This window comes from Cohnella sp. GCM10012308, assembly GCF_042649185.1.
Taxonomy (GTDB): domain Bacteria; phylum Bacillota; class Bacilli; order Paenibacillales; family Paenibacillaceae; genus Cohnella.
Map to the genome: position 1 here is coordinate 1 of NZ_JBHRYU010000049.1, position 46,709 is coordinate 46,709.

29 protein-coding genes are annotated in these 46,709 nt (G+C 56.1%); 8 read left to right on the top strand and 21 right to left on the bottom strand.

The genetic code is table 11. The features are described from left to right. The coding region (locus tag ACFOTD_RS32000) for a hypothetical protein (protein WP_378124039.1) at nt 1-292 on the top strand (292 nt) is incomplete at its 5' end. Here the strand turns inward: ACFOTD_RS32000 and ACFOTD_RS32005 are convergent. The 4 genes from ACFOTD_RS32005 to ACFOTD_RS32020 all read right to left on the bottom strand — a co-directional run bounded on the left by ACFOTD_RS32005 (nt 287) and on the right by ACFOTD_RS32020 (nt 3,601). Beyond that, the gene (locus tag ACFOTD_RS32005) at nt 287-721 is read right to left on the bottom strand and encodes a HEAT repeat domain-containing protein (protein WP_378124040.1); all 435 of its coding nucleotides are present in this window, start codon (nt 719-721) and stop codon (nt 287-289) included. The two genes, ACFOTD_RS32000 and ACFOTD_RS32005, sit on opposite strands and share 6 nt — an antisense overlap. Before the next feature lie 219 nt (nt 722-940). Further along, entirely contained in the window at nt 941-2,071 is a 1,131-nt protein-coding gene (locus ACFOTD_RS32010; protein WP_378124041.1) for a beta-galactosidase, read from the bottom strand. A 17-nt stretch (nt 2,072-2,088) separates the two neighbouring features. Continuing rightward, entirely contained in the window at nt 2,089-2,829 is a 741-nt protein-coding gene (locus ACFOTD_RS32015; RefSeq protein WP_378124042.1) for a sugar isomerase domain-containing protein, read from the bottom strand. Nucleotide 2,830: 1 nt separating this feature from the next. Then, complete coding sequence (locus ACFOTD_RS32020; RefSeq protein WP_378124069.1) at nt 2,831-3,601, bottom strand: sugar isomerase domain-containing protein; 771 nt, start codon at nt 3,599-3,601, stop codon at nt 2,831-2,833. Between the two features lie 185 nt (nt 3,602-3,786). On the opposite strand from ACFOTD_RS32020, the gene ACFOTD_RS32025 reads away from it, so the two are divergent. Next, nucleotides 3,787-4,551 carry a DeoR/GlpR family DNA-binding transcription regulator gene (locus ACFOTD_RS32025; RefSeq protein WP_378124043.1) on the top strand — a complete coding sequence of 255 codons (765 nt, stop codon included), beginning with the start codon at nt 3,787-3,789 and terminating at the stop codon, nt 4,549-4,551. A 14-nt stretch (nt 4,552-4,565) separates the two neighbouring features. Further along, complete coding sequence (locus ACFOTD_RS32030) at nt 4,566-5,540, top strand: BadF/BadG/BcrA/BcrD ATPase family protein (protein ID WP_378124044.1); 975 nt, start codon at nt 4,566-4,568, stop codon at nt 5,538-5,540. Nucleotides 5,541-5,894: 354 nt separating this feature from the next. On the opposite strand, the gene ACFOTD_RS32035 is transcribed toward ACFOTD_RS32030, so the two are convergent. The 12 genes from ACFOTD_RS32035 to ACFOTD_RS32090 all read right to left on the bottom strand — a co-directional run bounded on the left by ACFOTD_RS32035 (nt 5,895) and on the right by ACFOTD_RS32090 (nt 27,764). After that, a complete protein-coding gene (locus tag ACFOTD_RS32035; protein WP_378124045.1) occupies nt 5,895-7,907 on the bottom strand; it encodes an AraC family transcriptional regulator in 2,013 nt (670 codons plus the stop codon). Nucleotides 7,908-8,000: 93 nt separating this feature from the next. After that, on the bottom strand, nt 8,001-9,611 hold the full coding sequence (locus ACFOTD_RS32040) for a response regulator transcription factor (RefSeq protein WP_378124047.1): 1,611 nt from the start codon (nt 9,609-9,611) through the stop codon (nt 8,001-8,003). Between the two features lie 2 nt (nt 9,612-9,613). Further along, on the bottom strand, nt 9,614-11,368 hold the full coding sequence (locus tag ACFOTD_RS32045) for a sensor histidine kinase (RefSeq protein ID WP_378124049.1): 1,755 nt from the start codon (nt 11,366-11,368) through the stop codon (nt 9,614-9,616). Between the two features lie 60 nt (nt 11,369-11,428). Then, nucleotides 11,429-12,307 carry a carbohydrate ABC transporter permease gene (locus ACFOTD_RS32050; RefSeq protein WP_378124050.1) on the bottom strand — a complete coding sequence of 293 codons (879 nt, stop codon included), beginning with the start codon at nt 12,305-12,307 and terminating at the stop codon, nt 11,429-11,431. An 11-nt stretch (nt 12,308-12,318) separates the two neighbouring features. Next, the gene (locus tag ACFOTD_RS32055) at nt 12,319-13,215 is read right to left on the bottom strand and encodes an ABC transporter permease (protein ID WP_378124051.1); all 897 of its coding nucleotides are present in this window, start codon (nt 13,213-13,215) and stop codon (nt 12,319-12,321) included. Nucleotides 13,216-13,327: 112 nt separating this feature from the next. Next, nucleotides 13,328-15,127, bottom strand: coding sequence for a type 2 periplasmic-binding domain-containing protein (locus ACFOTD_RS32060; RefSeq protein WP_378124052.1), 1,800 nt, complete (start codon nt 15,125-15,127; stop codon nt 13,328-13,330). A gap of 218 nt (nt 15,128-15,345) precedes the next feature. Next, nucleotides 15,346-21,519, bottom strand: coding sequence for an S-layer homology domain-containing protein (locus ACFOTD_RS32065; RefSeq protein ID WP_378124053.1), 6,174 nt, complete (start codon nt 21,517-21,519; stop codon nt 15,346-15,348). Nucleotides 21,520-21,648: 129 nt separating this feature from the next. Next, entirely contained in the window at nt 21,649-22,779 is a 1,131-nt protein-coding gene (locus ACFOTD_RS32070; protein WP_378124054.1) for a response regulator, read from the bottom strand. Further along, on the bottom strand, nt 22,776-25,937 hold the full coding sequence (locus ACFOTD_RS32075) for a hybrid sensor histidine kinase/response regulator (protein WP_378124055.1): 3,162 nt from the start codon (nt 25,935-25,937) through the stop codon (nt 22,776-22,778). Before ACFOTD_RS32075 ends, ACFOTD_RS32070 begins: the two co-directional genes overlap by 4 nt. A gap of 175 nt (nt 25,938-26,112) precedes the next feature. Continuing rightward, nucleotides 26,113-26,757 carry a peroxiredoxin-like family protein gene (locus tag ACFOTD_RS32080; RefSeq protein ID WP_378124056.1) on the bottom strand — a complete coding sequence of 215 codons (645 nt, stop codon included), beginning with the start codon at nt 26,755-26,757 and terminating at the stop codon, nt 26,113-26,115. A 30-nt stretch (nt 26,758-26,787) separates the two neighbouring features. Further along, a complete protein-coding gene (locus ACFOTD_RS32085) occupies nt 26,788-27,480 on the bottom strand; it encodes a cytochrome c biogenesis CcdA family protein (RefSeq protein ID WP_378124057.1) in 693 nt (230 codons plus the stop codon). Between the two features lie 17 nt (nt 27,481-27,497). Next, complete coding sequence (locus ACFOTD_RS32090) at nt 27,498-27,764, bottom strand: thioredoxin family protein (protein WP_378124058.1); 267 nt, start codon at nt 27,762-27,764, stop codon at nt 27,498-27,500. Nucleotides 27,765-27,948: 184 nt separating this feature from the next. Between ACFOTD_RS32090 and ACFOTD_RS32095 the strand changes: the two genes are divergently transcribed. From ACFOTD_RS32095 to ACFOTD_RS32115, 5 genes are all read left to right on the top strand, one after another. Continuing rightward, a complete protein-coding gene (locus ACFOTD_RS32095) occupies nt 27,949-28,662 on the top strand; it encodes a response regulator transcription factor (RefSeq protein WP_378124059.1) in 714 nt (237 codons plus the stop codon). Continuing rightward, nucleotides 28,659-29,693, top strand: coding sequence for a sensor histidine kinase (locus ACFOTD_RS32100; protein ID WP_378124060.1), 1,035 nt, complete (start codon nt 28,659-28,661; stop codon nt 29,691-29,693). Before ACFOTD_RS32095 ends, ACFOTD_RS32100 begins: the two co-directional genes overlap by 4 nt. 35 nt (nt 29,694-29,728) lie before the next feature. Further along, the gene (locus tag ACFOTD_RS32105; RefSeq protein WP_378124061.1) at nt 29,729-29,962 is read left to right on the top strand and encodes a hypothetical protein; all 234 of its coding nucleotides are present in this window, start codon (nt 29,729-29,731) and stop codon (nt 29,960-29,962) included. Between the two features lies 1 nt (nt 29,963). After that, complete coding sequence (locus tag ACFOTD_RS32110) at nt 29,964-30,512, top strand: class I SAM-dependent methyltransferase (protein WP_378124062.1); 549 nt, start codon at nt 29,964-29,966, stop codon at nt 30,510-30,512. A gap of 122 nt (nt 30,513-30,634) precedes the next feature. Then, entirely contained in the window at nt 30,635-31,681 is a 1,047-nt protein-coding gene (locus ACFOTD_RS32115; protein WP_378124063.1) for a copper amine oxidase N-terminal domain-containing protein, read from the top strand. Nucleotides 31,682-31,968: 287 nt separating this feature from the next. On the opposite strand, the gene ACFOTD_RS32120 is transcribed toward ACFOTD_RS32115, so the two are convergent. The 5 genes from ACFOTD_RS32120 to ACFOTD_RS32140 all read right to left on the bottom strand — a co-directional run bounded on the left by ACFOTD_RS32120 (nt 31,969) and on the right by ACFOTD_RS32140 (nt 46,477). Then, nucleotides 31,969-32,559, bottom strand: coding sequence for an ATPase (locus ACFOTD_RS32120; RefSeq protein WP_378124064.1), 591 nt, complete (start codon nt 32,557-32,559; stop codon nt 31,969-31,971). Next, on the bottom strand, nt 32,552-32,728 hold the full coding sequence (locus ACFOTD_RS32125; protein WP_378124065.1) for a hypothetical protein: 177 nt from the start codon (nt 32,726-32,728) through the stop codon (nt 32,552-32,554). The genes ACFOTD_RS32120 and ACFOTD_RS32125 overlap by 8 nt, the downstream gene beginning before the upstream one ends. Nucleotides 32,729-33,202: 474 nt before the next feature. Next, nucleotides 33,203-33,604 (bottom strand): hypothetical protein, encoded by a 402-nt coding sequence (locus ACFOTD_RS32130; protein WP_378124066.1) that lies wholly within the window; start codon nt 33,602-33,604, stop codon nt 33,203-33,205. Nucleotides 33,605-33,704: 100 nt separating this feature from the next. Continuing rightward, nucleotides 33,705-42,725: an S-layer homology domain-containing protein gene (locus tag ACFOTD_RS32135; protein ID WP_378124067.1), complete on the bottom strand. Its 9,021-nt coding sequence runs from the start codon at nt 42,723-42,725 to the stop codon at nt 33,705-33,707. A 353-nt stretch (nt 42,726-43,078) separates the two neighbouring features. Continuing rightward, a complete protein-coding gene (locus ACFOTD_RS32140) occupies nt 43,079-46,477 on the bottom strand; it encodes an S-layer homology domain-containing protein (RefSeq protein ID WP_378124068.1) in 3,399 nt (1,132 codons plus the stop codon). Nucleotides 46,478-46,709 lie beyond the last annotated feature (232 nt).

Below are 46,709 nucleotides of genomic sequence, written 5' to 3' on the forward strand. Positions count from 1 at the left end.
ACCTGGCGAAGACTTCTTCCTGCAAAGGTTCGGGCTTTTGGTGCGCACTGTCGACCATTTATTTACATATTCGTCGGATCAGGCTACAGTTGGCTGCGTAAAACTGCTTTCTCAACAGCCTGATATTCGCAGGCATTTCATCATACGCCGCTGCTCGGTAGAAAAAAGATGTACCATTGCAGGCTTTTCGATCGGCCTAACCTTCAAGAGGCTCCTGTCAGCCGACGCGCGCGCAAAAAAGCCAACTCCGACCGCGGAGTTGGCTTTGGCATTTGCTATCCTGCTATTATAACGAAGTCCACACTTTTTCTAGCCACGTATCAAAATCAGCGCCTCTTTCGCCTTCGTAGGCATCGTAGACGTCGAGTCTCATCTTTTTCAGCTTCTCTTTAAACTCTTCGAAGGAATGATCCGCCGGCAAGCTTTTCTTAATTCGCACCAGGATTTTAGTAACGCCTTTGATCAAGTCGCCGGTCTTCCTTGGCGGCAGCTGAACGTCTTCGCCCCATTGCTTAAGCTTACGGTATGCGGCCTCTTGAACTTGATAGACCGTGTCGTTGTTTAACCTGTGCTTGAGCACGTCGATCGTTTTAGGCGTGTTCCACTGGCCTAGCTCTTCTACTGCGTTCAAACGTTCTCTCCAGCTGGACGTCCGATTCGCGGCTCCCTTTAGCTCTTCATAATTCGGAGGCAGCTCATTTTTCACTTCATCTATGCTCAATCGAATCCATCCCGTCCATTGTGATTGTTAGCGCAAGTCGATACGCACCCTGTTCTATATAGTATAGACTTCGTTTCTAACAAGCAACACGAATGCGCCTCGTTCACCCTTCCGCCCTCCTTCATCCAACCTCCATCCAACCTTCCGCCAAATAAAAAGAACGCCCCATTAAGGACGCTCTTAAACATGCTATACATGCTCTAAGTACATTTTCTACGCTCAGTTCGTCTCCCGCAACCGAATCAACCTACCTGCTCCCGGCTCCAGGCGGACCGTCACCGAAGGCGCTTGGTCATAGACGATGACGGATTCGGCCTGATCGTCGTGACTGAGATTGACCACGAACAACGAATCGGGCTGCCCGTCGGCGGAGAAGCAGCCCGCGACGACCGGGTCGCCTTCCAGGGCGGCCACCGGTCCGAAGGAAGGCAAGACGCGGTCGACGCCGTCCGGAATCTCCCCGCGCACGAGAATGCCCTCCGGCTGCAAAGACTGCAAGACCGGACCGACGACAGCAAGCTCGTCGTTGATTCGCTTGACGCGGTCGTACTGTTCGGTTCTGGAGCCGTCCTTGCGGATGAGCGCTTCGCCGAAGGTCTCGTTGTTCGCATCGTCGGGCGACCAATAGGTAAAGTATTGGATCCCTACCGCTCCGAAGGCAAGACTCAGATTGACCTGCCAACGAAGCTCCGCTTCATTCGGTTCCCTGTATTTCCCGTTGAACGACAGCGTCTGAATAAAAAGCCAAAACGGCACGTCGTGCCGGCGGCAAGCTTCGCTTATCGACCACAGGTTCGCAAAGTAGTCCGGCTTGTTCTTGTCCATTAATAGCGGATAATGGTCGTACGACAACACTTTCGGCTTAAACGTACGGATGAATTGCTCCACGTAGTCCGCGTATGTATCCGTCCCCCACATCGGAGGCTTCGCGTAGGTGGGCAGCAAATTGACGTACGCCAGACCGTCGGGCACATGCGCATAGTAGCGCTCGGCAAGCGCGGCCAACCGTTCGAATTCGTCGGCGCCCGGCTCGTCGAAGAACAAATGCCCCATATAGGCGGGATGCGCGGTATAAGGAGCGACGAGCGGGCCCATTTCCGCCAACTCGGATATAGCCAGGTTTTTCACGCGAGGGTCGCTGACCAGGTACTTGAGGCCGTTCGCCTCGGCGCAATCGAGCGCCCTGAGCACCGTCTCCTCGCCATCCTCGATTTCCCTGAATCCGATTACAAAAGTAAACCCGCAGTCGCGCATTTCCTTGTATCGCTCGACGGAAACCTCGGCTGCCGGAGGCGGCACCCACATTCCGACCGGAAAAGATTGCGCGCCAACAAAATTAGTTTTGCTCATGCCCCGTTCCCCCCTGCCTACATATAGTGAATCTGCGTACGATACTGCGCAAGCAGCGCTTGGTTATAGGCGTCTCCGCCGTCCCGGTTGCCGGACATGAACACCGGCGGCGTCATGCCGCGTTTGACCAGAAGCCTGAGCGTCTCCGAGATGACCGCATGCATCATCGTAATGCCGGTTACCGTGGAGATCGCTCCCGTCTTGACCGGCAGTCCCGCGATATCCAATACCGCGTCTCCTTCCGGGCACATCAGATCCAGAACGAGATCCGCGACCTCGAACAGGCGCAGCCCGCTGTCGTGCCGGCTCGTTACGGCTTGGGAATAGGCCATAGAGGTCAGCGCGACGACGGATATGCCCCGCTCCCGCGCCCACAAGGCCATCTCTACGGGAACGTCGTTGCGTCCGGACACCGAAGCGATAAACAGGACGTCCCCCGCTTCAATCGGCGAGCCGGACAATACCGCTGCGGCGATGCCCGATATTCGTTCGTACTGGCTCGTCAGCGTGACCGGGCGAACGTCGAGCGTCATGCCCGGCAGCAGGATCGGATTCATGAGCAGGAACCCGCCGGCCCGGTAAAACACTTCCTGGGCGAATAGGCTGGAGTGGCTGCAGCCCGTAATATAAATCGACCTTCCGCTCTCCACCTTATCCGCGAGCAGCGCCGCGACGGCGGTCATCGCATCGCGCTGCTCGCTTTGAATCCGCCGCACCGCCTCGGTCACGCTATGGCAGTATTCCGCGATCGGGTCCATCTCAATGTCCCGTCTCTTGGTAGCGCAGCATCTGCGTTTCGTTAAATTTGTCGCTGCCGGGGTTATTGATCGACTTAAGCACGGTAGGCTTAATCTCCCGCTCCAGCAGAAGCTGGACCGTCCTGGCTTCGATCGCCCACATGATGACGGCCGAAGAGATGCCCGAAGCCGGACAGATCGCCGCGTCCATATCAGGCACCTCGATCATGGCATCCAGCGCCGGCGCGCAGTTGTCGATTGCCAGATCGGCCAGCTCGAACAGCCTTTTGCCGGTGGAATGGTCGCTCTTCAACAGCCGCGAATAAGTCAGGCTCGTCAGCGCGATGACCGTGACGCCGAGTTGTCGGGCTTCGAACGCAAGGTCGACCGGAAATACGGTTTTGCCCGATACGCTCCCGATGACCAGGACATCCCCGGGCTGAACGTTGCTCGATTTTAACGCGTACTTCATCAGACCTTCAAGGCTGCGGTCCTTTTCCCCGTCCTGGGGGCGCTTGCGGACATCGTTGTCGATCTCGAACCTCATGGAGAGCCGCTTGAAGCTGTATAGCCCTCCCGCTCTATCGATCAATTCGCTGTCCAGCATGTGGCCGGTATCGAACACATGAAGTCCTCTTCCCTGCTCGACCGCACCGGCGATGATAGCCGACGCCTGATCGATCGCCTCGCTTTGCGTTTGCTCCACCCGTTGAATTAATTCGTTAATCTTCTGAAAGTAAACTTGCTTGAGATCGAATGGTTGTGCAAGGATAACCCTACGCCTCCCCGGAATATAACAGGTTAGAAATACGCTTAAACCTTTCGGTTTCTTTCATTCATTTACGTTTTTATTATATTTCTCTGTTTTTGGACTGTCAATTTTTATATTTAATTCGTTTTCATTGTGAATCGTAAGGTTTTGATATAAAATCATCGTACATCCGCCCGTATATCGCATCGCGCAAGGAGAGATCGACGATGTTCGCTTCGCAAAGAAGAGACGAGATCTATAAATTAGCCCAGGATCGCCAGTTCATCTCGGTTGCCGAACTGAGCAGCATATACCAGGTATCCGAAGTCACCATCCGGTCCGATCTCAAGCTGCTGGAGCAGCAAGGCAAGATTACGAAAAACTACGGAGGCGCGTCCGTCATCAGGGAAGACGTGCAGCCGCTGTCCGCTACGTCTCTATTGTTAAGCGATATTAAAGCGGCGATCGCGCACGAGGCAGCCGCTTTGATCGAGGAAGGCGACAGCCTCTTCCTCGATTCCAGTTCGACGACCATCCTGCTGGCCGACGCGATCGCCATGATGAACGACGTGACGGTCATTACGAATTCGATCCCGATCTTCGACAAGCTCAAGGAATACCGGAACGGAAATGTCATCGGCATCGCCGGCACCCTGAGTCCTTACACGCAGTCTTTCGTCGGCTCCTTCGCCGAAGAGATGATATCCAAGCTCCGGGTGAACAAAGCCTTTATCGCGCCGAAGGGCCTTCTGCCGGAAGGGCTGCGGGACACGAGCGTGCAGGAGGCGGCCATCCGCAACAAAATGATCGCGTCCGCCGACAAGGTGATCGCGCTCGCGGATCATAGCAAATTCAATAACGAGAATGTCGTCTTCAGCATCAGCAGCTTCGACAAGGTTCGGCACGTCGTTACGGATCAGGCTCTGAGAGAGCCGTTCAACAGCCTTTTTCAGCAAAAAGGAATTGAAGTTCGCGTCGCTAACCTGACGTAGGCGGAGGATGTCCGATGAGATATATCGCATCGTTGGACGGTGGCGGCACCAAGCTAAGCTGCCTGATCGCCGACGAACAAGGCAAGCTCGTGGGACGGGCGATCGCGGGCTCGACCAACTCGCAGTTCGATACCGCGGACGAGATCATATCGACCATTCGCTTGGGGGTTACTGAAGCGCTGGCGTCAGCGGGCATCGCGGCTTCGGACCTCTCGGCGATTTATACCGCGATGCCCGTCCTTCAGATCGAGATCATCGAACGAGCGCTGGACACGCTTGCCGGCGGGAATACGGCGATTCACATCTCGGACGAATTTACGCTGTCCTTGTTCGGCGCCATTCAAGAGCGGCACGGGAGCCTCGCGCTGGCAGGCACCGGATCGTTTGCCGGCGTGCGCAATCGGGAAGGTTTTTCGGCTGTCGGCGGTTGGGGCGCCATGATCGGAGACGAAGGCTCGGGGACGCACATCGGTCAGCAGGCGTTGGCGGCATGCTCGCTCATGGCGGACGGGCGCGGACCGTCCACGATGCTGTTGGAGCAGATTCTGCGCCTGTGGAATTTCCCCCGCCTGCTGGACGTCATGATTATGCTCTATGCGACGAAGCTGAACGCGCAGCGCAAGCTCGTCGCCTCTCTCTGTCCGCTCGTCGGGCAGTGCGCCGCTTCGGGCGACGAGGTGGCCGCCCGGATCCTGGAGGATGCCGCCGGACAACTGGCCGACCAGATGGTTCACTTGATCGGCAAGACCAACGCGCAAGACTTGCCGCTGACGGTATCGGGCGGGGTATGGAAATCGAGCCCGCTGCTGTTCCGGTCGTTCGGCCGGCGCGTCAAGGAACGCTACCCGGACATCGCCCTGATCCCGCCCAGGTTCGACCCCGTCATCGGGGGCATCTTGCTCGGACTCGAGGCGGCCGGCATGGATGCGAAGCGGCTGGCGCACGATTCGTACGACGACTTTGCGTTTCCAAGCCTTTCTCTGGACTAAAACGCCGCCCGCGTCGTTCTTTCGCCGCAATGCCTGCAAATATACATCTTTTTTGCCGATATCGCCCCTTTAGGACAGGAAAGATGCAAAAGTGCAGGTATTTTCCTCCATCAGCCAGATTACAAGCTTACGCTTTGAATTTACCTGCACATTTGCAGGCATTTCATCAAGTACCGTTGGCCGGCAGAAAATACATGTACAAATGCAGGCTTTTCGACCAGCAAAATAGCCGAAAAGCGCCAACTCGCCAGCCAACTGGCGCTTACCTGTCCACGATGCGCCGGCGCCCGGGTCAGGAAGGAATGCGCGGACAAAAAAAGAACGCCCAAGCCAGGGCGTCCTCCCACCTTTTCGTTAGCCCTTCGTCAAACTGTCGACGACATAGGTAAGCTCGGCCTCCAGCGAGATTGGATCACTGTAAATGAAGCCTCGGGTGTCGTTACGGTACACGCGACCATTCTTCACGGCGGGCAGGTTGTCCCAGATCGAGCCCTGGAACACTGGCTCCGGATTCTCGCTTCCGGTCCAGCCGCTGATGAAGATATAATCGCCTGCGTATTCGGGAAGCAGCTCCAGCGTTAGCTTAGCCCAGCCCGTGCCGCTGTCGATCGCTTCCTTCTGAATAATCGGCGGCGCCTTCAGGCCGAATTCGCCGTAAATAATGTCGCCGCCTCTGCCGAAGCTGCCGTATGCGTAGAACTCCTTCGCGCTGCTCGAGTCGAAGATCGACACCGTCTTATCGCCGACCGCGGCCGTCACGAGCGGCTTGTACTCGGCGATCTTCTCATCCCACGAATCGATCCACGCCTCCGCCTGCGACTCGCGGCCCGTCATTTTGCCGAATTCCCGCAGCTGATCCCTCACCGGCACGCCATACGCAAGGGCAACCGTAGGCGCAATTTTCGTTAGCTTCTCCAACTGATCGGCACCATCCCAGATTAAGATCAAATCCGGCTGCAGCTCCAAAATTTTCTCAACCGGAACGTCGCTGCCGATATTTTCTACGCCGTCCAGCTTGCCTTCATTGTAGTTGTGAAACGCCTCTTCCCCGACCGCGATCGGCTTGATGCCGAGCGTCAGCAAATATCCGGCATAGGCGCCGGCAACTACGACGATGCGCTTCGGATTTTTCGGAATCTGCACGTCCCCGTTAACGGCGTGGTAGGTGATCGTGTCCGACGACGCGCTCGCCGTCGCTTCCGCTTGCTGACTTGACGGCGCTGCCGCGCTTCCTCCCTCCGCGACATTACTGCTTGCCGTGCTGCTCGCCGTGCTCCCGCTCGCCTGATTGCCGCTACCGCCCGTTCCCCCTGGGGAAGCATTCGAGCAAGCCGCCAGTAGCATGATGAGACAGAGCAGCACGGACACCCCTCTAGCCGATCGATTACGAACCACCGAAACATGTCTCCTTCTGTTATGCTGATTATGATTTTCATTCTCACGATCAGTATAGAACCGAAGGCCGGAAGCGACAATGGACGATCCGCGCCTCGCGACAGGACGATCGAAGCCTGCCGGCGCGCCATGTGTGCCCATGCGGCATTGATTCGGAGTCATGCCGGTTGTCTTCTTGAATATTCGGTTGAAGTAGGATACGTCCCTGTAGCCGACGCTTGCCGCGACTTCCTGAATCGACAGCTCGCTGCCCTCCAGCAGTTGGACCGCCTTGCGTATTCTCGCATGGATCAAGTAATCGATCACGCTGTCGCCCGTTTCCCGCCGGAACTGCTTGGACAGATAAGGGACGCTATAATGAAACAGGTCCGCCAACGATTCGCGCGTAATCGGCTCGGCATAATGCGCCTCGATATAGCGGACGACCTGCTCGGCCAGCTTCGGACGGACCGCTTCGCTCTCCCCCTCCTCCATCTGACGCAGCAGCTCGTTCACGAATTGATAGAACAGCGACTTCACGTTCAGCCGATCTAGCGTGCCCCGCATCCGCACGGCCTCCAGCATCGCTACCGCCCGGTTCAGCAAAAGGGCGGGATTCGTCGGCGCGAAGCCGTAGCTCAGCCCGAACGGATCATGCCGCTCGAACAAGCGAAGCAGCTCGCGCCGCCCCGCCTCGGGAACCGTCCCTTTATAAAAAACAAAATAAAATTCAAGCCTGTCGTCCGTCGGCTCGATATCCACGCAGGCGCCCTTGCCGCCATGCATCACGTAAAACCGCTGCGCCTCATGCGGGGCGCCATCCAGCGTCATCCGCGCGCCGCCCCGCACGGCGTACACAAAGGCGCTCGCCGGCAGCCGATAATCCCGAAGCCGCTGGCCGCGTACCATCACGCGATGCCGTACGTCAATGACGCGGATTACTGCCGCATCCCACAGGAGGAGCTGCTCTTGTATATGAGACTTCGTTGTCATCGTATGCACATCCATTGAGAATCGTTATCAGAATTATAATTCAACTGGATGTGCAAGACAATCGTTGAGCGTCCGAAATGATAGGGTTCCAGCTTACGATCCCCCCGCGCGGTCGCGGAACTCTTGCGGGGTCATGTTCGCGAAGGCTTTGAACAGCTTAATAAAATGCGGCACCGCCTGATAGCCGATCGATTGGGCGATCTCGTATATTTTTTTGTCGCTGCTGCGCAGCAAATACGAGGCCAGGTCCATCCGGTATCTTAGAATATAATCGCTCAGATTGTTGCCCGTCTCCGCCCGGTACACTCTCGACAGGTAGGCCGGATGAAGGCCGATGTGCGCGGCGATCGTCTGCAGCGACAGATTGTCGTTCATGTTGTCCTCGATGAACCGGTGCACCTTGTCGACCAGGCTCGCCTGCTTCTCGGAGGAATCGTCCGATTGCGCCCTCAGATTATGAAGGGTGCAGAACGCCCACTTCTCCAGCTGCTTCAGCGAAGGCGCCGCCGGCATGAGGCCGAAGGAGGACGCGCCGAATTCGCTGAGCAGCTTGCCTCTTTTGTGAGCCATATATTGATAAGCGCCCGCGATTGCGAAGTACGCTTCGTTGGCATGCTCGGGCGGATAATTTTTGCTTTTCAGCTCGTCGAAGATGGCCGTCAGCTTCTCCTCCGCAGCCCCCCAGTTCCCCGTATCCAGCAAATGGATCAAGAGCGGCGGCCGGTACAGCGAAGTCAGCGTCCCGATCGGCATCCGGTCGAGCTGGCCCGCAATCCGCAGAAACGCGCCTTGGCGCTTCTCCTCGATCGTCCGCATCCCGTCGATGACCGATCGATACAGTCCGGGTATGCCTTCCGGTAAGCAGGACCCGTTCTCGGCCTGCACGACGGAGAGGCTGCCGCTCAGGAGCGACTCCGCCTTTTTCTTCAAGGTTGCCGCCCGTACGTCCATCTCGTTTCGCCGGATCGGACTGCTCACCCCTTCTTTGGCCGCCACGATGAACACGAGATACTCGTTGGCGTCCCTGCAGAACCACAAATGAAAGGCGTCGCGGAACAGCTCCTCCGCCATATTCGTCACCGCGTATTCGATGAGCTGTTTGTCCATGCTTTCGTATTCCTGAAGCTTGCCTTCGAACCTGACGACGAACATGCCGACCTGCTGCTGCAGGGAGAAAGGCAAGTTCAACAAAAACAGCTTCCGCTCGAGCTCCGCGTTCGGGATTCCGCCGCCGTACAGCAGACGGTTAAGCAGCTCCCCTTGCAGCGCCGGAAGATTTTCGCGAAAAGCGTACACGTCGCGATGCTGCTGCTGCTGCAGCTTTTTCTCGGAAGCGATCTCTTCGGCTAATCGTTCCAGCGTCTCTCTCATCTGATCCGGATTCACCGGCTTCATCAGGTAGCCGGATGTATTGTAGGGAACGACGCTTTGCGCGTATTCGAAATCCGCATAGCCCGAAATGACGACGATTTTGACTTTACGCCCCATCTCGCGGATCTGGCGGATCAGCTCGATGCCGCTCATCTCCGGCATCCGGATGTCCGTAATGACGATATGGATGTTCTGCTCGCGATAGAGCCGCAGAGCTTCTTGGCCGGAATAGGCTTTGTGGATGCGGCCGACGCCGAGTTCGTCCATCGGGATCGTAGCGGCAAAGCTGTCGACTTGAGAGGGCATGTCGTCCACGATCAGAACTTCCAACATCGTCAATCGCCTCCGTCCTTTATCATGAGCCCTACGCGAAGCCCGCCAAGCGTGGAATGCTCGATCGACAGCCCCGAGGACGGACCGAAGTAATGCCTCAGTCTCTGATGGACGTTGCGGAGCCCAAGGCTTCGATCCGAACCGGCCTGCACCGACAGCGTGCGTTTCAAAGCTTCTATATCATCGTGCCGCATGCCGGTGCCATTGTCTTCTACGACGAGCTCCCAGCCGCTCCCGGTTCTCTTGCCGGCGATGAGTATCTCGAATCTGCCGATCTTGCCTTCCATCCCGTGCACGATCGCGTTCTCGACAAGCGGCTGCAGCAGCAGCCTTGGCATAAGAACGGACATCAGGTCTTCCTCGATCCGTTCGTGGAAAACTAGGCGCTCGGACTGCATCCGGTGGATTTCCAGGTAATTGCGAATTAGATCCATCTCATCGGCGACGGTCGTCAGCTGTTGTTCCGTCCGGGTCGTATAGCGGTAATACTGGCTTAAGTGCTGCGTGAACGCGACGATCACCTTCGTCCGCTCAAGCTGTGCCATGCTCTGAATATAGGCGAAGTTATTGTACAGAAAATGCGGGTTGATCTGCGCTTGCAAATGCTTCAGGGACGATTCTTTGGCGTGAAGCTGCTCCGCGTACACTTTATCGATCAACGTCTGAATGTCCTCGGACATCAAGTTGAACTGCTCGATCAAATAATGGAACTCGTTGTTCGCCCCGCGCTTGATCCGGTAATCGTACGCCCCTCTCCGCAGCGACCGCACCGCCCGGATCAGATCGTTGATCGGTCTTTGCACGTTGCGGTACAGCAGAGCCGCGGCGGCCATGCCCACCACCAGCAACAGCAAGCCTGCCAAGTAAAACATCCGTTTGCTGTGATCGATCGGCGAGAGCACTTTTTGGAGCGGCTGATAATCGATCATATACCAGCCCAGCGCGCCCGAGGTCACGTAATTGACGAGATACGGTTCATTTCGAAAATTAATTTTTACTGACCCTTCGGTCGGGTTCTGCGCCTTGATGATATCGAATTGCTCCGCCATGGCGCCGATCAATTCGGGATCGAGATTCCGCGGCATGATCGGGTCGTAGCCCGGCCGGTAGAGGAACGGCTGCCCGACGCTGCCTTGCATGAACCGCTCCAGCATTTTGACCAGATTGGCCGACGTGAACGTAACCTCGACGTACAGATTCGGATCCCCGGGATTGGCCACCGACGCGAACGGCGTAACCAAATCCCGCACGAACGCCTTTCCCGGTCCCCGGTCCGTCACGATGACGCGATAATCCCAATGCTCCTGGCTTGCGTCCCGGAAGTACTCCGTATCGTACACCTGCATGAGATTCGTAGAAACGGACACGTCCGATTGCGGGGAATAGACGGTAAAATCGTTCGCCCACTCGAAGGAAGTCGACTGCATATCGAGCTTCTGCAGCAGCAACCTTTTGGAAGCCAATAAGGTATAGTCCGGCTCGGAGGAAGATCGAAGCTGCAACTGCAGCGTATCCGGGTCGGTCGCGATTACGAAGGCCGCCCTCCATAGCCGGTCCGCCTCGACGTCCATCTGCTCCACGAAAAACCGGACCCGATTGAGGTTGATCTGCAGCAGCTCTTGCTCGACGACGCCCGTGCTCGTTTTATTCGAAGAATTGTACATGACGAAAATCGAGACAAGCATCAGGACGATCACGATCATGGCCTTCGTGAATATATTCATTTTGCCGACCGTGCCGCGCCTGCGCTTGAACATGGAAGCTCACCCGATTCGATGCGATTTGGAGAGGTTGGCCCTGGCCGATATTCCCCTGCTCTAAGATTTCACCGAGCCTAGCACGATTCCCTTTACGAAGTACTTTTGCAAGAAAGGATATACGAGCAAAATCGGCAGCGCCCCGATGAAAATTTGCGCCGACTTGACCGTTCGGTTGGAAAAGTTATTCACGCTCTCGAGCGTTACGCCGACTCTCGACAAGTTGTCGCTTACGATCATGGCGTGCAAATAAGTGGCGAGCGGATAGCCGTCCGGATTCGTCATATAGATGACGCCGTCGAACCACGAATTCCAATGGAACACCATCGTGAACAAGGACAATGTCGCGATGGACGGCATCGATACGGGCAGGAACACGCTCCAGAGCACCCGCAGATGCCCGGCTCCGTCGATATGGGCGGCCTCTTCCAGCTCTTGCGGGATCGTCCGGAAGAAATTGAGCATGAGTATCATGTTCCATACGCTGACCGCGGTAGGCAGCACCAGCGCCCATATTTTATCGATCAAATGCAGCTTGCTGATCAATACGTAAGACGGGATCAGCCCGCCCGAGAACAGCATCGTGAAGACAAATATCCAAATGTAAATCTGGCGTCCCGGAAATTTGTAGCTAGACTTCGACAAGCTGTAGGCGGCCATCGTCACGACGGCCATCGACAGCACCGTGCCGAGCACGGTTCGCTCGACTCCGATCCCTAAGGATCTGATGAACTGGGCGTTGCCGAGCGTCTTCACGTAGGCGTCCGTCGTAAAGCCGACCGGCCAGAAGTTGACGATATTCGCCGTGGCCGCCGCCCGCGAGCTGAAGGACAAAGCCAGAACGTGAATGAGGGGGAGAACGCAAAGGAGGGACAGCAGGCTAAGAAACAACGTGTTCGAGATCGTAAACGCGGCGTACCCTCGGGAGCGATTGCGCATGGTCGTCCTCCTTAGAAAATCCGGTAATTCGCTAGTTTGAAGGCCATTCTGTAGCTGATCACGATCAGGACGAAGCCGATCGCCGACTTGAAGAGCCCGATCGCCGTGCCGAAGCTGAACTGTCCGTTGTTCAACCCTTCGCGGTAGACGAACGTATCGATGATATCCCCGTGCGAATAGACGAGCGGATTATAAAGATTGAGAATTTGATCGAAGCCGGCATCCAGGATGCGGCCCAGCGACAACGTGGCGACCACGATGACGATCGGCATAATGAGCGGAACGGAGATCGACCTGACCTGCTGCCAGCGGGAAGCCCCGTCGATCTCGGCCGCTTCGTACAAAGCCGGATTGATGCCCACGAGCGTAGCCAGGAAAATGATCGCGGAAAATCCGAATTCCTTCCACGCGTCGCTCAGCACGACCGTAAACCGGAACCACTGGCCGTTGCCGAGGAAGAAGATGCTGTCGACGCCGAGCGAATTCAACAGCCGATTGACGATGCCGCCCTCCGTCGACAGGATATCGATCAGAATGCCGCCCAGAATGACCCACGACAGGAAGTGGGGCAAATAGACGAGCGTCTGCACGACTCTCTTGAAGAACATCTTGCGAACTTCATTGAGCAATAGCGCGAACACGATCGGAATGAATAAGCTCACGAGCAGCTTGGAGGCCGAGATGATCAACGTATTCCATATGATCTGCTTGCCGTCCGGATACGCGAACAGATACCGGAAGTGCTCCAGGCCGACCCAAGGCGAGCCTTTGATCCCCAGCCATGGTTCATAATCCTGGAAGGCGATGACGACCCCGAACAGCGGGATGTATTGAAACAAAACGACGAGTGCCAAAGCCGGCAATAAGAGTACGTGGAGCGGCCAAGTTTTGCGCCAATACCTTCCCATTATGCATCCTTCCTATCGTCGGAAAAATAGAGAAGGGGCGAGCCAAGGCTGCCCGCTCCTCCCTCTTCGAATGACTGGTTTTACTGTTTACTGGTTTTACTGTTTACTGGTTTTACTGGTTTTTCGCGTACCATTCGTTGACTTCGTCGGTAATTTTCTGGCCGCCGTTATTGAGCCACTGCTGCGCGAATTCGTCGAAGTATTCGATCGGCTTTTCGCCATAGATGATCTTGAGATAGCTTTCCGTAGCCAGCTTTTTCAGCAGCTCGCCTTTGGACTTCATCGTCGGCGTCATCGGACCGGTAAAATAATTTTTCCCTTCGTTGACGGTCTGGTTGATTCGGACGCCCGCGGCATCGAGCTGTCGCTTCTTCATCTGCTTGACGTCGAATTCCATCGAAGTGACCGCCTCGGCGTTCGGATCGGCCAGGAACTTCTTGACCGCCGTGGCGTTGGAGTTCGGAATGCTCGTAAAATTGCCGAGAATATTCGTCATCATGAAACGGATGTCCATCGTGCCTCCGTCCTTGAGCGGCCACTTGTCCGCCGGAACGCCCGCCGCTTCGTAGTTGCTCTTGACGACCTTGCCGTCTTGAATCACGTAGTCGTACCCTTCGTGATAGCCGTTCTTCCAGCGCGGATCGAAGTAAGGATCGCCTTCCAGCTCCAGCTTCTTCGCGAAAATCTTGTTGAAGTACGCGAACCAGGCATCGATATGCTCGAAGTCTTTGCGGAATACGGTGAACCCTTGCGTCAGCGGCTTCTCCGCGCGGCCTACCAGTCCGTTCGGACCGGCCGGAAGCGGATACGGCTCGAAGTCTGCTTTCGGATCGTTTTTGGTTGCGTCGCCGAGCGGCCAGTCGCCCATCCAGAACGGTCCGAACATCATGCCGGCTTTGCCGCCGGCCGCCAATTCGGAAGCCTTCGCCGGATCTTTGATTCCCGCTTCCTTATCCAGGTAACCCTTGCTCATCCAATCTCTCATCTTCTCCAGGTATAGCTTGGCGCCCGGATCGACCGCGCCGTAGCTCAGCTTGCCGTCCGCGCCTTTATTCCAAAACAAGCGGATGTCGTACGTATTGATCATCTGATCGGTCAGGGCGGAGACGATCGCGTCCGTCTGGCCCATCCACGTCCAGGGCCCTTCCTTGAGCGGCACGGCCAGGCCGATCGTGTCGTTCTTGCCATTCTTGTCGGGATCGTTCTCCGTAAACTGCTTGAGCACGTTCTCGAATTCGTCCAGCGTCTTGGGCGGCTGCAGACCGAGGCTGTCGAGCCAGTCTTTGCGAATCCACATGACGGTGCCTTCGTCTCCCATAAAGAATGCCGGCAGCCCGTAGATATGGCCATCCTCCTTTACTTCGCCCATGGCGTAGCTGTACTGCTCAAGCAGCTTTTTGTATTCGGGGTGCGCGTATTTCTCGATCGCGTCCTCCAGCGGCATCAGCTTGTCGGCCGCGATCAGACTCTGCAGCGGATCGTTCCCCGCCGCGAAGGCATCCGGCAGCTTGCCGCCGCTCGAGAGCAGCAGGCGGAGCTTCGTATCGTAATCCTCCGGCTTCGTGACGATAAAGTCGAATTTGACGTTGATGCCCATATTGTCTTTCATCCAGCGGATATTCGCATTGTCTTCCATGGACTCGCCAGGCTTGAACGCGTTGCCTCTCGAGGTGCCGTCGTCGACGATGGCCGTCGTTATCGTTACCCCAGGGTCGAACTTCTGGTTCCATAGCTCCTTCGCTTCCGGCGTCGTGCCGCTTGCCGAAGCGGACGGACTTGCGGCCGTGCTTGCCGGGCTCGGGCTTGCCGAAGCCTTGTTGTTGCTATCGTTCGAGCATGCGGCTAACGCGGGCAATAATCCTATTGCGATCGAAAACATGAATAACTGTGCAGCCTTCGCATATCGACTCATAGTTAACCCCTTTTCCTGGCGATGATGGTACGATTCAAATTATATGGACTGGGCAAACGGGCGTATATATCCGGATTTTAACGCAATAGAGGAAAACGTACATTTTATTGGAAATACAAAAACACCTCCAATAAATGGCCCTTTGCGAGTGACGATGCAATGGCAATCTATTGGAGGCGGTTCTCATGACTTTGCCCGTTCTAAGAGGACTGTTTCGTTTAAATCAGGTCCGACCTTTGAAGCAGGTTCCGAATAATCACGGCCACTTCCGCTCTGGTCATGTTGGCTTTCGGCGCAAGCGAAGCGGCGCTTCCGGCGCTTCTTCCCGCTACGATCCCTGCCTGCACGCTGTCCGCGACGCTGCTCTTCGCCCATGAGGATACGCTCGCCCCATCCGTGAACGGAAGAAGAGCCGCATCTGCCGATTGAACGGGAAGCTTGTCCTTCAGTCCGGTGAGCTTCATCGCATTGGAGAGCACCGCCATCGCCTGTTCGCGCGTAATGTTGTCGTTCGGCCGGAACGTTCCGTCCTCGAATCCAGCGATTAAATGGTATGCATAGGCTGTGTTGACCGCGTCGCTGTACCAGTCAGATGTCTTCACATCCGCGAATGGCGTCGTTTCATGGTCCGGCTTGAGCCCCAAAGCCCGAACGATAATGGCCGCGAACTCGGCGCGCGTAATATCACGGTTCGGACTGAACAGGCCGCCCCCGGTGCCTTCAATAACCATCCGCGAGCCCATATCATTAACTGCAGCCTTGGCCCAGTGGTTCGCGACATCGGAAAATTCGAGCGGATGCCATACGACCGTGTACGTGCTATTGGTCAAGCTGTTCATTTTCGCATAATACTTGCCTTCGATGAGAACGATCTTGGTCGGCACGTGCCGCGTGGTTCCGTCTGCGTCAACGACGACGCCCGTCGTTATACGATTGGGGTCGATGCCGTCCGGCAAAGCTACCATGCGTTCGACATAGGCGTTAAAGGTCGTGACTTCGACCGTTTTCCCGCCATTGGAGCCCGACACCGTGAAGTCAACCGCGGGCACGACAACGGAGAATTCGCCCTTCGATGCCGCGTTCTCGACAACCTTGGCCATCGTGTCCGGCGTTTGAGCAATCGTAACTTTTAACTGAATATCCTCCAGCTTCACGCCGCTGCCGAACTTCCCGGCTAATGCATCGATGTTGATCTGCTTCGCCGGCAGCGTGTAGGTTCCTTTTTCCGTCTGCAGAACGAGCGTCGCCGAGAGGTTCTCCATGTTTTTAACCATCCTGCCGTTCAACTCGCCGACAATGACGTTCGACGCCGACTTGACCGGAATGGTGACGACGGCATTCGCGCCCTCCGCATCCAGCTTCGCCTGCAGCTTGACCGGATCGACGGCGACTGTCGTTGTCTTGACGCCGCCCGATTCCGTCGTTGTTGCTTTGCCCGCATTTTCAACCTTGCCGTTCACCAGCACGTCGATCGACTCTTCCTTCGGACCGGCTGTTCCGGTCGGCGTCTCATTCGAAGGCTGAGAAGTCGTCGGTTCGGCGATTACAATCGCCGCCGCTTGGCCAAACCTTACGACTTGGCCTTGCGCATCTACCTCGGCTATGCCGAGTTTGTCGCCGTTCGCCGCCGGGATCATGCGATCGCTTGGGACGTTCGAGTAGCCGCTAAGCGTGTCGCCCACATTCGGCACTTCTACGGTCCCGCTGCCGAAGTTAAAGTACACCAGCCGGTGATTTTCTCCCGCGAGAGGGGTTACCGTAACCATTGTTTTGCCGTCATTGGCCGCGCCGCTCGGATCCGTTGCGGTTACCGTCAATCCGCCTGCAGGAACGGCCATATTTGTCGTGAAAATCAGCGTAGTCGCCGGACCTGCCGGAACGGAGCCGCTGGCTGCCACCCTTACCAGGACAGTATGCTCGCCGCTTAGCTGCGGCATGTTGGTTCCGTCATATCGGACGTAAGCGCCGCCGTCCACCGAGTATTCCATCGTCGTGTCCAGCCCGACAATCACATTGCTCGCATCGTCGGCGCTCACATCCGGCGCAGCCGGAAGGGTTGCATCCGTGTCATGGATGGTCACTTGAGCGGGGATGGAGGCAAAACTCGATGCCGTCGCGGCGATCCGCACATAATAGGTGCTTGGAGCCAGCCCGACAACCGAGGTACCGGTCGATTTCGTCCACGTGCCGTTATTTCCTTCTTTAATCTCCATTCCAAGGTTCAGATCGAGAATTGAACCGTTATTAGCTCCTTTATAGGTGACATCCGTCACGGATATATCGACCGGAGCCGCCGGTCGGGCCGGCAGGGCAAGCGTCTGCGCCAAGCTGTCGGTCGTCGTCGTGCCGTTGCCCTTTTTGATTACGTAAACGGCGGCACCCAGCCAACTGTCCTCGATCGCTATTTTCCCGCTGGCGTCAGCATTCATCTCCGTGCCGTTGACGGTGTAAGCACCGTTCGCCACCAGGCCCGTCAACTGCTCAGCCGCGTAGTCGACATCCGCCGTCGGCTTCAATTCCTTCGTCGCGTTAAACGCCGCGATCGTGACCGTTTGCGCCTCCGACGCGAAGGATGAAGCCGTTGCTTTGACGCGCACGGCATACGTGCCCGGCGCCAGACCCGTTACGCTCGTGCCGACGATGTCCGTCCAGCTGCTGTCCGCCGCCTTTTTGTACGCCATCGCAGGCGTCACGTTCGTCAGCGTACCGTTGTTGCCGTTAATCGTACTCTCATCCGTCTTCCCTGCGGTCGGCGTGTCCGGTCGACCCGGCAGGGCAAGCGTCTGCGCCAGGCTGTCGGTCGTTGTCGTGCCGTCGCCCTTTTTCACCAAGTAAACGGCGCCACCTAGCCAACTGTCCTCGATCGCTATATTTCCATTGCTGTCCGCGTTCATCGCCGTGCCGTTGACGGTGTAGGCACCGTTCGCCACCAGGCCCGTCAACTGCTCGGCCGCGTAGTCGACCTCCGCCTCCGGCTGCGCTTCCTGCGTCGCGACGAACGCAGAGATCGTGACCGTTTGCGCTGCCGATGCGAAGGACGAAGCCGTTGCTTTGACGCGCACATTGTAGGTAGCCGGCGCAAGACCCGTTACGCTTGTGCCAGTGATATCCGTCCAGCTGCTGGCCGCTGCCTGTTTGTACGCCATCGCCGAAGTCACGTTCGTCAGCGTACCGTTGCTGCCGTTGATGGAGCTCTCGTCCGTCTTGCCTGCCGTTGGCGTCGCCGGGCGACCCGGTAAGCTCCGCGTCTGCGCCAGGCTGTCGGTCGTCGTCAAGCCGTTGCCCTTTTTCACCACGTTCACGTCTGTGCCCAGCCAGCTGGCGTCAATCTGCAACTTGCCGCTGCCGTCTGCTGTCATCGTCGTGCCGTTGACGGTATAGGCGCCGTTTGCCGCCAGTCCCGTCAGCTGCTCCGCCGCGTAGTCGACCTCCGCCTCCGGCTGCGCTTCCTGCGTCGCGACGAACGCAGAGATCGTGACCGTTTGCGCTGCCGATGCGAAGCTAGAAGCCGTTGCTTTGACACGCACGTTGTACGTTCCCGGCGCAAGACCCGTTACGCTTGTGCCAGTGATATCCGTCCAGCTGCTGGCCGCTGCCTGTTTGTACGCCATCGCCGAAGTCACGTTCGTCAGCGTACCGTTGCTGCCGTTGATGGAGCTCTCGTCCGACTTGCCTGCGTTCGGCGTATCCGGCCGGCCCGGCAGAGCCAGCGTCTGCGCCAGGCTGTCGGTCGTCGTCGTGCCGTTGCCCTTTTTCAACAAGGAACCGACCTCGTCCAGCCAACTGTTTTCAATTGCGATTTTCCCGTTGCCGTCCGCCGTCACCAATGTTCCGTTGACGCCGTAGGTACCGTTCGCCACCAGGCCCGTCAGCTGCTCCGCCGCGTAGTCGACCTCCGCCTCCGGCTGCGCCTCCTGCGTCGCCACGAACGCCGCGATCGTGACCGTTTGCGCTGCCGATGCGAAGGACGAAGCCGTTGCTTTGACGCGCACGGTATACGTGCCAGGCGCCAGCCCCGTCATGCTCATGCCGGTGATGTCCGTCCAGTTGCTGTCCGCTGCTTTTTTGTACGCCATCGCAGGCGTCACGTTCGTCAGCGTACCGTTGCTGCCGTTAATGGAACTCTCGTCCGTCTTCCCTGCGTTCGGCGTATCCGGCCGGCCCGGCAGAGCCAGCGTCTGCGCCAGGCTGTCGGTCGTCGTCGTGCCGTTGCCCTTCTTGACCACGTAAACAGCGGCGCCCAGCCAGCTGTCCTCGATCGCGATTTTCCCGCTGGCGTCAGCATTCATCGCCGTGCCGATGACGGTGTAGGCACCGTTCGTCACCAGGCCCGTAAGCTGCTCAGCCGCGTAGTCGACATCCGCCGTCGGCGTCGCTTCCCGCGACATCGCCGCGGTTACCGTAATCGTTGCGGTGCCTTTTTTACTGCTATCGAACGTTGACGTAGCCGTGATCGTATAATCTGCCGGCGCCGCATCCGCTGCAACGGTCACGTTCCCCGTACCGTCCACCGTCACTTTGTTGCCGGCATCGCTGCTCGTCCACAAGACCGTATCCGCTGCACCGCCGACAGCCGTTACTGCCGCGGCGAGCTGCTTGCTGCCTCCTTGCGCCACGCTTGCGCTGCTCGGGCTGACGCTCACGCTGTTGATTGCCGGTGCAACCGCGATGACATCGGATTGCAAGACCGTTCCGCTCGCACCCACCGCAACGTATGTGCCGTTTCCGAAGGCGACGCCATATAGAATGCTCGTCACGCCGCTCGTTCGGCTCGCCCAGTTTATAGCGTCACTAGAAGCTACAATCGTTCCGCTGTCCCCCACTGCGGCATACGTGCCGTTTCCGTAAGTAACGCCCCTTAGTATATTACTGCTCGCGTTCGTTTGTTTCGTCCAATTCGCTCCATCGCTCGACGTTAAAATCGTTCCAAGGTTGCCCACCGCCACATACGTGCCGCCCCCATAGGCGACCCCATATAGATAATTCGCGGTGCCGCTCGTTTGGCTCATCCAGCTCACGCCGTCGCCGGAGGTAAAAATCTGTCCGCCGGCACCTACTGCTACGTACGCGCCGTTCCCGTAAGTGACACTGGAAAAAGCATTCGTAGAACCGCTCGTTTGGCTTGTCCACTGCACGCCGTCGCTTGAGGTCAAGATGCCCCCCATGTCCCCGACCACTACGTACGCGCCGTTTGCGTAGGCAACGCCTCTCAGCGCATTCGTAAGGCCGCTTGTTCGGCTCGTCCAGCTCGCTCCATCATTGGAAGTCAGAATCGTTCCAGCATTCCCTACTGCCACATACGCGCCGTTCCCATAGGTGACGCCATTTAGAATACTCGTAGTGCCGCTCGAACGGGTCGTCCAGTTCGCTCCATCGACGGAGGTCTCGATTGCTCCGGAAAAACCGACTGCTACATACATGCCGTTTCCGTAAACTTCGCCATAAAAATGACCCCTGGGACCGACCGCAAGGTTCGTCCAACTCGTTCCATTGGTAGAGGTTAGCATCGTTGCCCCCACCGCCACATACATGCCATTGCCGTAGACCACAGCATATAATCTACCCGAGAAGCCGCTTGCTTGGCTTGTCCAGCTCGTTCCATTGCTTGAGGCCACAATCAATCCATAGTAATCCACTGCCACATACATGCCGTTTACGTAGGTAACGTCCGTCATATATGTCGTAGTGTCAATCGTTCGGTTCGTCCAGCTCGTTCCGTTGTTGGAGGTCACAACCGTTCCGGATACACCCACCGCCACAAACAAGCTGTTTCCATAGGTGACGCCAGATAGTGAATTTGTAGTGGTGCTGTTCGTCACTTTCGTCCAGGTCGTTAAGTTGTTGGAGGTCATAATCGTGCCGTTCGCCCCCACCGCCACATACATCCCGTTTCCGTAAGTGACTTCGTATAGAGCACTCCCATTGCTATTCGGCCGGGCCGTCCAATCCGTTCCGTTGGGGGAAGTCACAATTCTCCCCGTATCTCCAACTGCCAAGAACACGCCGTTCCCGTAGACGATGCCATTAAGAGAATTCGTAACGGTGCTATCTTGGGTCGTCCAGCTCGATCCGTCGATGGAGGTCAGTATTTTCCCGCTGTTCCCCACCACCACAAACTTGCCGTTCCCGTAGACAACGTCATTTAAAGAAGTAATCGGAGCGCCGCTCGTTCGGCTTGTCCAGTTCGTTCCGTCAGTGGAGGTCAAAATGGCGCCGTTGGCCCCCACCGCCACATAGATGCCGTTTCCGTAGGCGACGTTATTGAGCTCGTTTCCGGTAGGAAGCGGACTCCGGATCGTCCACGCATCAAGAGACCCTGCAAAAGCATACTGAGGAATATTGGCCACGATTAAAAATAATACGGTAACGATCGATATCCAACGTTTAATCATTGTTTTCTCCACTCGCCTTCATGCTGATATACGATGGTGTCATTATAACGGGCGCGATGTTGCAAAATTGTTGCAAACAAAAAAGGAACCCTCCATTGGGTCCCCCTTGGGTTCCTTCATGCGATAGCGTCAATCCGTCAAGGCGCGAAGCAACCCGGCAATCGCATGGCCCGGCAAGGTCCCAAGCTCAGTCCGGATCAACTCGGCGTATGCTTCATAATAGCCGTTCGCCCGCCGGGAACCGCCGATCCGATAGTGCAGCTTCAAAGCCGCTTCCCGCAGCGATTCGTCGTACGGGTCGTGTTCGACCAGCAGCTCGGCCAGCCGCAGCGCCTTGAGCGGCTCCGTCCCGGTTCGTTCATCATACAGGAGCAGCTTCTTCCCCATCTGCAGAAAATACTGGCGGTATTGCTTGCGGTATGGCTCGCACCAGGCGCCGTCGAATTCTTGCAGGAACGGTCGGCTGCAGCGGTGAACGAGCTGCTCGATATGCGCCAGGTTATTCGGGTCCGGCTCGACGGCATCCAGCGCGAACAGCTCCAATTCAGCGGCGTCCACGCCCGGCACCTCATCGGACAAGAAGAGCCTGTAGCCGTTCCTGATCGAAGTCAGCGCGATGCCCGAGCCCGAATCCCTTAACGTCTTGTTGATCCGGCTCACCGTGCTTCTAAGATTAATGCCCGCTTTCTCCTCGTTCTGGGTCGGCCAGAGCGCCTCGAACAGCGCCCACTTGCTGACCTCCTTCTCCCACGGCTGGAGCAGCATATAGGCGAGCAGCTCCGCGCACTTGGAAGTGACCCAGCGTACCGGATCCGGACTTCCGTCCAAATAAAGCGCGAACTTGCCGAACAATTCGACCGCAACCGTCCGTTGTCCGACGCTGCCCAAGGCGCCCGCACGATGCTGCCGCCTCGTTTCGACCCGCTCCAGCGAACGCTGCAAGTCCTCCTCCATCACGGGCTTCAGCAAATAGTCGAGCGCGTTCACCCGGAACGCATCGATTGCGTATTGATTGTGAGCGGTAATAAACACGACCTCCATGTCGAGTTTGTCCGCATACACCCGCTCCGCGATCTCGAGTCCGTTCAACTCCGGCATTTCGATATCCAAAAACAGCACGTCGGGCTGCAGCGATCTTGCCATTCCGAGCGCCTCGTGCGGATTCGCGCAGCGGCCCAGCACCGTCACGCCGGCGCCTGCCAGCATCCGGTCGAGTTGCTCCGCAACCAACGGCTCGTCGTCTACGATCACGGCTCTCATTCCGATTCGCCCGCCTCTCCGTCAGCGTCCGCCTCTCCCTCCCATTTGCGCGAAGGAATCAGGAAAGCGACTGTTGTCCCCTTGCCCTGCAAGCTCTCGATCCGCAGGCCTTGCCCGTATTCGTTCATCAGCCGCTTATGCACGTTGATCAGGCCGATGCTTCCCTCCATTCGCTCCGGCTTCAGCATACGATTCAACTGCTCGTCGGTCATGCCGACCCCATTGTCCTTTACGGCAATCCGCAGCCCGTCCGGCTCCCGTTTCGCCCGAATGACAACAGTGCCTCCCGACAGCCGTTTCATAATACCGTGGCGAATCGCATTTTCAACCAGCGGCTGCAGGATCAATGCCGGAATCAGCGGCTCCGCTCCGGCATCCACCTCCCACTCCACGTTCAGGCGCTCGCCGAACCGCGCTTTTTCCAGCTCGATGTAAGACTTCGTGAGAGACAGCTCGCGCTTCAGACTGACCCTGGCGTGCCGGGGATCCAGATCGAAGCTGAGCCGCAGATAGTTGCTGAATTCGCCCAGCAGCTTGCCCGCCCGCGCGCCGTCGCTGTAGCATAACGAGATAATGCCGCTCAAAGCGTTGTAGACAAAGTGGGGCTTGATCTGCGATTGCAAAAACAGCGTCTCCATGCGAATGGCCTGTCCGACCGCTTCCTTCAGCTGCAGCAGCGTCTGCACCCGGGCTAGCAGCTCCTTGCCGCTGAACGGCTTCACCAGGAAGTCGTTGGCCCCCGCCTCGAGGCCCGTCGCGACATCGGCCGGCGAGTTGCGCACCGTCAGCAGCAATACGGGCAGCTCATAGAGCGGATGCTCCGCCCGAATGCGCCTGCACACTTCATACCCGGAGAGCCCGGGCATCATCACGTCGAGCAGAATTAGCGACAGTTCGCCTTGATGCTGCCGGATCAGCTTGAGCGCATCCGCACCGTTGTACGCCGTTAAAATGCGATAGCGACTGGGCGCAAACCACTCCTGCAGCACCTTGATGTTGGAGGCGTCGTCATCCACCAGCAAGATCTTCACCTTGCGCGATGGCATCGCCCCGTACGGCGGCGTCTCTTCCGCCGGCGGCGTTTCTTCCGTTATCGGCGTCTCTTCCCTTATCGCCGCGCTTGGCCCCTGCAACGGCTGCTGCGCCTGACTGGCAGCGGCTTCTGCAGCAGCGACGACCGGTTCCTTCTGCGGCGCCTCCGCTTCCGGCAGCCGGAGCTCGAATACGGAGCCCCTTGCCGGCTCCGACCGCTTCAGCGCCAGGTCGCCGCCCATCTGCTGGGCCAGCGCCTTCGAGATCTTAAGTCCCAGACCGGAAGATTGGAAGCCCGGCCCGGCCGGTCCTCCTGCGCCTTCATACGGATCGTCCGTGAAAAGCCTCCGCTGCCGCTCTTCGCTCATCCCGGCGCCGGTGTCCGCGAACGTCAAAAGCAGCCAGCCCTCCTGAGATTGTGCGGCGACCGTCACGTTTCCCCTATCCGTAAATTTCAACGCGTTGCCGACCAGGTTCACGAGAATCTGCTTCAGGCGATTCTCGTCGGTGAACAAATAATAGGTTCCCGGCCGCACCTCGTTGAACAGCCGCACCTGATCGTGCTTGCGCATATACCTGAGCGCTTCGAGCGTAGCCTCCACCGTGCCGCTGACATCGAACAACCGGTCGTGGAACGCCAGACTGCCGCGCTGCAGGCTCTGAAAATCGATAATATCGTTAACCAGCGCAGACAGGCGGGTCGCCTGGGCAATGATGAAATCCAAATTTTCGCGATGCCGTCCCGTCAGCCCTTCGCCGCTCTGATCGATCACCACTTGCGCCAGATTCATAATGCCGTGCAGCGGCGTCTTAAACTCGTGAGACGTGCGGACAAGAAACTCGTCCTTCTGGCGGTCGTGCGCAATAAGCTGCTCGGTCAGCCGTTCGTTGCGCATGAACGCCTCGCGCGCCCGGTCCGACATGAGAAACGATTGGGACAAAACGAGGAGCAGCGGCGTCACAATCATGTAAAACGGGTTGTCCAGCGCCAATTGATAACGGGTCTGCGCATACACCCAACTGATGATCAGGAAAAACAAACCCGACAGAATATAATAAATCTGGACGCCGCTATTCCGATGACGGAAAATCCAGCGAATAATGAGAGCGAAAACGGCGATTTGCAGAACGATTCCGAGCCAAAGCATATGAACCAAAAAATCGTTCGGAACGGCGATCAATACGGCCAGATAGCCGAATGCAATCCTGCTCAGCCACTTATATTTCGCGCCTCCCTTGTAATCCAGATATAAATAGACATAGAGCGCAAACGACAGGATTGAAATATAAGGCAGGACGAAGAGCATTTTCTGCAAGAACAGGAAGGACATCGCCGGCAACAGGGCTGCAATGACGATCTCGTTGTCGAAGCAGAAGAATAGCCCCAGCGACAAGCAAAACAAACTGAAAAATACGAGATACGGCTCCTTTTTCCATTGCCTGAACGTGCCTGCGAAATAAATGCCGAACACCAGCATCGTGGTGATGACGATCATGTCAGCCAGTCTGGCATTGTCTCGCCTCGCCAATACATCGTCGGTTATGCCGAATTCCGGCGCCTGCACCAATCCGCCTTTCATATAGCGGTAGCTGGCGATCTGTATCAGGATGTCGATGGTGCCGGTATCCGCTTTGACCGTACCAAAGAACGGAAGATTGCTGGGCACGAACCGATCCGCCGACAAAGCCGGTTGTCCGGCGCCGCCAAGGTCCGCCCCGTTCATGTAGACGTGGCTGGACAAGCGAATCTTTTTGCCTCTAAGACTATAAAAATACGGTTCGCTGACCGCGATGCGCAGACGGTAGGTACCCGCGCCAAATCCGCTGCCGGAGGAATCGTCCCCCTCCCAGCCGCCTGGCACGCGAACGATTCGACGCTGCGCCTCCAGCGCCTTTCCGCTCGCGAGAAAGTCTTGCGGCGTCAGCAGCTTGTTTTCGTAAAACTCCCACTCTCCCCTAAGCGGGATGATCCCTTGCTTCGCAAAATCCCATTGCCTGGCGTCCAACACCCCAGCTTGCGCTTCAGGGTACTGAAACGTAGGATTTAGCCATTCATAAATAAATAGCGACGACACGACGGTAAATACGCCGATCATGGTGATGAGCACCGTCAATTGTTTTCGCATCGTACCCGTTTCCAGTCCCATTTTCATATTCGCACCAAGCATATCCGTTTATTTAATGCCATATCGTTAAAATTCTCCTTGATTCGACAATTCCCTTCATTTTACGCAAAAGAAGAAAGCCCATGCGTCTCGTCGCATAGGCTTTCTTCACGCTTCTTATTGGTTTGAATGCCGCTCACAGCTTCCTCAGCTCGTCCAGAATATCCTCCGGCGCCAGGCGCTTCATAAAGTCGGGATTGACGTACGCGGAACGGACGATGCCGGACTCGTCGATCATGAAGGTGGACGGAATGGGCAGGATCCACCGCTCGGTCGCGTTGTATTCGGCCAGATCCATTTTGAACTGGTTGGTCATGAGCTCCTGCAGGTACGGCGGCACGTCGTATAAAATGTTGTAAAAAGCGGCTACCAGACCGTTCGTATCGCTCAGCACGTCGAACTGCAGCTCTTCCTTCTCCTGGTGGGACAGCGTGTTGTCCGGGCTTTGCGGGCTGACGGCGATCAGCCTGGCGCCAAGCGCATGAATCTCCGGCAGCACCTTCTGATACGCCCGAAGCTGCGCGTTGCAATACGGACACCACCCTCCGCGATAGAAGGTGAGAACGACAGGTCCTTTTGCCAGCTCCTCGTACAAGTGAACGGAGGTGCCCATCGCGTTTTTCAGCGTAAAATCCTTCGCCTTCTGCCCTTCCTGGAGGCCATACTGAACGCCCGACTCCTGCTGCTCCCGGATCGAACGGAACATCGCTGCCTGGACCTCGATCGGCGAATGCGCGACAAATTGCTGCTTCATTTCTTCGAGCGTTTGATTTAAGGACATGGATGACTCTCCTCCTATGTGATCAACCTATTATTTCATAAATCCAATTGCGAGGAAAAGGATACCAATCGCGATGGAAAGATAGCCGGCCACTTTTTTGATTGGACCTCCCCACTTTGCCAACTTGCGCACAATCGAGATGGAAAAGACTGCAACGGCCGCGAGTATGACGCCTTTCCCGAGCGAATAGGCCGTCATAAGCAGCGCGCCGTGAAGCGGACTTCCTTGCAGGGCGATATAGCTGATCAGCGCAAAAAAGATCGGGATGGCGCAGGGCGAAATGACGAGTCCGTACGGAATTCCCAGCTTGAATGCGGCCGCCGCGCCTTGCGGGCGCTCCGACCGGCTCGGCGGTTGACGGAACGTCGGCATCGCGAACGAAATGACGCCGAGCAGCTGCAGTCCGGCCAAGATGTCAAAGATAGGCGGAACCCAGGTCAGCAAACGATATTTCTCTACAAAGGGCAAGAACTGTTGGCCGAGCAGCGCGATGATTAAACCGGCCGCGAGCGATGTGACCGTCATGCCCAGAATAAAGTTGACCGCGATCAGCAAGGCTCTTCTTTTATTATCGGCTGCGCCTCGCTGAACATAACCCGCGAACATCGCCAGCACGGGCAAATAGCAGGCCAGCACCGCGCTCACGATGCCGACGGCAAACACAAGAAGGTAAGTCGAGACGGCAACGCCGCCGGTAATCGTAAAATGATACAAGTCTTCCATTCGATATCTCCTTTTATCTAGCGACTCTCTTCGTAATCAAGCCATGCATACACGCGCGCACGCAGCTCGGGCAGCTTGGGCAAAGCACGGAATTCCGCTGATCCATTAATAAGAATCGCGCCGGCGCTGAAGACGTTCAGTTCCTGCAAACGTTCGAATGCCTCAACCACATGCAGCTCCCGAATCTCGATTTGCGAAAATTCCGCCGCCGCCTGCTTCGCGAGACTGAGCGCCTTTTGGCAAATAGAACAGCCCGGTCCGGCCGATACCACCTCGATTAACAAAAGACCTCCTCCTCCTTCATTCCATTCTGTTCACGATCCTCCGTAGTAAAGGAAGATTAGCTCTGATTATAGTTGCCGCGCTGTTAAATCCTTGTTAAGTTCGGCGCCGAGCGCATGATGAATTTCCTCGTCTCGCGAAAACGCGAATGCTATGCTATTCTCTGTAGCAGGAAGGAGTGGTCCTATGCGAATTCTCATCGTGGAAGATGAGGAGGACCTGTCGCGTGCGTTAGCCAAAGGTTTGAAACGGGAAGGTTATGCCGTGGACTGCGCGCTTGACGGGCTGACCGGGTGGGAGCTGGCGGATACCAACGAATACGACGCGATTCTCCTCGACATCAATCTGCCGGAGCTGGACGGCATCTCGCTTTGCCAACGTATTCGCCGGTCCTCGCTCCATCATGACGTATGCATCCTCATGCTGACCGCGCGCAGCCATCCGGACGAAGTGGAGGAAGGACTCGATTCAGGGGCGGACGACTACCTCCGGAAGCCCTTCGTGTTCAATGAATTGCTTGCCCGCATCCGGGCGCTCCTGCGGCGGCGTTCGTCCGTGAAAAGCACGGTTCTACGGTTCGACCGGCTCACGCTGGATTCGAAAACCAAAGAAGTCTGGCTTGAAAATACGCTGCTTCCGTTGACGAAAAAAGAATTCGGCTTGCTCGAATATTTGATGCTCCATCCCGGCGAGGTCATCTCGTCCGAGCGGCTGCTCGAGCACGTGTGGGATATTCACGCCGATCCGTTCTCCTCTACGGTCCGGGTTCATATCAATTCCTTGCGCAAAAAGCTCTCGCACCATGATCCATCGGCGGGAGATTCGTACATTCAGACCGTTCAAGGTCATGGATACCGATGGGCGCAGAGGGCGGCCGGAGAGAAAGAGGAAGCGACATGAGACGATGGAACCGTCTATCGCTGCGTTCGAGATTAACGCTGTTCGCCATTCTTTATTTGGCGGCCATGCTTATCGCGTATACGGCCTTGGAGTCCTTTTTCTCGGCCACCGGGATCGTGTCGGAGCTGCAAGGGCGGATCATCAGCTTGCTCGTCGCGCTTGCAGGCATGATTCTCAGCGCGCAATGGCTCGCATCGATTATTCTTAAGCCTGTGAAGCGAATGAGCGAGACCGCCGCCGGCATTACCGCAACCACGCTCGATAAGCGACTGGAGATCGACCAGCTTCACGATGAATTGAAGAAGCTCGGCATCACGTTTAACACGATGCTGGACGGGCTGGAGCGCGCCTTCGACCAGCAGGCCCGCTTCGTCTCCGCGGCCGCGCACGAATTAAGAACGCCGCTGTCCATCCTGCGCACCAATCTGGAAGTGTCCGGGGATCGCGATGGCATTGATGCGAGCGATTGGCAGGATTACAGGGCGACAACAGAGCGGACGCTGTCGCGGCTGGAGTCGCTGACGGAGAATCTCCTGCTGCTGGCAGATGGTTCGCATGATCGCACGCAGCGTGAGCACCATGTGGTGGAGCTTGCCGACATTCTTACGGATGCCATCTCCTTCATGGAACCGATGGCCGTCGAATACGGCGTGAAGCTCCATCTGGCGGAGCCGTTCGCCGCTGCGGTTAAGGGGGCCGAGAGCTTCCTGTTCCTGGCGTTTCGCAACCTGCTGGACAATGCCATCCGGTACAATCGGCCAAACGGAAGCGTGACGATCCAGGTCGCGCATGAGGATGGGCGCGTTGCGGTTCGCGTGGCGGATACCGGTAAAGGAATATCCCTTTCGAACAGGGAATTGGTTTTCGAGCGGTTCTATCGCGTCGATGCCTCGCGGGCGCGCAGACATGGCGGGGCCGGCCTGGGGCTGTCGATCGTCCGCCATTTGCTCGGCTTTTTTGAGGGGACGGTTGAGTTGGAGTCGAGTTCGGAAGAGGGAAGCGTGTTTAGGGTTGTGTTGGTGCGGGGTTAGGGGACATATTGACTTCGAAGGGACTGTTCGCGGAAATGAGCGAAACGCTCAGGAGGTTTGATCAGGATAAGCCGGCAATCGATATGGCAACCGAGATGGCAACCGAGACGGCAATTGAGACGGCAATCGAGACGGCAACCGAGATGGCAATTGAGACGGCAATCGAGACGGCAATCGAGACGGCAATCGAGACGGCAATCGAGACGGCAACCGAGATGGCAACCGAACCGCCTCCTCCCTCCGACCGGCTCGCGGCAGAGGCGTGCTGACGTGGCCGCGGCGTATACGGCCGGCTTGTGGGTCGGCATAATCGCGGCGGGAGCGGCGCTGCTGGCCGTGTTCTCCGTCGTCTGGCACAGCTGGCGCAACGGGATCTCGCCGATGCCGGCGTCCGGCCCCGCCCGCCGCGCGGTAGCGGCGGAGCTGCTGAGGATCGGCCCGCGCGGCTCGGCGGTAGAGGCAGGCTCGGGTTGGGGCAGCCTGGCGCTGCATGTGGCGCAGTGCTGTCCTGGCTGGCGGCTGATCGGCATTGAAAACTCGCCGCTGCCGCTTGCGGTGTCGCGGCTGCTGGCGAGGGGGCGGCCTGGCATTCGATTCATGCGCGGCGACTTGTTCGCATACCCTTACGAGGACGCCGACGCGGTGATCTGTTACCTCTATCCCGGCGCGATGAATCGCCTTGCGCCGCTGCTCCGGCGGCATCTGGCGCCAGGCGCCTGCGTCGTCAGCGTCTGCTTCGCGCTGCCGGGCTGGACGCCGGCGCGGACGGTCGTCTGCGCCGATCTGTACCGGACGCCAGTCTACGTCTATGTCCGCTAGGATGGAGAGATTACCGCGATCCCTGCATACACCAGCGGGCTGCCGCTGCCTACGAATGTCGTCCGTTTCGAAATGCGCGCTATCGGCTAATTCATTAAAAAGATGAGGGAAGGGATCTTTATATGAAGAAACATCCGTTCATCCTTTTATTCGCTTTGACGGCGATGCTGTTTGCGTTAATACCTCTTCCGTCGGCACGTGCTGATTCGCCTGTTACCTCCACCAATTTTTACGTCGCGTATAAAGACGAATCGATCGTCCAGAAGGCCCTTCAAGCGGGCGGCATGACGGCCGAACTGGCGACCTACCTGGCCGATGAATCTTCGCCGCTTGCGCTTCGCGCCGCCATTATTAATGCCATAGGCTGGGATACCGAGCCGACCCAACGCGCGGAAGCTTATGCGCAGCAGGCGTACGGCAAGTCGCTTGCAGCGATCAAGCCGTCCGAGCTGCGCGGCGACGAACGCTTTGTCATCGGCTATTTGCTGGCGATGGACGACTATCTGGATACACGCGAGGCGGAGCAATGGCTGGAGGACGCACGCCGGCAGCTGCCGGATAGTTTCACCGCTGCGTTGATTCATGCCATTGTCCAAGCGCAGGAGGAGATGATGAAGGACGCCGGCTGGCCGCAAGTGTGGAAAACCGTCGCAGACGTGGCCTTCGATCCGGACTTGAAGATGGATATGAAGCCTGAAGCCGCCAGAATCATTATCGATTATATGGTATCGTACAGCGACAAAAAGGTGATCAACCCCTTTGCCGAAGAAAGCCGCCTTACGCTTCGAATCGGGGATCGCGACTTTAAGCTGAACGGCGAGACATTCGAGATCGATCCCGGCTACGGCACGGCGCCCGCCTTGATTAATGGCAGCGCCTACCTGCCGGTTCGGTTCCTGACGGAGGCTGTCGGCGGAGACATTCGCTGGGAAGCGACTACGCATACCGTGCGGATAGATACCGCCCATGTGTCGATGAAGCTGACCATCGGCGAAAAGACAGCTGTCGTAAATGGAAAGGAGCAACAGCTGCTCGGCGCCCCTTACATCTCGAACGGGCGCACCATGCTGCCATTCCGCTTCCTCGGAGAAACGCTCGGCTTTGACGTCTCCTGGGACGCCGCAACGCGCGAGATCGGTTTGACGCTGGGCTCGCAGTCGCACAAGTAATTGGATAAGAGCTCTGAAGAAGAAAGTTGTTTAAGGTTATGTTGGTGCGGGGTTAGGGAGAGCGGCATCTGTGACACGGACCAAGACAGTCCAGGCATCGCCATAAATGATCTTGCCAACGACCTCTCCAAATATGACGACCATATCGCGAAGCCATTCATTTAATGGGAACCTGTTCAGGTCTTTATCCTTATTCCATTCAATGATGGCTTTGCGGTGTTTTCTCTCCACCCGCCATGTTGCTAAGAAGCCCAGAAAGCAAAAAACAGCCCAAATACTTGGCTGTTTTACGAATTCATTATTTTTTTCATAATGCATTCAGCCCATTGAGGGAGAACTTCCGATTGCGAGGTTACTAAACCGTTATTTGCACTCAGGATAATTTCACCTTCTGTATGACTATTATCAATAACGACCAAATGGTTGATTAAGTGGATGTGAGACAGTAAATTTTGAAGCGATGTTTGATGCCGCCTTATAATATCTTCAGTGGGAATGTGATGTCCGCCATTTTCCACTCGACTGGCTACCCTCTTGATATTCAAATGATAATCGCCTAAACCAACATAAAACATCGTAACCTCGAATCCGTTTGCCTTTGCATCGAGCATAAGGCGGATGGCATTCTTTCCAGCGAGTGTTGTTTCGACTGAAAAATCACGTTTGTTATGAATACAATCTCTGGCCAGTTTAATGGCGTCTTTCCCTGCAGACACTTTTCGGCTTTCAGGATGAACAGGATCTATTCCCCGTGCAAGAGCATCAGGATCAATATTAACGCTGATTCCAAGCCGATCAACGATCAAGTTTCTGATCGTGCTTTTTCCGCTTCCATTATTCCCCGCAAACACATACATGATCGGTGCCAACTCATGCATGAGGGACATCCTCGTCGGCAACGGGAACGATATCTCCGTTGTAGTATTCTTTTACGATTTGACCATCTTTCGTTTTATATACAATATATGTCTCGTTGGCTTTGGCATCCAATTTTGCGCGATCGCCTGTCAGCTTAATTAGTTTCTGAAGATCTTTTATTTGATTCAAGTAACTCACCATCCCGTTACCTCAGTCTCATTTGATTCTGATTATAACACAGCTAAAACTTCATTTTTGCAAATGGTCCTTTTGCTTTGCAATCGTTTTATGTTCGTCTTCTTCACAGAAGCCCGCTGCAAGCCCGATCTTAAAGTTTTCTTTATCTTTCACAGATCGACACCCCCCCCCCCTGATAAATGGAAGGATGAAATCGATATCTTACTTCAGAGGGACAAACGATGAGGACGCAGAAGCATTCGCTCGCGCCGGTATCACCGGTGTGGATGCTGCCAATTTAGACGCGATCTTAGATGAACTTACATTGGCCTATCAGGAGTCCAGGAACAATCCTTTTGGAACGCCGATGTCTACGAAACAAGACATTCAGGACGTTGTCGATCTTTTCTTAACGTTAAAACTTCATCCTAGAAAAATAACGGCGCTAGGGACATCATCCCTGCGCCGTTATTTTTTCAATATCCATCACCTCAGCGAGGCATACTTGCTCGATCGCACGAACTCGCGATGCGCTTCCTGAATCGCATTCGAGCGCATCAGCAGCTCCTCCGAGCCGCCCTGCTTCAGTTGCCCGGCAATCTGCATCAGCTTAAACGTGTTGTAATAGTTCGCATCCGCTTTGCTGCGGCTATGCTGCAAGGCATCCTCATATGCTTGGCGTTCCATCGAGAGGCTCATCGCTTGTTGATGTAGATTGGGATCATGTCGCTGCAAGTAGTCCATATCGTCAGTGCGCAGCTTCTTGCCCAGCATGAGTGTATTTCGAATAGATGCCACACGCGACTCATCCTTCGTTGCGCGTGCGTCCTTGGATGATTGCATCGTTTTGAAATATTCACTGACTGGCTGCACGTATTTTATATTCACGCCATTCCCCTCCAAATACGCGGTTGTACAAGCTGCTGCTGCTCCTCGACCGTTTCACTCAAAATGACCTTTAATCCAAGCGAACGATGGTGCTTTCCCTTTATTTCTCGGCCTGTGCGACTTTCTCCTGCCGATCGATCAAACGAATCAACATTACCACAATCTCCGCGCGCGTCGATTTGGATGCAGGCAGGAACGTCAAGTCCGGATACCCATTGATGACGTCGTTGGAAGACAGGATGTTCACGCTATTCGCTGCCCACGTCGGGATCGCGTCTCCGAAGGTTTTGCGATTGCCTTCGTCCGCCGTGAGTTGATAAGCGTTCTGGAACAATACCGCCACTTCCGCCCGCGTGATGAACGTGGCCCCGTTGACGTAATGCTTGCCGTTACGCTCCGTGCCGGCTATAAGCCCGTTCGCATAGGCGGCTGCAATATACGGCCGGCTCCACTGCGCCAGCACGTTCCAGTCGGCGAAGTACGCCGCCGCCGCGTCCAGATCGGCTTGCTTGCCGATCGGCAGTTGCCGGGCCCGGACCAGCATCGAAATCGCTTCATCTCTTCTCGTATTGCTGTTCGGCGCGAATAGGTCCGCCGTCCGGCCGAACACGATGCCTAGCTTGTAGGCTCGCTCGATGGCCTCTTCTGCCCACGCCGCTTCGGCATGCACGTCCTTGAACGTCTTCCCGGCCGATGTTCCGTTGTCCGTCGAACCGTCCGTTTGGCCGTCTGGATTTTGCCCGCTATCCGTCGAAGGCGTACTACCCGAGCCGGAGCCAGGGTTAGAACCATTTCCATTTCCATTTCCATCGCCGTTGCCGTTGCCGTTGCCGTTGCCGTTGCCATTGCCGTTGCCGTTGCCATTGCCATTGCCCGGTTCCGGATCTGTTCCCGGGTCTGTTCCCGGATCCGTTCCCGGGTCAACAGGCTCGCTGCTCTTCACGATCGAGACGTCGTCTTGCGCGACATTGCCCACGGAGTCGATCGCCGTCACGGTACTGTATGCTTGCGTGCCGGAGCCGAGCGTACCGCTAAGGCTGAACTCGCCTGCATCGTCCGCCGTCGCGCGGTTGCCCCGATCGTCCAGCACGGTCGCGTAAGGCAGCGTGCTGCCTTTGATCTGATAACGCCCTGCCGAATCGGCGACGATCTTGCCGTCCGTTCCCGTCTCGACGAACAAGACCGGCGGGAGGCTATTGTAGTGAACGGCCAGCCCGTATTCGGATATGTCTCCTTGATCGTTCTCGGCGACGATTCGCAGCAAGGTCGACCCTGCGTCTCCGTCTACGGTAATCGGCACGGATGCTCGATTCTCATAGTCATCGCTGGCGTAAACGGAAACGAACTTCGGCAGATTCGTGTCCGGGTCGATCGTTCCGTCGCTCTGCCAAACGGTGAACTTCGTATCCAAATCTTGCGTCTGTCCGTCCTCCGCGCTTACGTACGTGGTCGCGAGGTCGAGCGTAAAGTCGCTGCCTACCGTAAGCATGTTGCCCAGTTGCGAATCGTTGGCGATAGCGCCCGCGCTAGGCTTAACGTGAATGACAGGCGTCTTGACCAGCGGGACGTCGACGACGTCCGTGATCGTCGAAGGGCCATAAATATTAGCCAAGTCCGCCTCTTCATCGTCGCCCGCCAAGTCGGCGTAGGCGTAAGGCGTTACCGTAAGCTTGTAACGGTTGCCCGATTCCATCCCTCCGAGGTAAACGGTAAACGCTCCGTTCACCGCATCGTCGGCCGAGACCCCATACTCGATCGGTCTGCCGGCATGCGCGATCCGGTTGCCCGTGGGCTCGCCTTCGTCTCCAATCTCGTCCGTGTACGTCAGCGGCGACACGATCGCATTGCCATCGGCATCGTATAGTCTCACGATATACCCGTCCGCACCCGAGACGGCGTCCCATGAAGCATGAATCGTGCCTCCGCCGCCCGCGGACACGTTCACGTCGCTAATCGATCCGGGCGCGAGTGGATTGACGACGCTCATCTCCTGCTTCGCATTCACGCTCGCATACGGAATCGATCTGGAGGCGTCAGACATCGGCTTACCTATCAACGTCACTCTTGTATAATACTGACCGCTTTGCAGGTAGTTCAGATCTTGCGTCGTGAACGTATAGCTGCCGCTTGCGGCCTTGTCCGTCACATCCGCGGCGCCGACATCGGCCGTATGGATCAGCACGCCCGCGCTTCTGGCGTCCGGATCGTCGCCGTTGTCGGTCGACAGGCGGACTTCGACTTGATAGTCTTCCGTCGCCGTATCGAGACCCGTCAAATCCCAGCTTACCTGATGCGTTCCCGCATCGTAGGAGGTGTCCGCGATCTTCGGAATCGGCGCAATCGCGACGATCGAGCTGTCAAACGACCGGCTGGACGCAATCGTCCAATTGCCCGCTTGCGCGCCCAAGCGAATCATGACCATGCTCCCGGACATGACCGCCGCGTTCGCGTTCAGATCGTCGTAATGCGGCGTTCCGTCCTCCAGCGTTCTCGGATACGTCAAGCCATACGGGTTGCCCTCCGGATCCAGGATGCGCAGGTCGTCCGGATCGGCGGATACGAGCAGCGCGTAATCCTCCGTCAAGCCTGCCGGGAACGACACCGTATGCTCCGTTCTCTCGGCATTCGTCGATATCGTCGGCTCGACCGCAATCGTCCTCAGCAGACTTTGCGAGTCGCCGCTGGACGAAACGAGCCGCAAGTTGGAGAAGGCGTTTATTTGTCCGATCTCCGTACCGTTCTCGTCATACACGGTCTGTGCCGCCGGTCCCGTCTGCGCCGCAGCGATGCTGCGACGTCCCACGCTAACGGAGCGGCTGCCGAACGCGTAGTTCACCTTAAGTCCATAACCGAGAACGCTGAACGACGCGTAGGCATCCGTATTACTGAGCCCGACGTCCTGGTTGAACAGCGATAACGGACCGACGGAGAACGGGCCGACATCGATCTCAGGCACTTGGACCCTTCCGTATAATTGTCCATTGAGATTAAAGCCATTGTTTCTGTAATAAGTAAGATTGGCGTTGCCGCCTGCCAGAATAACCGAGAAATTTTTCAAAATATTAGCGGCCACCTGCATCTGATACGAAACGGAAGTATTAGTCATATAGATGCCGGCCTGGAACTTATCGAAAATATCCATCTTCAGGAGCGTAGGATTCCCGGACAAGCTGATCTGGGAAGGCCCGATCGCGAGCTCTACGCCATTAAATTCAAGCAGACCGGCACCCGGAATCAGGCTTCCGACTTCGAAATCGCCATTGAGCAAGATCAATATCGGCGCGATTCCCTTATAGTTGCCGCTGATCGTGTCCGCCAGGCCCGAGACTCCGCCTCCGACTCTCGTCAGCTTCGCGATCGGCGTCATCGGCGTTACCGGGATTCCGTTCTCTAAACCGACAATGATCTTAATCGAGTCGGGAATAAACTGACCGGTAGCATTATTCTTCTTCAGGCTCAAGCTCGAAGATAGATTCGCCAGCTTCGCGTCTATGTCGAACCCGACGGCGTACTTGCCGTTAAACGTGTCGATCGAGCCTTCCGCGCTGCCGTTGATTCCGAAACCGCCCAGCAGTTTTTTCGATAAATCCGTGCCTAGATTAATGGAACCCCCTGCCGTAACTCCCTGGAAGCTCAAGTTCCCTTGACCGTTCATGCCGTACTGGAGCCGGTCGATATTCATGTCGAGCCCAACCGTTCTGCTGCCCGGCAGTGCCATGCCGAGATATAATCTGCCGTCGAAAATAACGGAATTCCCAAGCAGCGTGGCTCCCGTAAAGCCGGCCTGCATGCCGCTTCCCACAACGGTAAGCTTGTTCTGATTTTGGAAGAGAATCTCGATGTTCTGCTTAGACGGGTCCTCTAACTCCCCATCCTCGTCCTTCGCATACTCGGAGATATATTCGATGCCCTTATTCAGCGTAATCGAGCCGTCAGCGCTCGACAGGATGCTGAACGAGCCCGCGGTCAAATTGACTTTTTTCATCGTCAATCTAACCGTGCCGTTGCTATCGTCGCTTACGTTGAACTGGCTCTGCGTGTCCGGCAGATAAACAGCCATACCTCCGTTAATAGTCATCGTGTCGCTGAACACATATTCGCCTCTCACGTTTGCGTTGACCGCGAAGCTGCCTTTGATCGTCATGAGCGAGATGCGATTGCCCATCTGCTGCTTCAAGTCCTTCTCGCTTTCCGAAGCAATGACGGAATGATTAGATCCGCCGTCCGAGACAATCGCCATATACCCGAACTTGACGTGGCTTAAGTTCTGAGCGGCCGGTATCGTAACCGATCGCTGTACGCCATTGCTGGAGACGTAATACGTAACGTCCGTCGTGCGGGACAACATATCGGCAGGTACCTGGATAACCAGGGAGGTGGCCGTCACGTCCTTTACGGCAGCCTCTAGCGTCGGATTCGGCGAGGTGCCGATGTACACTTGTCCTTGGCCATTCATATTCGTTCCAAATACGTTGATCGTCTTGAATACATCTGCCAATCTGGAATTCGGCGAGATGGAGGCGATACTCCTGAGCTTGGTTGCGCCCGGTGCGCCTCCTGCGGCCGGAGAATTCGTATCGACCGCATCATACAGCAATTCGACCAGATCGATGCTGTTCTTCGTAACGGCCGGACACGTATATACGCTCTTCGTCTGGTCCTGCGGATCAGAGCTCACATAGGTGCAGGCGTTTATGGTCTTGTTGCCGAGCCTATCTCGGAATCGTACGATCGGCGAATAGATTTTGCTCGCGTCGCCCGGCGGCGCGAAGCTGAATGTAATCGGTTCGTTCAAGCTCGTCTTGGCCGGGTAATTCGAGAATTGCCCCGTGTATGCCGTCTTGACGGGAATCGACACGTTCTCGAACTCGGCAACGATTTTTATCGACTCATCCGCCGCCAATGAAACCGGAGACGTAAGAGGCGAAATCTTGACATCGATTGTGGAGGCATAGGGATTGGCTACTACCATTCCCTTGAGATAATAAACCGTAGATCCCTTAACAAGGTACACTAGTAAGTTAGAGACGTACTTCGCCGGATCCTTGTTCACGATCTGCGTGGTGAACGTGTCACCCGGATAGTATTCCTCAAGATCGAAGGTCATCTCCGCATTCGCGTTCGACGTAATCTCCGCCTGGATCGGGATCGACACGATCTTCTGAACCAGGACCGTAACGTTGGCATCGGTGAACGGCATCACGAACGAATAGGTGCCGTCTCCTTTAACCGTTACCGGCAAGGCGACGTTCAGGAGCTTGGAACGCACTTCGATACCGGTAACCTTATACATCCGACGATTATAGCTGCCCGGATCGACGGTGACGATAGCGCCGGAATAATCCGTTGCCGGCTTGCTAACGGTCGCCTTCACGAAGTTCGAGCCTCCGGTCAGCGTCGGCGATACGACACCCGGAATCGTAGCATTCACGATGATGTCATGCGCAGCCTTGCCGTCCGTGGAGGTCACCGACAGGAAAATCGGCTCGCTCGGCATCGAGAAGGTATAGCCGAACCGATAGTTCGTCGTGTCGAACAGCGTATTCGTCGTAAGCGACGTTTGGGACGTGTTCTTGCCCACGAGCTGTATGCCTGCCGGAATAAGTCGATCCGAAGTCGTCTGCATGTTCAAGAAGTCGCCGGGAAGGAAGTAGAAATAATTCCCGTAATTATTCGGGTAGTCGCTTCTCGAGGTCGACTGCGTGAAATGGATCGTCGGAATCGTGAATCCGCTCAGGTTGCGAATATCGATTCGTTGAGCCGTATCGGTATTTACCGTAACCGTAATCAGCCTGGCAACCGCGGTCTCGTTCTTGCCGATCGTGATCTTCAAGCTCCACGGATGGTTCTCCGCGACGCCGGTCGATACGATCTCCACGCTCGAAGGCAATTCGTTGCCCTGACCGTCCTCGACGATGATGCTCTTGACGATCCCGGCGGTGAGCGGCGCGGACGGCTTCCTCGTATCGATAGATTCGTTCACGAGCGTAATGCTGTAATCGGTCTTCGAAGAAACCGTTAGCCCTTGCGCAGGAATGAGCGTACTTCCCGAATACGCGCTGAAGTCAATCGTGTTGTTGATGTTGACCTTCACCGTATCGCTAATCGCCGTCGCCGGCCAAGTAACGATAATCGTGAGCGTATCGTTCGTCACGCTTGTTGTCGACACTTGTGCCGTGAACGTACCTGCAGCAGTCAGATTGTCGATGACGACCGAGTCGTATACGCGCGCAGTCGAGTCGAATTGATAGTTCGCATCGGCGGTGAGCACATACTTCGTCTTATAACGCTTCCCGATCGCGAACGTCCCGCCGGCCGGCTGGTAGCTGCTGCCGTCATCGGAGGACCACGAGATGCTGGAGGAGGCATGGCTAAAAGTATTGCTTCCGTTCGATTGGTCGGCTCCCGTCATCGGAGCAGCCGTTCGGATTGCGATGTCCGCAGGGACGATCGTTGCCGCCCCTGTTGCCGGCCATGTCACCACGATCGTTAACGTATCGTTCGGCGAGCTTATCGTCGTCACCGATGCGGAGAATGTGCTTGCGCCGAGATTAGCGATTCGGCCCGAGAGATCTTTCGTCCCATTCTTCTCGTACGCGCCCGCCGTCGAATCGAACGCGTAATCGGCCATGGACGTCAGCACGTATTTTGTCCGATAAACTTTAGCCGCGGCGTACGTACCGGTTGCTGCCGCGTAGGAAGAGCCGCCGTCGCTTGACCAGGTAACAGCCCCCGTCGTATGCGCGAACGTATTCGTCCCGTTCGCCTGGGTCGCTCCCGTCACCGGCGCGACCGTACCGATCGAGATGTCCGTGGGGACGATCGTTGCCGCGTCTGTTGCCGACCACGTGACCACGATCGTTAACGTATCGCTGGGCACTCCCGACGTGGACACGTTCGCGCTGAGCGCAGCTCCGGCAAGATTCTCGACAACGACGGCATTGTAGGCATTCGTCCCTGAATCGAACGTATAGCCGTCGTCAGCGGTCAGTACATATTTCGTCTTATAAATCGTTCGCGGCGCATATCTCCCGCTCGCTGCCGCGTAAGAGTCGCCGCCGTCGCTTGACCAGGTAACGACAGCCGTCACATGCGGGAATGTATTGGCGCCGTCCGCCATGCTCTCGCCGGTTACCGGCACGCTCGTCCCGATCGAAAGTTCGTTGGCGGCGATCGTTGCCAATGCCGTCGCCGGCCAGATCACCGTAATCGTCAGCGTGTCGTTGGACGTGCTCGTCGTCGACACTTGCGTATGGACCGAGCCGGGACCTACGTTTGGAATCGAGAGCGAATCGTAAGCTCCCGCCGTCGAATCAAATACGTATCCCGTATCCGCGGTCAACACGTACTTCGTCTTGTAAACCTTGCCGGGCGCAAACGTACCGCTCGCGGAGGCGTAGGTCGCGCCGTTATCGGCAGACCACGTCACGCTCGCGGTCGTATGGGCGAAAGCGTTCGTGCCGTTCGCGATATTCTCCCCCGTTACCGGAGCGACCGTACCGATCGACATTCCCGATGCGTCAAGGGTCGTGAACGGCGCTGCAGCGGTCTGCGGCCAAGTGACGACGATCGTCAGCGTGTCTTTCGCCCCGCCCGATACGACCGCGGTGTACGTGCCCGATCCGAGATTGGCGATGCGGTTATTCAGTGTTTTTCCGCCGCCGGCTTCGTATACGCCAAGGGTAGAATCGAAGAAGTAGCCTGCTGCCGCCTTAATGACGTACTGCGTCTTATAAGTCGTTACAAAAGCGTAGGTGCCGCCGGCCGGATTGTAGGTCGTGCCATTGTCGGCGGACCAATTGATCGCCGCCGATGCGTTGTTGAACGTATTGGCGCCGTCCGCCATCGTTGCCTCCGCGACAGGGGCCGGCGTGCCGATTGAAATATCGTTCGGCACGAGGAGCCCCGTCTGCGGCCAGGTGACCGTAACATAGATCATTGGTATGACGTCGACGTTGCCGCTGACGGTGAATGTTCCGGAGCCTAGGTTTTTGATTCTGCTCGACAAATCTCTGGCTTTACCTTTCAGGTATTGGTCAGGCTTATCGAACCGATATCCGTTTGATGCATAGAGGTAATACTCCGATTTATAAGTCTTGCCGGATTCGAAAGCAGCCCCTGCAGCGATGTTTGGAATCCAGTCCATACCGTCAAAGTTCATGTGATTGAATGTATTCGTGCCGCCCGTCGCAACGGCGAACGGTGCCGGAGCAACCGTTCCGATCGTAAAGTCTTCGGCTCCGATGAACGGCAGGCCCGCGTCGGCGCCGGTTGTATTCCACAATACTTGCAGTGTTAACGTGTCATTGTCCCGAGTTGTCTTCGAGACTTCCGCATGCGTAAACAATGCCGTACCCAAATTGGCGATGCGGCTCTTTAAGGATTTCGCCCCGTCCAGGTAGATTCCGCTCGTCGTGTCAAAGGCATACCCTTCGTTGGCCGTAATGACGTATCTGGAAGTGTAGTCCGTGCTCCCCGCGAAAGTCCCTTCAGCCGAACGGAAACCGTTGACCGCGTCATACCAAGCGGTGACGATGGTGCCCTTACTGAACGTATTCGTTCCATCCTCCATCGCCGCGCCGACTACTGGAGCAACCGTACCGATCGAGATGTCCGAGGGCTCAATCGTCATGTTCGGCCACGTCACGACGATCGTCAGCGTATCGTTCAACGTGAACGCCGAGCTTACGGTTGCGATGAACGTCGCTGCGAACGGCTCGGGGCTTAAATGAGCGATGCGACTTGATAAGTCTCTCGCGCCCCCCTTCTCATACACGCCGGGCACCGGATCAAACACATAACCCGTATCCGCCGTCAACACATACTTGGTTCGGTAGACGGTACTCTGCGCGAACGTTCCGCTTGCAGCGGCATAGCTTGCCCCGTCCGATGACCAGGCGACAACCGACTTTCCTCCGGTTACCGTAACGGTCCCGTCGGCGATGGGTTGACCGTTCACCGGCGCCGCCGTTCCGATCGCAATATCGGTTGCGTCAATGACCGCATCCTCGTCCGCCGCTGCGGCAATAGGCAGCATCGCAACGAGGATTGCAATGGATAGGAGGATAGATATAAGCTTAGAAGCCGTCCTTGTTCTCAAGTACGAACGCAATGAATTCATGGGATCCTCCTTAGTCTGCCATTTTAGATCGACGTGCTCTTATTCCCGTAAACATCATAAAGCGTCACGATCCAAATCCATCTTTCGGTTTTCTTTGAAGCTTGCTTGTTGTCATGCTTATACCTCCACTTGATGATTAGCGCTAACTGTTTAATCCCATCTTATCTCACCCCTATGACAAACTTATGATCAACTCTAAATGAGCATAGGATGGTGTTGCAGACAGCGTATAAGCTGGCATCGTAATAGGCGAGTAGCGTTTTTATAACGCATAACGAAAAACCACCGCATACCGAACGATCAGGTCTGCGGTGGCCTTCTGTGCAGTCCAAGCCTTATCCTATCTTGTTCATTTAATTGCCAGCCTCGATCAAATTCGAGTACTGCAACAACCGATGTACCATCGCAACAACCTCAGCTCTGGTAATATAAGCCCGGGGCTCCAGCAACTCCATTGTACGACCGTTGATTACCCTCGAAGCTACAGACAGAATTGCCCCCTCCTCCGCCCAGGCAGCTACATCATCGGCATCCTTGAAGGAAGTAAGCGTGTTTGTTAACCGATCGCTTTCCGCCAGTTGTTCCTTCAAGCCCGTCATTTGCATTGCTCGGACCATCATCGTCATCGCCTCCTGACGGGTAATCTTGTTCTGAGGACGGAAGCTTCCATCCTCATACCCGGCAATCAGGCCAAAATCGGCGGCTGTGCTAATGAAATCCGCATACCATTCGGAGCCGATTACATCCGTAAACGGCACATTGCCCGGCTCCGGACGCAAACCAAGTCCGCGTACCATAATAGCGGCAATTTCGGCGCGGGTAATGTCTGCATCAGGATTAAACCTGCCGTCGCCATCGCCGTTGACAACCAAGCGAGAACCCATGTTATTGACCGAAGCCTCTGCCCAATGTCCGGCCATGTCGTCAAAGGTTATCGGATTCCAGATAACGACATAATCACTATTCGTCAAGCTGTTGATTAGCGCATAGTAGGTGTCATTTACCTTTGTCACTTTTGTTGGTACATGACGCAGGGTTCCATCTGGTTCCAACACAACGCCCGTTGTAATCCGGTTCGGATCCATTCCCTCCGGCAAGGCTACCGTCCGCTCGGCATACACGCTATAATCGTTTATTTCGATGCTTTTCCCGTTATTCATGGCTTGAACAGTGAAGGTAAGCGGAGGCGCGATCAAAGTAACGCCATATGCCTCGCTAACACGCTTAGCAGCTTGTACAATTGCGGAATTCGCCAACTCAATACGGATTTGCAGTTGTACATCCTCCGGCTTCACATGATCTCCGAATTGCTTCGTCAGTGAATCAATCTGGAACTGCTTCGCCGGGATCCGGTACGAGCCAGTTGGAATGTCCAGCACAAGCGTCGCATCCCGACGCTCCATCTCCTGGATCATGTCTCCGGTCAGTTGGCCGATGACGATATCGGCTTGCTCGTGCCATAGAATCGTCACCACCGCTCCGTATCCTTCCGCCTTAAGCTGGGCCTGCAGCTTCGCTTGATCAACATCGATCGTAGTCAGCGAACGCCCCTGCTCCGTCGTCTGTGTCGCCGCCACTGCATACTCGATCATGCCGTTAACCAGAACCTCAGCACGCTTGATAGGCGCAGCCGGATTGCCGACATAGCCACCGTGATCTTCTTTCACTACATCTAGGACTACCGCCTTCACCGTATTGAAGCCTACGATACGACTTGCCGCATCGAGCTCAGCAACAGCTATGAGATCGCCATGAACCGCCGGAATGATGCCGTCAGTTGGCAAGTTTATATAACTGGTCCATGTCTGCCCTTGCGTCGGTTCTACTGCCTCTCCCTGGCCGAAGTTGAAATAGACCAGACTGTTGCCCGCTCCGGCGCTTGCTACTATTTGCGTCTTCCCATTGTGCTCCTCTCCGACCGGATCGACAGAGAACACCTCAAGCTCGGCCGCCGAAGCAGCTACTTGAGCCACCGTCTGACCGAATCGAACAACCTTGCCGTTCGCATTAATCACGGCTACGGCAAGCTTGTCGCCATCCTCGGCTTCAATCAGCCCTTCCGCCGGCAGCTCGGAATAGCCGACTAGCTCCTCGCCTACGGCAGGTACCGTTACACTGCCGCTACCCACATTCAGATAAACTAACTTATTGCCTTGTCCAATCTGTTCTGCAACAGACACAGTGGTCCTACCATCGTTCACCTTGCCCACGGGATCGACGGATGTCACCGTCAGTCCGCCGGCATCGATGGTGAATGCAATATGCGAAACGGATGACTCGTTACCTGCGTTATCAATGGTCTTGATATGTGCGTAGTACGTTCTGCCAGCCTGCAATCCATCGACTTCAAAGCTGGCGTTCGCAGTCGTTAACGCATGGCTCGGTGCAGTGCCGGGATTCTCATCCACCACCACCGCGTATCCCTTAATTCCGGTCGTGACCGTTGCCGACGCGGGTGTCGACTCGCGGCTGCTGCCGTCCGCGTAGGAGAAGGCCTTCAGATAATAGTCATATGAGCTCCCATTATCCTCCGCTTCAGTCCAGGAGATCTGCTTCTTGTCAGTCGAACTGCCCGCAGCTACGAAAATGTCGCCGTTGACCGCGCTTGGCGAAGCCACATCCTGCGACTTCCGGTCGTCGAACTGGTTCGCAGTCGATATCTGAGCCAGATAGAATAGCATGTTCGCCAAAATCTTCTGTTCATCCGCAGTCGCTGCTCCATTGCTGTGTCCAGTCTGAATGAGCGCCGTATTGTTCCAGGTCGTCAGGTAGAAGTTATTACTTCCTTTATTGCCGTCGAGCGTATTAACTTCCTTATTGTCTCCCCAAGAGGTATTTATAAATTTAAACCATACATCGCCCCTCGCGAACTGAAAATAGCTATGCGATTCGGGTATGTTCAAAACATCCCCGAGGTCCCCCAAAGCAAATGGATAGTTCATCGGAAACCCCCGACGTTGAATAAGCACCTGCTGGCTTCCTATTGTCGGAACAAGCTCGGGATTGTTATCCCTCACATCCAACTTCAAATATTTTTGGGCCAAATCGATAAAGTTGAAATGGTCACCGATTGCTGTATCATGCCCGAACAGCACGCCTCTGCCAAGCTGGATAAAGGCCTCTACCGCATGATGCGCTTCCGCCGATAAATCCATTTGGTTATTGGTATCCCATGCGCCAAAATACAGCACGTCATACTCGTAGGCTCCGTCACTGTCCTTCGCCAGATAATGGGCGTAATTCGTACTGGTGTCGTTGCCGTTGAAATCATCCAGCGATACTTTGTCCACTTGCATGTCGTAGCCATCAGGAGCGCTTTCCATAATGCTCCGCATCCAGTTCTGCAAACCATCCGAACCTTCTATTCTCGGATACACATTCAACACCTTGATATTCGTCTTCAACGGAATCGACTGGTAGTCATCTTGGCCGTCAACATCGCTATCCTTCTGATACACCATATAATATTCCTGCCCCGCTAGAGAGGAGGTCCACTGCAATTTCACCAGATTATTCACGCTGTCGCCTTCGGCTGTCAGTACAGGCGCTCCAGCGATGCTCAACGCAGATGCGTCAGATCTTTGCGCGGATCCACCATAGGTATTGCCTGGCACACTACTGTCGGCATCCGCCGATGCTGATGCTTGAACCGTCGCCTGGTGCACAGGCAGCAACGGCGTGACCATGCTGATGACCAGCAGCCAGATCCAAATCCATCTTTTCGTTTTGCTTTGAGACCTATTTGTTGTCATGCTTGTACCTCCATTAGATAATTAGTGCTTAGTGCTTACTCCTTACTGCTTAGTTTTTAATCTCATCTTATCTCAACCCAATGACCAATTTATGATCAACATTAAAAGGGGCTGTCCCAAAAGCCCTTTGAAGTTGAAGCAACAAGCTGGAATGAAGCCGAAATAGCCAAACGGGACGAAGCAGGGGAGTTTCCTGCTTCGTCCCGTTTGCGTTTTTGGTCGATGGCGACTT

What these genes read in the sequence shown, in the direction of transcription:
- ACFOTD_RS32010 (WP_378124041.1), bottom strand. Translation starts at nt 2,071, where the DNA reads ATGAGCAAAACTAATTTTGTTGGCGCGCAATCTTTTCCGGTCGGAATG.
- ACFOTD_RS32015 (WP_378124042.1), bottom strand. Translation starts at nt 2,829, where the DNA reads ATGGACCCGATCGCGGAATACTGCCATAGCGTGACCGAGGCGGTGCGG.
- ACFOTD_RS32025 (WP_378124043.1), top strand. Translation starts at nt 3,787, where the DNA reads ATGTTCGCTTCGCAAAGAAGAGACGAGATCTATAAATTAGCCCAGGAT.
- ACFOTD_RS32030 (WP_378124044.1), top strand. Translation starts at nt 4,566, where the DNA reads ATGAGATATATCGCATCGTTGGACGGTGGCGGCACCAAGCTAAGCTGC.
- ACFOTD_RS32035 (WP_378124045.1), bottom strand. Translation starts at nt 7,907, where the DNA reads ATGACAACGAAGTCTCATATACAAGAGCAGCTCCTCCTGTGGGATGCG.
- ACFOTD_RS32040 (WP_378124047.1), bottom strand. Translation starts at nt 9,611, where the DNA reads ATGTTGGAAGTTCTGATCGTGGACGACATGCCCTCTCAAGTCGACAGC.
- ACFOTD_RS32045 (WP_378124049.1), bottom strand. Translation starts at nt 11,368, where the DNA reads ATGTTCAAGCGCAGGCGCGGCACGGTCGGCAAAATGAATATATTCACG.
- ACFOTD_RS32050 (WP_378124050.1), bottom strand. Translation starts at nt 12,307, where the DNA reads ATGCGCAATCGCTCCCGAGGGTACGCCGCGTTTACGATCTCGAACACG.
- ACFOTD_RS32055 (WP_378124051.1), bottom strand. Translation starts at nt 13,215, where the DNA reads ATGGGAAGGTATTGGCGCAAAACTTGGCCGCTCCACGTACTCTTATTG.
- ACFOTD_RS32060 (WP_378124052.1), bottom strand. Translation starts at nt 15,127, where the DNA reads ATGAGTCGATATGCGAAGGCTGCACAGTTATTCATGTTTTCGATCGCA.
- ACFOTD_RS32065 (WP_378124053.1), bottom strand. Translation starts at nt 21,519, where the DNA reads ATGATTAAACGTTGGATATCGATCGTTACCGTATTATTTTTAATCGTG.
- ACFOTD_RS32070 (WP_378124054.1), bottom strand. Translation starts at nt 22,779, where the DNA reads ATGAGAGCCGTGATCGTAGACGACGAGCCGTTGGTTGCGGAGCAACTC.
- ACFOTD_RS32075 (WP_378124055.1), bottom strand. Translation starts at nt 25,937, where the DNA reads ATGCGAAAACAATTGACGGTGCTCATCACCATGATCGGCGTATTTACC.
- ACFOTD_RS32080 (WP_378124056.1), bottom strand. Translation starts at nt 26,757, where the DNA reads ATGTCCTTAAATCAAACGCTCGAAGAAATGAAGCAGCAATTTGTCGCG.
- ACFOTD_RS32085 (WP_378124057.1), bottom strand. Translation starts at nt 27,480, where the DNA reads ATGGAAGACTTGTATCATTTTACGATTACCGGCGGCGTTGCCGTCTCG.
- ACFOTD_RS32095 (WP_378124059.1), top strand. Translation starts at nt 27,949, where the DNA reads ATGCGAATTCTCATCGTGGAAGATGAGGAGGACCTGTCGCGTGCGTTA.
- ACFOTD_RS32100 (WP_378124060.1), top strand. Translation starts at nt 28,659, where the DNA reads ATGAGACGATGGAACCGTCTATCGCTGCGTTCGAGATTAACGCTGTTC.
- ACFOTD_RS32105 (WP_378124061.1), top strand. Translation starts at nt 29,729, where the DNA reads ATGAGCGAAACGCTCAGGAGGTTTGATCAGGATAAGCCGGCAATCGAT.
- ACFOTD_RS32115 (WP_378124063.1), top strand. Translation starts at nt 30,635, where the DNA reads ATGAAGAAACATCCGTTCATCCTTTTATTCGCTTTGACGGCGATGCTG.
- ACFOTD_RS32120 (WP_378124064.1), bottom strand. Translation starts at nt 32,559, where the DNA reads ATGCATGAGTTGGCACCGATCATGTATGTGTTTGCGGGGAATAATGGA.
- ACFOTD_RS32135 (WP_378124067.1), bottom strand. Translation starts at nt 42,725, where the DNA reads ATGAATTCATTGCGTTCGTACTTGAGAACAAGGACGGCTTCTAAGCTT.
- ACFOTD_RS32140 (WP_378124068.1), bottom strand. Translation starts at nt 46,477, where the DNA reads ATGACAACAAATAGGTCTCAAAGCAAAACGAAAAGATGGATTTGGATC.